The following is a 57671-nucleotide window of genomic DNA, read 5'->3' as shown; positions in this document are numbered from 1 at the left end:
TATAATTTTAATTATTTAAATTCAATATTTTGAGATTATGAGCAAAACAGACAACACACAGCACAAACCTTGCATTGCCATCGTCGGTATGGGATGTATCTTCCCAAAATCCAGGAACTTGAAAGAATATTGGCACCTGCTGTTCAACGGTATTGATGCAATTGAAGATATCCCGGACAAAACCCATTGGAAAATAAAAGACTATTTTGATCCTGACCCATCCACACCAGACCATGTATATTGTAAAAGAGGCGGGTTTCTTCCGGCCGTCTCCTTTGATCCTTTAAGTTACGGTATCCCGCCCAATAATCTTGAAGTAACCGATACCTCCCAGCTTCTGGGTCTTGAGGTGGCAAGAATGGCTCTTGAAGACGCTGGATACCCCTTGAATCATCCTGCTCTTGAACAAAAAAAGGTCAATGTGATTTTAGGCGTTACCGGAACCCAGGAACTGGTTATTCCTTTGGGTGGCAGGCTTGGACATCCGATTTGGAAAAAGGCTCTGAAAGATTCAGGTATCCGTGAAGAGAAAAGAGAAGAAATCCTTCAGCGGATACAAGGCGATTATGTTCAATGGCAGGAAAACTCTTTTCCGGGTTTGCTTGGTAATGTGGTAGCCGGCAGGATCGCAAACCGCCTGAACCTTTCCGGAACAAACACCGTCACCGATGCTGCCTGTGCAAGTTCTTTGTCTGCCATTCATACGGCGGTCATGGAACTTGTTTCCAAAAAATGCGATATGTCCATTACCGGCGGAGTGGATACGTTAAATGATATTTTCATGCACATGTGTTTTGCAAAAACCGGGGTTCTGTCACACACCAGTGATGCAAAACCGTTTTCAAAAGATGCTGACGGCACTGTTCTGGGTGAAGGTATCGGGATGCTGATTTTAAAACGCCTTGAAGATGCTCAAAAGGATAATGACAGAATTTATGCCGTGATTAAAGGTATCGGCACGTCAAGTGACGGCAGGACGTCAGCCGTTTATGCCCCGGATTCAAAAGGACAGTTAAAAGCACTCAAGGAAGCTTACCGGGAAGCTGGTTTCGACCCTTCCACAGTTGGGCTTGTGGAGGCCCATGGAACCGGAACACGGGTTGGGGACAAGGTGGAGTTTGAAGCATTAAAAAAATGTTTTGAACACACCGGCAAAAAGAATCACACAGTCATAGGATCGGTCAAGTCCATGATCGGACATACCAAGGCTGCGGCAGGGGCGGCAGGGGTTATAAAAACCGCTTTATCTCTTTATAACAAAACCTTTCCTCCAACCTTAAAAGCCCTGGAACCTGACCCGGAACTGGACATCAACAATTCCGCTTTTTATTTAAATTCCGAGGCAAAACCCTGGATATCATACCCTGCTGCTTCTCCCAGACGCTCGGGCGTCAGCGCATTTGGTTTTGGAGGCAGTAATTTTCATGTGGTTTTGGAAGAATATGCGCCTAAAAAAAATCATGTCTCATGGGATGGGGCCATTCAAATCATTGCGTTTTCATCTGATACCAAAGAGGGTCTGCTGGATAAAATCAATAGATTTAAAGCAGAGCTGGATGTGACAAAAGATGCTTTGGAAACCCGTCAGACCATTGCCTGGCTGTCCTGTGAATCAAGGCAGAACTTTTTATCTGCTCATGAGTTCAGACTGCTGATGGTTCATAAACAAGAGGATGATATTCAAAAGAATCTGAATCTTGCCATTCAAAGCATTGAGATGGGCAAATCACAACCCAATCTTTATTTTTCATCCGGCAAAAACAAAGGCAAGCTGGGATTTTTATTTCCAGGCCAGGGAAGCCAGTATACGGGTATGGGAAAAGATCTTGTTTCCGTCTTCCCTGAAGCATTAGAAGCAATGGAACAGGCAGCCGATATCTTTTCCAAAGAAAACAGCACCTCAGGCAGCAAGCTGTTACAAGACTATATTTTTCCCCCTCCATCCCATTTGCAGCAAAAAAACAAATCAGCAGAACAGCTTCGTCAAACCGATATTGCCCAGCCTGCCATTGGCGCACTGTCCCTTGCCATGATCAAGGTGTTAAAAAGATTCGGCATAACACCACACATCACCTGTGGTCACAGTTTTGGTGAGCTTTGTGCCCTTTATTCAGCAGGTTGGATGGATGAAAAATCCTTTCTCAAATTGGCTGCAATACGCGGCAAACATATGGCCGCAGCCGGTTCCCTGGATGGGGATTCAGGCAGCATGCTTGCAGTTCAAGCTGCGTTAAAAGATATAGAAACCCTGATAAAACAAAACAAACTTGACCTTATCCTTGCAAATAAAAACAGCAAAACCCAGGGGGTTTTATCCGGTTCAACACAAGAAATTCTTCGTGCAAAAAAAATCTGTGACCAAAGGAAAATGAGGGCTGTCAAACTTGATGTTGCCGCAGCATTCCACAGCAAACTGGTTCAAAATGCCGTAAAGCCCTTTCAAAAAGATCTGGCCTCTACAGCATTTTCTTCAACTGGTATTGACGTCCTGTCAAACACCACGGGAACGTCTTATCTTAAAAAAGAATCTGAAATCAAAAAAATTCTTGGTAACCAGCTGATAAACCCGGTCAATTTTGTGGACAATATTGAAAACATGCTGGGCCAAAACGTCTCTGTTTTTATTGAAGCAGGCCCTAAAGCCGTATTAACCGGTCTCATAAAGCCAATTTTACGAGACAAAAAAATTACTGCAGTCTCTGTTGACCAATCATCAGGAAAAAAATCAGGTATTGAAGATCTTGCCCATGTGTTGTGTATGATCGCATCAAAGGGATTTTTTGTTGATCTGACCCAATGGGAAGATGCAGCAGAAAAACCCAAACTTAAAAAAATGAGCGTACAATTTTCAGGTGCTAATCCTAAGCCGAAAAACCGGTGCAACCTTCCGAAATCAGCACCTGAACCATTACAACAAAAAATTCACCAGGAATCGCTTGAATTTAAAGCGGCAAAAACTGTTGAATTGACAAATAATTCACCGCAAAAAGCAATGCAAAAACCATTTATTGAAAACAGGTCAGCCATAAAAGGATCTGATATGACGACTCAAAATACACAACGGCAGGAGAATTACCATCTGAGTTCACCGGCATCACAAGCCATGACAATGGTTCAAAAAGGGTTTGAAGCCATGCAGCAGCTTCAAACACAGACTGCCCGGACCCATGAAAAATTTCTTGAGACCCAGGCCCAGGCCGGCAAAACCCTGGCAAGCATGCTGGAGCATACCCGCAATCTTGCCTTTAATACCCCCCTTGCGTCATCAGTACCGGCACCGGTATCAGCAGCAGTATCAGAACCGGCACCGGCAATAACAGAATACAGACCTGACCATGAAAATGATCCTATTCCGGTTTCTCAAATTTCTTCCCACACCATAATTGCGCCTGCAGTTGAACCTGAGATTCAAATTGAGACACCCCAACCAGTTAAAACGAATCGGTTCACTGAATCTGAAAATAATACTGCCGATGCTCACAATGAACATATCCTGTTTGAAATTGTAAGCAAGCTGACCGGCTTTCCTGTTGAAATGCTGGAATCCGATATGGACATTGAATCTGATCTTGGCATTGATTCCATTAAAAAAGTGGAAATTATTTCAGAACTTGAAAAACAGATCCCTTCCTGTGAAGGATTGACTACTGACAATATCGGTTCCGTCAGGACCTTAAAAGATATCTGTATTGCCATACAAAATGAAGCAACTCCTGTCATTGAAACTACTGCTGTGACAAATCCAGTCACTGAATCTGAACCCGTTGTTCAAGTAGATATTAAGCATGACACCTATACCTATCAAACAGTTTCAACAGTGCTGGTAAATACCATCAGTGAATTGACGGGATTTCCTGTTGAAATGCTTGAACCATCCATGAATCTTGAATCAGACCTGGGAATTGATTCCATTAAACGTGTGGAGATTCTTTCAAAACTTGAGCAGGAACTGGATCATATTGAAACCATTTCTTCTGATGATATTGCAACCCTGAAAACGATTGAAGAGATCATTCAATTTCTGACAAAAAATGATCCAAAAACACCGCTTGATTCAAAAATACCGGTTGACTCTAAAAAAAAAACTCCAGAGTCCAATTATGAGCCTCAAAAAGGACCGGATAACACCGTATCCGACACAAAACTGACACGGCAGGTTGTTTCTTTACAAGAATATCCGACAAATCAGATCCGATTTTATAACGGCTCAAGAATCGAACTGCCGACTAAAAAAAAAGTTTATATCACACAAGACAGCTCAACAATAGCTGCCCGGTTTAAATCGGAATTTGAAAAATCAGGCATACCTTCCGTCCTGATTGATATCGGTAACGGCAACATACCTGAATTGCCGGATGCGGCAGGTATAGTCTTGGTGCCGGATGCTTTCAAGGAAAAAAACCGGGCCTCTGCCATGGAATTTTTAAAATCAGCATTTGAGCTTGTAAAAAAGAATGCAGCCTATCTCATGGATTCTGCCACTGAAAAAGGGGCATTTTTAACGACGGTCTCGTTTTTAGGCGGACAATTTGGATTTTCAGGCAAAGCATTCAATTGTGACCCGGCTTATGGAGGAGTTGCAGGGCTTGCAAAAACCGCCGATCTTGAGTGGAAAAATGTTTTATGCAGAGCATTGGACATGCCGGACAGCAAAGAAAAATGTCTGGAAAATGCCGAAGCTGCAGTGGCTTTAATGATGACCCACGGTGCCGTTGAAATGGGGCTGGATGGGGACTGCTGTAATATTCCAGTTCTGGTTGATCAGGACCTGACACAACATGGCATTGTCGATCTTTCGCCCGAGGATGTCGTCATCATCACAGGAGGTGCCAAAGGAGTTACTGCAGCCTGTGCCAATGAACTTGCCAAAAAGTATTCACCCACCATTGTCCTTATCGGCAGATCAGCACCTCCTGCTTTGGAACCGGAATGGGCCAATGATCTTTATGACCCTGCCATGCTGAAAAAAGCCATACTCACCCATGAGTTCAAAGGTCAGATCCCCAAACCTGCTGATATAGAAAAAATATATCAAAAAATTGTATCCAACCGGGAAATTCAAAAAAACATAGAATTGATGAAAAAAAACGGATCACAGGTTAGATATTTTTCAGCAGATATCAGGAATCAAAAAGAGATTGATAAGATTTTTAAAACCGTGCGCAAAGAGTTCAAGCAGATTACCGCCATCATCCACGGTGCCGGGGTACTGGAAGACAAACTGATCATTGATAAACAAATCGATCAATTTTGTAATGTACTGGAAACAAAAGTAAAAGGGCTTGACTCGCTTTTGTATGCTTCAAAACACGATAAACTCAAATATCTTATTCTATTTTCTTCTATTGCTGCTCGAACCGGCAACCAGGGCCAATGTGATTATTCAATTGCAAACGAAATCTTAAATAAAACAGCTCAAAAACTGGCAATAAAAAACCCGGAATGTAAATTTTTGTCCATCAACTGGGGACCGTGGGAAGGCGGGATGGTGGATGAGTCTTTGAAAAAAGCATTTTTAAAAAGAGGCATTGATCTTATTCCCTTAAAGGCCGGAGCCATACAATTATTAAGTGAAATGGAACACACACAAAAAATTTGTCCTGAAGTGGTCATTGGTGCGCATCTTTTAGAGCCTGAAAAATCCAGAGAACCCAAACTTTCAAAGGCCATGACGCTGTCTTTGGGTTTAACCTCAACGCCGGTTCTAAATTCTCACAGGATAGCAGGAGAGCCGGTAGTACCATTTGCATTATTAATGGAATGCCATGCTCATGCTGCCCAAAAAAACAATCCAGGCCTTGTGTTCGCAGGGATGGACGGCATGCGCCTTTTAAAGGGCATTAAACCCGGAACTGAGGAATTGAATGTCACGGTCAATCTGGGAAAATGCAAACCAGACGGAAATGAATATAAGACACCCAGCAGCATTACATCAACCAACGACAATGAAAACTTTTTTCAGCATTCAAATTGTACCGTTATTTTAAAAGACAAACTGCCTAAACCGCCTGTTCTTTCCAAAGCGGCTTTCATGGAGTTAAAACCCTATTCTTTAACAATAACGCAGGCATATCGTGAAATCCTTTTCCATGGAAATGCCCTGCAGGGGATAAAATGTATTAATGGGTATTCAAAAAAAGGGATTGAAGTGATTACAGGTTTGGCACCTCATCCGGATCAATGGTTTAAAAAACCATTGCATTCAACATGGAACATTGAGCCCATGATGCTGGATGCCGCTTTTCAGGCTGCCATACTCTGGTCCTATGAAAGAATGGGACAGGTTTGCCTGCCAAGCTTTATCGCTAATCTAAGGCTGTATTCATCCTTTAAAGAATTAAAAGGTGATATTCGAATTTTGTTTACCGTAAATGAAGAAACCAAGAGCAAAATTAAAGGCTATTTTACTTTTTTGAATGAAGAAAATGTTGTTGTTGCCAGTATCACCGGATTTGAAGCGATTACCGATTTATCTTTGAATGACACATTCAAAAACAAACCTCTTTTTTCAAGGGACTCTATTCTTGCATTTGCCCAGGGCAATCCTTCCGAAGCATTTGGAGAAAAATATACCATATTTGATAAAGACCGGCAGATCGCTCGACTGCCCAGACCTCCCTACTTTTTTATGGACAGGGTTCTTGTCGCTGACCATCCGCAATGGGAAATAAAACCGGGCGGATGGATTGAAACTCAATATGATATTCCAAAAGATGCATGGTATTTTAAGGCCAACAGAAGCGATACCATTCCCTTTTGCATCCTTCTTGAAATTGCGCTCCAGCCCTGTGGATGGCTGGCTGCCTATGCCGGTTCCGCCCTTGCAAGTGATGAAAGGCTCCATTTTAGAAATCTGGGGGGAAAGGCCACATTGATTAAGCCTTTATCAAAAGATTGTGGTACTGTCACCATTCGAAGCAGGATGACGGATGTCTCCAAAGCAGGCGGTATGATTATTCAGGATTTTGACATGGAGGTATTAAAGGATGGTAATGCAGTGTATAAAGGATGGACCAATTTTGGTTTTTTTACCACACAAACCCTTTCAAATCAGGTCGGTATAAGGAACAGCCGGTTCAGCGGGTATTTGTTGTCGGAACAAGATTCAAAAGCAATAACGGCCTATGAATTTAAAGATGATGCACCTTTAACACCGGATGATAAAAATATTGATAAAAATACCGGGATGCCGGCAAAAGCACTGAGAATGATCGATAAAATTGAAGTTTTAAGTTTTGATGCAGGGCTCTATGAAAAAGGATATATCAAGGCGATAAAAATTATTGATCCTTTGGAATGGTTTTTTAAAGCCCATTTTTATCAGGACCCGGTCTGTCCAGGTTCACTTGGAATCGAATCTTTTCTTCAGATGATCCGATTTTTCCTTGTTAAAAAATTTGATATTGACCCGGAAGCGTATGACCCTCAAATGACAATTGGTCAATCCCATGAATGGATCTACCGGGGGCAAATAATACCATTAAACAAAAAAATTGAAGTCCATGCCCATATTAAAGATGTTTTAACAGGAAAAGATGAGCTTTCCATTATTGCAGATGGTGCGCTGACTGTTGACGGCATTTGTATTTATGAAATGACTGATTTTATTGTTGGATTTAATAAAATCAAGAGCTTAAAAAAATCATTAAAACAGGACAAGGTTTCTGAATAACTGCCACGGGCAGACCTGGCCATTTTATACTAAAATCTGGTCACCTTGGTTTGCTCACAACAAAGGTTGAAAGTTTCTGTGTGAATTTTTTAAGGCTTTCATATAAAACCATATAGTTATGAGAACGCTTTAATGGCTTTGGGGCAAAGGCCAAACCTTATAAAAAATCCATCGTGATCTTGACACGGCGAATTGAACCTGCTTTATTACTATTATTGACTAATATTCAGAGTCATCCCCAAAAAAACAAACAATGAGTCAATGATAACCAATGGGGTAAGGCTTGTGTTATTTTGCTTTTCAAACGTCTTGATCATAAAGAAGAATTTCAACAGCTTTTTATGGCGATTGCCTTATTATTTGAAATATTCCCTTTGATAGTACAGAACCAAAGGATATTCAATTGGCTTCTTATCGCAGGGACTTCAAAAGCAGGGACTCCAAAAAATGAAGGAAAGACATATGCCAACTACATTTGATGAAAAAGGTAAAATTTTTACCGAAGTAATAAAAAAAAGACCTGTTGATGTTCACATTCAGATGTCTAATCACCTGATTAAAGGGAAGTTTCATGTGCGTCTGCATGAGAGAATAAAGGATGAATTGGATAAGTCCAATACATTTATAGCCTTAACAGATGCCGGAATTTACGATTTGAAAAGTAGGCTTATTTATAATTGCAGTTTTCTAACTGTAAATCGTCAGGACATTGTATGGTTATTCCAGGATGATGATCTAAAAAATGACGGGGAAGACTCATGAATAAATTGGACCAAAAATCACCACAAACAGATGTTAACAGATTCAAGCATCATTTGATTGATACGGTTACTCGCATGATGGAAGCAAATTCTGCACCACTTGATGAAAATCGCCAGGCAATTATAGGTTGCCTGGAACAGATTTATCAGGCAAATGATCCTGGATTTTCTGATTCCGTTAAAACCCGGATTTTCAAAGAGGTATTGGATGAAGTCCTTGGTTTTGGGCCATTGCAACCTCTTCTGGATGATCCCGACATAACCGAAGTGATGGTAAACAGCATTAATAAAACCTATGTCGAACGTAATGGGAAAATAACAAGAGCAGATGTTTCCTTTGCTGATGATGCCCAGATAATAAAGCTCATTGAACGGATAATTTTGCCTCTTGGCCGTACCATTGACGCGAATAACCCAACGGTAGATGCCCGTCTGCCGGATGGTTCGCGTGTGAATGCCGTCATCCCTCCGGTGATGATCGAGGGCCCGTGTATCACCATCAGAAAATTTCAAACCGATAAGATCGGCTTTGAGCAGCTTATCGAAATGGGTTCCATTACTGAAAACATGGTTCAGTTGCTTCGGGCCTGTGTCATAGGCAGGCTCAATATCCTTATCTCCGGGGGAACAGGCTCCGGTAAAACAACCCTGCTTAATATTCTTTCCGGGTTTATTCCTGATGATGAGCGGATTATCACCATTGAAGATGCGGCTGAATTACAATTGCAGCAGGAACATGTCCTGAAGATGGAAACAAAACCACCCAATGTCGAGGGTAAATATGAAAAAACAATAAGAGATCTGGTAATAAATTCTCTGAGAATGAGGCCGGACCGGATTGTGGTTGGCGAGTGCCGAAGTGGTGAAGCTCTGGATATGCTGCAAGCCATGAACACCGGACACGACGGCTCTCTGACAACTGTGCATGCCAATTCTCCCCGGGATGCCGTTGGCCGGTTGGAAACCCTGTGTCTCATGGCTGGTTTGGATCTTCCCATCCGGGTGATCAGTAAACAGATCGCCTCGGCCATTGATGTAATCATCCAGGTATCGCGTTTCAGTGATGGTTCCCGTAAAGTGACGTCCATTACCGAAATATCGGGTATGGAGGGCGACGTGATAACCATGACAGAGATATTCAAATTTGAACAACGCAAAATTGACCATGACGGAACTGTTATCGGTGAGTTAACGGCTACCGGTGTCAGGCCGTTTTTCAGTCAGAAACTTAAGGTTGCAGGATTGGATTTGGGACCTGAATTGTTCAATTTCAAAAAATCCAGTATATGGTAAATGGACAAGACAGTTTTACGTTGGATCATCTTTAATAAGTTTTAATCTGTGGTTCTCTTCTGTGGATTCCGGCAGTAATCGATCTTTTCCCAGAACCAAACCATCTTGCTCAATTTTGTCTACACCTGCTACTGTTATTGCTAACTGGCCGTTTTCGTCACGCCGGATATAACTTTTTTCTTTTAAATACCAGAAATGAAATTCCATTACATTTTCCGGCCAGTCTAACATTTTTTCAAGGTGCCACAAACCGATACCCGGGTCGGATGGATTCTCCCTGCACTTAATATATAATATGGACAGCAGGCATCTTCGATTATACAAATCTTGCTCATATCCGTCATGCGAAGAAATTTGTGAAATAGCTTGCCACTGATGATTCTTTTTTTCTTCATATACAACATCATAGGCAGCTCGTTTTTCCGGATTTGACAGCACTTGATGCGCTTTGTTAATAATATTAAATTTATCAAGACTCCCTGTTTTTTTATTGTCCGGGTGGTAGCGTTTTGCCAGTAATCGATAAATACGCTCAATAGTTTCCAAATCAGCATTGGGACTTATTTGAAGGTCTTCATAATAATCATCAAAGGCGATGCTGTTCATTCCGTTAATCCTTATTTGTGATTTCGTAATAGTTGTTTTAAATCCTTATCATGGCAAAATGTTTGGGAAATCAGATTGCTTTCTTACCTGACAATCAATCTCAAATTAATGCATGTGTCAAGCATAAACAGTCTATACATGAAACAGAAGAGGGGCTATCCATGGATAACAGAAATAATATCACAATTGGAGTCGATTTGGGAGACAAGTTTCAAATAGCTGTAGTTTTTGACGGTGATAGTAATGAATTGAAAATCGCCAAGGTGATTAACACGAAAACCGGTGTTAGTAAATTTTTAAAGTTATGGCTTTATTTTAATCCTAATTTGTTTAAATCAAAGCCAAGTTCTTTTTCATTATAGACTTTGCCTTTCCTCCAATTTCCATTAAATTCAAGTGTTGGTACAACCCAATCATCTCCTCCGTTTATTTCAATGATTTTTTGAATTGTCTCTTCTGATTGCTTTTCTATTTCAAAATATTCAAATTCAATGTTGTTGTTTTTTAAATATTCAATGGTTTTCGTACAATGTGGACACCATTTGGCAGCATATACTTTCAACATAATAACCTCTTTGATAATCAGTTGTATGATGGATAATTTTTTGTTTTAAAATCTTATTATGGCAAAATATTTAGCAAATTAAATTGCTTTATTACCTGACAATCAATCTTAAATTGAGTTGTGTGTCAAGCATAAACATCCCCAGACATAAAAACATTACAATTCACTCAATGGATTATTGATAACTGCTGTGAAATCACCTGAACCCGGTAACTCCGCTGGTGGTAATTTGCCGGGAAATCAGGGGGCCATTGCTTTTTTAATTGTTTTTTAGCAATAGATCATAATCAATGTGATATTGAAAACTTTTCTTGCGTGTCCTGGATGTATCCAAACCATAGGTACAAACACCCGGCTGGATCTGGTGCTGTTGATCCAGGTTGCCGTGAAGCCCCTGCATGCAGGTGATCTGTGCCCCATTGTTCGAACAAGCTGCCACAGCAACGCTGTTAACTACCCTCATTCGGCTTAAAAGCAGATCTTTCGAAGATAGCTTGTCTTCAGACACTACCACCAGGTCACATCCCAATTTGGCGAGAACAACAGCAAGTTCCGGATGCCTGAAAGCCTCCATTGGAACCATGGCGATGGCAGCAGGCCCGTAGTGAATGAGTTTAAAGGGAAATGCCTGAGAAGGGATGATATCCGGTTCAAAAAAGGGCTGAATGCCTTGGGGAGTAATCAGACTCAGCGTCTGAGTTTCACCGGCAACCGACAAGGCAAAGGCCACATTGCGGTTTTTGGAGATCTTTAACAGATCAGCCTCTTTTGCTTGGTTTGCAGAGGATTCAGGCAGTATCCACAGGGCAGGGTGGTCTGTTTGGCGTTTTTCAACAGCGGTTTCCAAGACCTTAAGATCAATCCGGCCCGATGATGGGGGTACAAAACAGTGAACATCAAGCATACCTGTTTTTGGCAACTGATAATACAAGGTTAAATTTTCAACCCAGGGGTCCAGATAGATCTGGCGGTATAGGTCAATATCCCGTAATTTCATCCTTTTAAGTCGATGAATATTGCCAAAACGGCCATTTGCATTCAGGGGGATATCAGCAAAAAAAATCTTGCTGCTTTCCGATGATCCTGAAAATATGGGTGTGCCCGTGGGATCAATGACACCGGAAACCGCCTGTCGGCAGTCCATTACGCGATCTTTTCCGGTTCTGTTGCAGGCGGCCAGATAGATTCCGTTTTCCAGTGCTCTTGCCTGCCAGACCTCCAGGGGACTCAATTGGCCTGTGGGAGGCCAGTTGGCAGGAACCCACAGAAAATCTGCGTCCTTTAAAGCCATGGTCCGTGGGATCAGCCCGAAATAGCTGTCTGCACAGATGGCTACCCCGATTCGACCCCATGGTGTGTCAAATGTCCCTTCTTGATAAGGGCTGCCGGGTCTTGCCCATCGCTTTTCCGCATAAATCTTACGGTATTTGCACACCAATTGCCCCTGGGGATCAATGACAAAGGCGCTGTTATAGTAACTTTGGGTTAAGGGGTCGCGTTCAGGAAAGGTAATTCCGACGTAAATCCCCAGTTCCCTGGACAGCGTTTTTATGGCCTGAATTGTTTTTCCGTTGTCTGTTTCTGTATAGGGGGTAATGTCCTGACGGGATTGGAAAGAATATCCACTGACGGCAAGTTCCGTGTTAAGGATGAGCTGTGCCCCTTCAAGGGCGGCTTTGCGATTCAGCCGCACCAGCTCTTTTAAATTCAGTTTTGGATCTTTATATTTCACGCCGTAATGCACCAGGGCAATTTTCAAAGAGTTTGAGGTATCAGGTCCGGCAGTACAGGTTATTAAGAAGTGTCCCCATAAAAAACATACCATTACCAAACATCGGAACAAAATTTTCATTTTATACCTTCCTCCTGATTGGTGCCGTTGGGAATGTAGATAACACGGCCGTCTTTTAACTGATAGGCAGTACCAAGTTCAAAGCCTTCATCTCCACCCACTTTGCGGTCCGTCACCTTTTTGACTTTGACCTCCTGGCCTTTTTTGGTGATGATGTGCCATTGATCCCGGACTTTTTTCATGATGGTTATATCACTTTCAGGATTAAAAAAATCAAGGACCTGGAAGGTGGACATCAGTGAAAGCAGAAGGGCCACGATAAAAACCAGGGCAACATCAAACAAATTCGCCACCCCGTTCATCGGCTCTTCTTTTCCGGCACGGCCCAATTGTCCCGGTCGGCTGGTGATCAGGTATTTCATAATTTTTCCGCCTTTATATCCTTTTTGACCATTTTTTTGACCATGGCTTCGGTGATCAGGTTGATATGCCGCATATCTTCAATTGTCCATCGTTCTTTGACAACAGAGAAAAAATGGGCGGTAACTCCAAGGGCCAGGCCCACAACCGTTGTGGTAAAGGCCAGGATAAGGCTTGAGGAAAGTTGAGCCATATTGCCCTTGGTCAAATCGGCAAGACCGGTTCCCATGGGTATCAGGGTTCCCATGAGCCCGAGACTCGGGCCGATTCGGACAATGAGACGGATTTTATCCACCTCCCGCAACAAGGCATATTGTTTTTGTTGATTAAGGTCTTCCACTTTTTCTTCTTGAAATACGGAACTTCCGGCTATGATGTTTTTAATCTGCCGGGTGTAGGCTGTGATGTGTGCGGGCAGATTTTCACTTAAAGAAGGGGGAAGCGCAAGCTGTTCTTGAATCATTTCCAGGGAATCCGACAATTGCCCGTTTGTTCGAAATTGAGTCCGCTTTATCCATTCTGCAATAAATCCGCCGGAATAGACCAGCAGCCAGAGACAGAGGATGATTAGCAGCGCCACCACCGGATAAAGCAGGGCAGTGGAAATGGTATAGAGAATGGTTTGGAATGCAGGAAAAAGGTTCAATGAATGTCTCCTTTGTTAAAATAGGTTCGGATAAATCCTGTGCCTGCCAGGGCAAGGGACAGTCCGGATAAAATAAGGGTTGATTTGGGGTCGATTCCACTTACCGGAGTATTGGAAACCGCCATGGCAAAGGCGGCTTTTATTTTTGGGTAGATGGGGGCGATGATAACGGTCATTAGAAAATAAAGGGATATCAAGGTCATTGATGATCCTAAGAAAACATTGCCGGAGCCCATCCGATGGTGATAGGGAAAAAGCAGCCCTAAAGTCACGGCAATGATGCCCGCAAACAGACCGAACAGGACCAGCGTGGTTAAAAACGGGGTCAGGGTTGACAGGGAAAGGGCCAGGGTCAGGTTGAGAAGGATCACTGTGGCGCATACCGGGCAGGGCATAACAAGAAGCAGGCTGGCCCGGAACAGGGAGGAATTGTGTTTTTTCGACTGATTCAACAGCAATTTTGCTCCCCAGACAAACAATCCTGCGGCAACCAGCAGATGTACCAGCATGCCGTATTGGAGCATGTTGGAAAGATGGTCCAGGTAGCTCAACAGATTCAGCCGGCTCACCAGGGCATACATAAGCAAAAACAGGAGAAGATAGGCAAAAAAGCCTGCAGAAAGAAAAAGCGCTTTTTTCTTTGTAGAAACAGTTTTGCTGTAAACCTGTGCGCCAAGCCCCATGCCTGCTTTGATGCCAAAAGCGGAAAAAGCAACCAGTATCCCGCTCATCCATAATTGTTCAAACATTTTTATAACTCCTTGATAACAGGTGGTTTCCTATATCTTTTTTCTTTTCCATCCCAGGGCCACAAGGCCTATGATGCCGATAACAATCACCATGACCATCCAGGATGATCCCGATGATGTAACCTTTGTCTCCTCCATTTTTTCTTCAACCATTTCAAAGCCTTTCATCTGTTTGCCTTGTGTTTTCGCTTTGATTGTCTCTTCCTGCTGATTTTTTTCAATGGGCTCTTTCAATCCTTCCCGGGTCTTGGCATGTTCGGCTTCATGTTCGGCCTGGGTTTTTCCCACGGCTTTGGCAATGACCATTTTGAACTGCTCCAGCTCTTTGGGCGTCAGCAGGCCATGGAGGGAAATGATGTTGGTGACAAATTTTTGAAGCATGGGATTGTTGCAGGTGTGTTCACAACAGGCCACCCCTTTTTCAATGACATTTAATGCATAGGTCCTGGCCAGATCCTTTTTTATCTCTTCCGGCGCTTTCCAGTATTCTTTACGGTCCGCCTCCAGCATCCGTGCCGCCATGGACTGTCGGGCCCAGGGGTTGTGTTTGTTAAAAAAGGATTTCAGCTCCATGCCGTATTTGTCCTGAATATAGACCTCATAGATCTGTTCCCATTTTGCACCGTCAACGGCAAAGGGAGTCGTCACCTGCCAGCCCCAGAGATGTTCCACAAACCGGTTCATCTCCCTTGCACCTGCATAATTTTCCTTTTTCATGCCCTCAATCCATTTGGGATTCAGGTAACGGGAGCGCAGCTCTTTGCCAATGGTTTTTTCTATATCTTCAACATAGGCGGCATCGGGGTTCATCTGGTTGGACAGCACCACATCCGGATATACCCCGCTGACCCGTTTTACGGCCAGGGCAAGGCCGCCCAGCTCTGAGAAAACGCCGTCGGTATCCAGGTTCATGAACAGATTGCTGGACCGGGTGTGCATGGTCATTTTCACATCTTCAAGATTCTTTTTGTAGGCGGACTTCAGGGGTTTGCCCCACACGCCCTTACCATATCCAAAGGAGACAAAGTTGATAAACACATCGGCAATCTCATCATCGCCTTCCCAGAGCCCGCTGTTGGGAATAAGGTCTTCAATGGTATTACCGTAGCTGCCCAATTCATTGGAAAACACCCTCAGCTGTTTTAACTGATCGGCTTCTTTTTCGTCATAGCCTTTTTCCAGAAGGTAAGCCTTGATTTTCTGGTTGTGAACAGCAATGAAATTGTCCACATCCTTTAGTTGGCCGGCCTTGCGCACGGCTTCATCCATCAGCAGAATCAGGGTGGGAAAATTATCCCTGAAAAGGCCTGACACCTGCATATGCACATCAATCCGCGGCCGGCCGAGTACAGTTCCCGGGATGGGTTCAACCCCAATCACCTTGTTGTTCTTGTCCCAGACAGGCTTCATCCCCAGAAGGTGGAGAGCGGTCCCTACCTGGGTTCCTTCATTGCGTTGAAGTTCAATACTCCAGAAAACCAGGCCGATTTTTTCCGGGTAGGTTTTGTTTTCTTTTACATATTTTTCAATCATTTGATCGGCCTGGGTTTTTCCTAAGTTCCAGGCATCCTTTGACGGCACCTTGGCCGGATCAAACCCGTAAAAATTATTCCCCGTGGGGATGGCCTCAGGGTTTCTCAAGGGGTCATTGGCCTCGGCAGAAGGAATGTATCCGCCGTCAAGGCCTTTAATCAGATGATCCATTTCTCTATTGCAAAGGCTTAAATTTTTTTTGATCTCTTGAAAAGCAAATGTGTCGTTGCGTTCATGGATCAGTTGGGAAAATTCTTCTAATGCTTCCCCTGTGGGAGAGGTGCCAAAGGTGTGAAGGCCGTATGGCAGATTGGCTTCCTGCAGTTCAAGCAAATAATGTTCAACAGCTTCAATGGACGCTTCGTCGAATTTTTTTATCATCAGATCCTCAAGCAGTCCCAGTTTGGCTGCCATGGCTTCAATGCGCTTGTATTTTTGGTTTGCCAGCTCAGGACTCCGGCTTAAGGTGTCGTTATACTCGCTGATAAGGCCCCCAAGTTCCCCGTATTCTTCATAGGTTCCGGCTTTTTTCATGGCCGGGATCAGGTAATCGATAATCACGCCCCGGCCCCGGCGTTTGGCCTGGATCCCCTCACCGATATCATCCATGACATAGGGATAAATATTGGGTATGTCCTGGATCAGGACTTCCGGGGAGCAGGATTGGCTTAAGCCCGCTTGCTTGCCGGGAAGCCATTCATGGGATCCGTGGGTCCCAAAAGAGACGATGGCATCGGCCTTGAATTCGTTTTTCAGCCAGAGGTAAAATGCCGTATATTGATGATGGGGCATCAGCTTGGTTGAATGGTATAGCTTTATCGGATCATCATGCCAGCCCCTGGAGGGCTGGGGTATAAGGATGATGTTGCCAAGGGGGATACAGGGAAAAATAATCTCCTGGTTCCGAGTCATGATTTTGGAATCCTCCACTCGGCCCCAGTCTTTTTCTACCTTTTTTTTGTATTCCGGATCAATGGTTTGATACCATTGCTTGTAGCGCTCAAAGGGCAGGCGGATCGCTTGTCCTTTGCTGATAAGCGCATCCAGCTCACCCGAAGCCCAGGAACCAATGTTTCGGCCGGAGGCCAGGATAAGATTTTTTATCTCCTCTTCAGATGGCAGGTTACCCGCTACATGATAGCCTTCTTTGGAAAGCCGCTGTAAAATTTCTTCCAGGCTGCGGAACAAGTTCAGGTAGGTGGCACCGATGTTCTGCTTACCGGGGGTGTGGTTCCAGAACATGATGGCAATTTTCTTGTCCTTATTGGGCGTTGACTGGAGCCTTCGCCAGGCATTGATGCGTTGGATGAAAAAGTCGATATTCTTTTCAATGGGCTGATAGGTGTATACATCTTTTCCGGTTTGTTTGTCCCGGGATGCCACCCTGCCGCCTATGGCGGAAGGTTCGATCAGGCCCAGAACCTCCGGGTTGCTCATGGCATAGGTGACTTCCATGGGTCCAAGCCCCTGGGGATCATTTTCCCACTGGGGAATGGTCAAAAAATGCACTCTGATGGGATTTAAAACCGGAACCCCAAATTTGGCAAAAAGCTTTCGGGTTTTTTCGGCACTGGATGGGGCAAACTTGTAGGACATGGCCGCAATCAGGTTGACCCTGGATTTTCGGCTTTTTTCGTCGTAGAAATATTTTCCCACAGCAGTATCCGGGGGGTAGGAATATACCGGCAGCACATTGATTTGGTTTGCTTCCAGCTTTTCGATGAGCGAACGCACAACATATCCGGTTTCTCCTGGATAAACGTAGGTATTCATTTCAGGAATCCCGACCCAGAAGCCTTTTTCTTTGTACAGTCCTGATGATTTATACCAGGAAAAATAGGCCTCAAAGCTTTCGAAAATGCGATCACTTTGGGGATGGAAAATACCTGTTTTCGGAACGATTTGGGGCGGATCACAGTCCGTAGCCAGGCCGTATTCCCGCTTGAGCAGAAAACAGATGAGGTTTGATATGTTTTTCCGGGTAAGGGGACGGGCATACTGCTTGATCCCGGGATCGGATATGATTTTTTCAGGGTTGTTTGGCACCGTGGAAAGACCGTAAACCTTGGTTGTCTTGAAATTTGCATTTTCAAGAATATACTCGCTTAAGGTGCGATACATGTCATCAAGGATGATGATGCCGGATTCATTGATGACCTCCTGATCGATCTTTCCATCGGCCAGATCTTCCTCTGTATAATAATGGAGGGTCACATGCCCTGATATCCCGGGGTCTTCCAATACCTGGGAAATGGCCCGGGTGACATTATAGGAAGCTGCCGCCCCCATCAGCAGGGTCAGGGTTTGTTTGTCCCTGGTGTCAGCCGGGAAAGCTGTCGAAGCCAGGGACAGGAAGGCAACAATCAATAAAATTATACTTTGGTTTCTATACATAATGCATTCTCCTGAAATGCCGAACTTGTGTCTAATGGTTTCAGTATCTGTCTTGTTGCCAAGTGGTCAACCTGATAGAAGTTATTATTATTTTTTATTATGATCACCCGTTATGCCGGAAATCAACGCACCAAAGGCTTTAGCCATAACAACCGGAAGTGCATTGGACGAATCAATGGTCTCAGGTCTGATATCTTTTTTTCCTGACAGCCTGGCAGTTACTGAACAGCACATGGTATCGAAAAAGCTCAATTCTTTGATAAGCCCTTTTTCATAGTCATCACTGATTGACAGGGAAGACTCAATGAAAGACGCATAATAAGGTGTTGCCAATAGTTTTTCCATTCTGGAAATCAGGAACTGTTTGTCATAATCAAAGGCGCAGTGCTCGACAATATCCTCTATCCTCAGCTTACGGTCAGCTAATCTCTGGAACAGATCCCGGTCTGGTGCAAGACCGTTTTGCTTTAAAATCGCCTGGGTGACACCGGCATGGACCGCTTTGGCAATGAGCTCTCCGATTTTGCTGTGTCCACCGGCAAAGCGCTCAACAGGCCCGTCCCCCTGCACAACCATGATATTGTCAGTGCCCGTGCCGGTGGCACGGTGGGTCAACGGTGTGTAGGAACTGCGGACATCCATATCCAGCAGGGCTGCGGATTTGGCCTCGGTGGCTGTTATAATGCTTCTGGCCCTGGCATTGGGGGGCAGGGTACGATTGGTCATGACAATAATATTGATGGTGCCGTGTGAAAAATATTGGCCGGTATCCTTTGACATGCGCATGGCATTGCCTTTGACACCCGCCGTTACCAGTGCGGTCACTTCCAGGTCTTTAAAGCTCTTTTTTACCACGGCCAGGTTGTCCATGTCAGCACCGGTCATCATGGTGCTAAATTCACCTTTGGCAAACCCCAGATTTTTTTGGATCGCTTCCTGTGCCTGGGTAACGCCATAGGCCATGTGTCCCAGGCTGGCAGGCATGGGCACATAGGTGTTGCCTGCTCCCAGTATCCCGGTCAGGTTTCCTTCAAAGGTTGACAGGATCTCCTGGGGGCCGTTGAAACGAATCACCAGGGACTTGTATTCGGAATCCGCCACCCGGTGCCGCACCACCCGAGCCTGCTTAACATAATCAAGGCCCAGGACCACAGGAGATTCATCCAGAACCGCATTGGTGGTCACGGCCTTTTCAGGGTCTGCAAACAGATCCAGGTAGAGGACGGTTGCCAGCCACTGGACAAAATACCCCACCCGTGTGGAGACCTGGCAGGTCAGATTACAGGGAAACATTCTGATAAATCCATTCTGCACTGCTGCCACATCTTTCCAGCCGTCCTGCTTCAGAAAGGCTTGCACAGCCTTTTCGTTTCTGCTGCATCCGTAGACCATCTGGGGATTGAACTGCTGCCATTGTTCCTGGCTGACCGGCACGGCAAATCCGTTTTTTTCCCATTTGGGAGGGATGCCCCCGGCGGCGGTAATTATTTCATTCTGGAATGAATCGTCACCCGGGCAGGAAAGCGTGGTGCCCGCCATTACACGGACTACTCGTTTTCTTTGTTGGACCGGCAGGTTGCCCAGCCTGGACTTGACCAATGCCAATTGTTCCCGGTTGCGCTGGATGATCTCTGATGCTTTTTTTTCACAATCAAACAATTGCCCGATTATTTCCATCTGAGAAAAGGCATCTGCTATGCTTTTTGTTTCCATCACCATCAGGGGGCAGCAGTCCGGTCCAAAATATTGAATCACTGCTTTATGAAAAGGAGCTGCAATGATCAGATCCGGATGGGTTTTGGCAATTGCATCAATGTCGGGATGAAAATAACCGCCCACATGATTTTTTCGAAAGGAAGGATACAAAACCAGGTCTTGACGGGTCAACCCCACCAGTACCTGTTCCCGGCCGAATGCCCCTATCATTTCTGTGATATAGGGCACCAGGCAGACCACGCGCCGGGGTTTTTTTTGTATAATGAGCTTGTTTTGTGCGGAATCTGTTACAGTTAAGGGAAAAGCCCCTCCCGAACATGGGAGGGGCAGCATCAGGATCAAACCGGTCAGAAAAAAGCACAAGCTTAAACGACGATTATCTGATCTCATTATTTAATAATCCTTTTAAAACAAATATTTCAAACCGGCAAAAAATGTACGACCCGGCATGGGATACCCTTGAACAACCGCATAGTCTTTGTTGAAAAGATTTTGAATTTCAGCCTTAAGAGAAACATCACCATATTTTTTAAAGGACAAAAGTGTTTTGGAAACAGTCAGATCAGCAACAGTATGACTTCCCAGTGCTGTGGCACCGGTTCCTTCATAGTCGGTTATATCCTGCTCACCTATATAGCTGAAATTCAGGCCTGCGGAGAAGCCGATATCGGAATTAGCAACCTTTAAACCATAGGATGCCGTCCAATTGGGGGTATACTGAAGATCTTTCTTGGTAGCGTCATCCGCATATTCGGTAAGATAGGTAAATGAACCGTAGGGCGCCAGTGTATATGACCAGTCAAGCAGGGCTCCGATATCCAATTGCAGACTGCCTTCAATGCCTGAAATGGTGGCACCTTCAACATTTTCATAACGGGTAAGGTCTTCAGCCGGGATATAAGAATAATCAATCTTATTTTTAAAATCCGTGTAGAAATAGGTCATACCACAAGAAAAGGCTGCTCTTGAAAAATCCATGCCTATTTCATATGTTTTGCTTTCCTCCGGTTTAAGATCCGGATTTCCAGACCAGATGCCAAACCCCCAGGCGCTGTAATCATTAAACATGTAAAGCTGGTCTGCGGTTGGCATTCTGAATGCTTCGGCAAAATTGGCCCGTACACTTAACCCTGGTGCCAGTTTGTAGACTGCTCCTAAATTGCTGGACCAGTTGGTTTCATCAGTCTTTTGACCATCATCACTTTCGATTTCATATTTATCATAACGGCCCCCTGCCGATAGAATCAATTTGTTGTCCATCAGTTTGATTTTTGCCATGAGGAATGCCGCCGGGTTGTCATAAGTGTTTTCTTCACCGGCCATGGTATAGGTATTGCTGATGGCATAATTAGTCCAGTCAGCACCGGCTGTGATATGGGCGAAATCCCACTTAGCCGTCAGCTGTGCCTGCGCACCCTGTTGATCTGTATCTCTAAAGTAGGAATTATTGCTGCCATAATTTTCCGGATCAAAGGTTTCGTACTCATCTTTTCCATTAAAATAGCGCAGGTTCCATATCAAAAATCCATCAGCTGTTTGCCCATCATAAACCAAATCAAAGGTTTTGATGGCATGGTCCACATAATTGTCCAAATCATTATTGCTCAGATAGTCAGGATTTCCGATGCCATCACCTTCATACCCGGTATAGCTGAATCCAATTCGGTTTTCAGGCGCAAACGTCCAGCCGGTATTGAAACTAACTCTCTTTTTTGAATCAAATCCCGTGTTGTAATATTTGTCGCCATTGGCAGTGTCGTAATCATCCTGAGATGATTTTGAGGCATCAAATGAAAAGTCAAAAGCCTTGAACTGGCCGGAAGCTCCGGCTGAAGCCTGCTGATAGTCCCAGTTGCCTAAAGTTCCTTCCGCATAGAATGAAGGTTTGCCGGCCCCTTGTTTGGTAATAATATTGACAACCCCGCCCATGGCAGAAGCACCATACTGGACAGACCCCGGTCCACGGATGATTTCAATCCTCTCCACATTACCCAGCATTATTTTTGCCAGATTTCCGGTTCCGGCCCGTCGTCCGTTGATCAGAATAAGAACATGACTGGCCAGATCATTACCATGGGTTTCAGTCCTGAAACCACGGATTTCCACTGAAACAAGTGAATTGGGATATTCCCGGATCATAAACCCTTTTTTGGATAGCAAATCACCCAGATCCTGGGCAAAAGACTGCTGGATCTCTTCTTCTGTCACAATTGTAATATTGGTGGTGACATCCTCTTTTTTTTCTTCCACTCTTCCCGCAGTTACCACCATCGTGTCTAATATCGACGTCTTTTTTTCCGACTGTTCTATTTCTTCACTCCAGGCAGGCAGTGACCACATAAACAATAACACTGCAAACAACTTAACAAATCTATGCTTAAACATGAAAAAACCTCCTATAAACAAGTAAAATTGCCTGTCCGGAAAAACAAAAATCCCCGGACTGAATAATTATTCATTCCAGGGATTTCCCTTTTTTATCCTTAGATATTTGACAAGGGTCACTTCGTCCTCAAAGTTTATACCCTCTATGTTCAGGCAGGTCTTCTGACTAACGGATCAATCTTGCGCCGCACCTTCCCAACCATTTGGTCAGTGGTATACTGCAGCGTTCGTCCCCGATTACAGCGGTGGGCCCGTCCACGATTTCAACGTGGTTCCCTATTGTGCTAAATGCTTTAAGCACCTGAACGGGAAAAAATATTAACTAATAACTTTGAAATGTCAAGTTAAAAACAAATTGTGTTTATTGGCCTCAATTTTTCACGCACGTTTTTAGACTGATATTATTAATTTTCTATCAGAGAGAGCTTAATAAATTTTTAAACCTTGCCTGTCAGTTGCCTGTGTGACGGATTTCTGATACTGAATCAATTTGTTGTTTTCATCAAAAAACATGATCAAAGAGAAACAAGCCCAATATCAGGTAAAAAATAAGAAGGCCTTGTTTAAGTGTATGTTTCATTTTATTCAAATATCGAGTGTTATAGTTCTTTGTTCAGAATTTTTTGGGTAAAACACATTCGGTATTACAATGGTATAACATCCAATGCATCTGATATATGGTCGCAAAATATTTTTGTAATGCCATCAATATAACCGATGCCGTGATCAACCACTGAGACCTGGATGTCGTTTCGTTCAAAGGTTTTCTGCCAGGAGTCTTCTTCGCAGGTAAGATCTTCCTTGAAGTGGACGCCTGCCACCAGCATTAAGGGGATGAGGCAGACTTTTTTATACCCGGCAGATTTTATTCTTTGAAGGGTATCGTCCATATCTGGAAAATATTCCACCACACCTATGAATATACGGTTGCCATAGTGTCGGCGAAGCACGGCTTCCATGGCAGGGTAGGCAGTCCATGCAGGGTGGTCCGTACCGTGGCCCACAAGGATGACGGCCTCATCTTTATCTTTTGGGAACATAGGCTCAAGGGCAAGAGCTGCTTTTTCATAGTCATTGTAAGAGGTCAGCAGGGGCAGGCCAATGGAGGAGCGGATATTTGCATGGCTTCTTTCCGTGACTAAGCGGTCGAATTCATGACCGCAGATCATGTGCAGTGATTGCATGACAACCCATTGGTGGCCCTGCTCGGCAAAAATTTGGGCCATTTCAATGGGATCTTTTAAATCAAGCTGTTTTTTGCGTTTCATGGTGCATTTTACCATTCTCGAGGAATAGGCCCAGTGAATTTTATGTTCCGGAAATTTGGCATTAAACACCTGGCCCATTTTTTCATAGGTTGAAAATGCCCGTTCAGTGGTGCCGAATGCAGTTAAAATAATGGGAACATCTTTATTTGTATTCTTTTTACTGGTCATTGCTGTAATATCCTTTTTTTGTTTTTTGAAACTGCCGCCTGATGAACAAAATTATGATTTCACATTACCTGACAGTTCTTTTTTGTTTGCATTGCCTTGATCAAGGCAATGGCTTTTTGGGCGGACTTTTGCTGTTTTTTATACCTGGATGCCTTTAAAAAAGCCTTCTGCGACCGGGTAAGCTGGTGATCATTCATGGCGCAATACCCAAGCATTAGCCATACCTGGCCCGGGGTATCGTTTTTTGAGGCCGTCTTTTGTTCAAGCATTTTTTTTGCCAGCGTTTCATATGCGTCTGCTGCCTTTGCATATTCTTTTTTGTTATACAGGATTTGGGCTTTTATCCTGAGCAGTTTAATGTCCTGACAAGCGGACAGTCCTTTATCAATCCATTCCAGAGCTTTGTCCTGATCATAGGCCATGGTAAAGGCCCGGCTTATTTTTGCAATATTTTTTTGATCCTGTTTCTCTTTTAATGCAGCCGTGTAAAAAGATGCAGCCTTGGCCGGCACATCCAGGGAAAGATACAGGTCTGCCGCCAGCAAAAGCTCTTTACGGGTCATGGGAGTCAAGTAGCCGTAAATGACCAGGGCGGATAATCCCTGCTTGAACTGGTTGTTTCCCAGATGGATATGGCTCAGCGCCTTCCACCATTTTGGTTCCAGGGTATCCGTCCGGGTCAGAAAATCAGCATATTCCAGGGCCTTTTTGTTCATATTCAATGACATATACTGGTGCAGCAGAATCTCCTGCCATTTTTTTTGTTTTTCTTTTTTTGAGTTTGAAGCCAGTTGTTCAAGCCAGGGCAGGGCATCCCGGTAACGTTCAAGGGCGAAAAGGATATGGACAAGGGTTTCTTTCCAGGCAAGGGTCACTTTGTCAGGGTGAAGTTTTATCAACCGGTTAAATACGGTCAATGCCGTTGCAGGGTCGTTTGCATGAAAATTACAGACTGCAGCATAATACAGGTGAACCGGTTTTTGAGTTTCAGATGTCTGGTATCCTTTTTCAAAAGCTTTGGCTGCCTGGGCAAAAAGGCCGGCTTCATACCTGGTCTTTGCAAGATTCAGCCAGGCTGCACAAAAGGTTGGATTCTGCAGAACCGCCTTCTGAAAGTTTGTCATGGCGTTGCGGGAAAATATTTTGTTTTGTTTTCCTTCAGTTTCTTGTGCCAGTGTCAGGTAATAGTTGCCCAAAAGGAAATAGATATAATAATGGGCATATCCTTTTTTTTGAATTTGTTGTTTATCAAGCCCGGCCTGCTTTGCCGTGAACTTTTCCAGCACGTCAACGGCTTTTGGGATTTCGCCGTTTTGAAAAAGCAGTTGGGCTTTGTTGACACAAATACCTGCTGCCAGGGGAAGGTGTTCTTCTTCTGCCATGGAAAGTGACGGTATCACCAGAAAAACCAGGAGAATTAAAATCTGTTTTAACCTTATATGTTTCAACCTTATCTGTTTCATTATTGCTCCAGTTTGAATCGGATAGTGGTTTGAGCCAGTGTGGCAACAGGAATGCCTTCCACGGTTCCCGGCTTGAATTTCCAATGGGAAACACAGTTTATCACACTTTGGTTAAATATATTTTCAGGCTGGGCATCAATGATGCTGATCTGTTCCACGGTTCCGTTTTTTGTCACAAGAAACTGGACCGTTACAGCTCCTTCAATCCCACGCCGGGTGGCCCTGATCGGATAGATGGGTGGAATTTTTACAAGGGGGGTAATGGGGGAATCCAGTTCACCCATGGTGTAGTGGGTTTTCAGCATCGGGCCATTCATGGAAAAGTGTTCAAGACTTGGCATCACAAGATCCATTGGTGCTGCCGGAAGTTTCGGGTTTAATTCAAAGTCAAGTCGTGGCTTCAGGTTCATGGGCCTTTGTTTGAGGGGTGTGGTATGGGATCGGGCTATTTTTTTCAAGGGATCGGGTTTTTTTATTTTTTCCGGTTCTTTTTTCCGGGGCGGGGTTGTGGGTTTTTTAACCCTGATGACCCTTATCTGCCTGATGTCATCCAGTGCATCCGGCTTGTCGGGAACCATCTGGATCAGGCCGGGCATCAAGCCGAAGAGAGTGATATTGAGAAGGACGGAACCGATCAGGGCCAATGTCCATCCCCAAAAAAATCTAAAAGAGGTTGCAGCCATATTTCTATGCTCCAGGGTCCAGGTTTGCGGCAATGGATATGTTTTGGGCACCGGCCAGCTTGCAGGCATCCATCACATTGATAACAAGGCCTGTCAGACTTTGTTTGTCCGCCACAATAACAACACTGCCTTCCGGGTTTTCTGCCAGGGCCCGTTCCACATTGGCCCGGACCGCACGGATATCCACCTGGCGCCGGTCAATATGGATGGTGTTGTGCTGTGTAACGCCAATTAGGATGGTGGATTTTGCTTTGCTGACCGCTGTGGAGGCTGTGGGCCTTGCTATGTCAACTCCGGTTTCTTTTACAAAGCTTGTGGTTACCAGGAAAAAAATCAATAATATAAAGACCATGTCAATCAGGGGGGCGATATTCAACTCAAGGTTTTTTGAGTTTGCCCGTCTGGCAGCTGAAATGTTGAGCATGGAAAATCTCCTTTTGTTGATAAAAATTTTTTTATAGAAAACGTTTTAAATACATGCCGGTGGCAGCGATTCTGTATTTAAGGTTCTGGGCTCTTTTGGTTAAAAATCCGCCCATGTAAAGACCGGGTATGGATACCATAAGTCCTGTCTGAGTGGTGATCAATGCCACGGAAATACCGCCTGCCATTGCTTTGGCATTGCCTGTGCCGAAAATGGTGATCACATCAAAGGTGTCCATCATTCCGGTTACCGTGCCCAACAGCCCTAAAAGGGGGGCAACCCCTGCCAATACCCTTATGACGGCAAGATGGGTGTCCAAAGATGAGGTCAGCCTCACAACGGTTTCATCAAGGATAAAATCATCCAGTTTTGGGTCGTGGCTTCGGGCCGCAAGAAATTCTCTTACCAGAAGCGAGTTGGCACCCTGGTATTTCTCTTCCGGCATTTGATTGTTTTTTACCAGTTGCCCTGCCGTATCCCGGGTAATGTTTTTGATATAAAGCCTGTGCATAAACATCACCCGGTTGATGATCAAAAGCCACATGAAAAATGAGATGGTCAAAATCGGTATCATTACGGCTCCGCCTGACCGGATATAATTTTCTATGGAAAACAGCAGTTCTGTGATCATGATACTATTGCCTGCTCTCGTTTCTGTTCTTGAACACCAGATTGACAAATGCTACGGATTTTTCTTCCATGCGTGAAATCTGGGTTTCAACCCTGCGGCTTAAAAAGGTGTGGGCCAGCATGATGGGGATGGCCACGGACAGCCCCAGCATGGTTGTCACAAGCGCTTCTGAAATACCGCCTGACATCATCCTGGGATCACCTGTACCATAGTAAGTGATCACATGAAAGGTGTTGATCATGCCTGTGACGGTTCCCAAAAGGCCGAGAAGCGGGGCAATGGCCGCGAGCATTCCCAGGGTGGATAAAAATCGTTCTATTTTTGGGATTTGTCCCAATATGGCTTCCTGAAGTGCATTTTCCATGTCCTGCCGGGTCTGGTCTTTAAATGCCATGGCTGTCAGGAGTACCTGGGGGAGAAGTTTTTTGTTTTTAGATTCCAGAAATTTGCGGCACCCTTTCCAGTCATCTGCCATGATCATTTTTCTGATTGTTTTCATCAGCTGTTCCGGGTGGGTCCGTCTTTGTGTGAAAAAGAAGACTCTTTCAATGAGAATAAGAACGGCTATCACCAGGATAATCAATATGGGCCAGACAATGGCACCGCCTTTGGGAACCTGCTCCATCAGGTTTAGCTGATGGGCCAGCTGCCGGATCGCTCCGCCTTTTGAAACGTCCATGTAAACATTGTCGCTTTTACCCTGCATATAGGCTGTGATATTGTTGGTTATTCGTGAGGAAGGCAGTTTGGAAAGGGCAAAATACCGCTGGCTCTGGTCTGAATACAAAAGAAATCCAGCCTCTTTATCCAGAAGATAAATACCTGTAAAATTTCCCAGGATCAACAGTTTTGCCTCCTGCTCCTTGCCCTGGCGATCAACCATCAAGCCTTTTGTCAGTGTTACCTGGCCTGTGGTATGGATTTCATCAAACAGGTTATGTACCAGTTTTCTGACATCATCCATGGAAGGAAATTTTTCCTGGAGGATGACGGGTTCCAAAAAATTGTGGCGGCCCGGTGTAAGACCGGATTGAAGGCTTTCGAGTAAAAGGGCTTTCAAGTCTTTTGCATTGCTCCTGACAAATCCTGAAAATTCACGGTTCACTCCACTGGTTTTTTCAAGCTCCTGTTTGAGACGGTCTTCCTCAAGTTTTAATTCGGTGATATGGGTTTGAATCTGTTTGTTTTCAGCTTTAAGATTGGTGATATTGGTTTTCAGCTGTGCAATGGCTTTTTTCAGGGCTTGTTTATTGCTTTTAATGTATGTCAACTGGTCTTGTGCCTCTTTTTGTGCCTCTTTTTTTTCATCCAAAGCTTTTTGAATCAATTGCCTGCGCTGCTGCTCAAATGTCTTGTAATCTGATCGCATGTCAGATCGTCTGTCAGATTGCATGTCCGGCTGAACATCCTGGGAAAAGGCGGGAAGCGTTGCCAGGCAGACCATGATAATACAAATAAAAATGGGTTTCTTTATCATTATTCATCTCCTTGTATGGCCAGCTGTCCTAAGGGGAGGGGTAAAAGCTCCACAGTTCTTCTCTTGTTGCCGATTTCAACGGCCGAGCGAATGGCTGGGAGGTGGTCGTCTGCAAGTGGCAGCCATGATTTTTGTGCCACATTAAAATAACCTGAAGACTGCTTATCTAATGATAAAAAGAAAAGAGAAACCCGGCCCAGGCGGAAAATATTGCCCAGAACTTCTTCTGTGCCGATCAGCACTTTATCCTGGTATACTTCAATGGTGGCGCCATACTCTGCTTCAATAAAAAGGGCTTCCATTACCTTCCGGTATTTTTCCGCAATGCAAACCTCGGGATCATGGATCACTTGTTCAAGTGTTTTCAGCCGTACTGCCCTTTCTTCTTTTAAAAAGGGGGGATCATTGGCTACAAGGGTGGAAAGTTGGGCATACAACTCTTTTAAAAAGGGAAACAATTCTTTCTGGATTTTCAAGGATTCTTGTTGTTGTTTTAAAAGGGTCTGGTTCAGTTTTTTTTGACTTTTTTGAGTTGTGATTAAGTCTTTATTTTCCGATACCAGCATTTCATGCTCTTGTTTGAGCTGTTCGTACAATAGAGCCAGTTTTGATTTTTCCTGTTCCCATTGGTCTCTTTGTTTCTGTGTTTCCCGGCGGATCTGCACCGACTGTTCAACCGGCTGCTTCACTTGTTTTACCGTGTCTGTTCTGCACCATCCTGTGGAGGGAAAAACAAAAGCACATCCCCCCAAAAACAGGACAACTGCCTGCACTATTAAATTGTTTGTTTGTTTCTTGAAAAATTTCATTTTTATTCAACCATCTTATATTTTAAAGGGTTAAGTGTTATATGAGTCCCTAACCAAAAAAGACCACAAAGCCGTATTCATTTTCAGGATCATTGACCTTCATGGCCTTTTTTTTAGATCTTGCTAATAAATGACAGCCTGTACTAACCGGCTCTTATTATTTTATTTGGATTTTTGTTTTAATCAAAATTATGATGGACAGCTTCTGCTGTGAGGTTAGTTGGTTGAAAATTATCATAATTGATTGAAAAGTATTATAAAATGCTTTTTAAAAAGTCAAATGTTTTCTCCATCTTATCTTTTTTGCAAACAGCTCCTAAAAGTTTATATTTAAACCTGCCTGTAGCTTTAATCCGTCATCCGGATACCCGTAGTGCGATTCAAAATCAGTATCAAACAAATTGTGAATATGGACAAAGATTTGTGCCTTTTTTTTCAGCACCAGGACTGGATGAATAATTTTGGCATCTGTGGTGATGTAGGTTTTTATTTTTTCAGATTCGGTGTTCAGAGTATCGGTAAACTGATCACTATAGTGCCTTGCCGTAATTTCCAGTTTGGTTCCGGTTTTGAATTTTGTTTTCAGGATCACCTTGAGGGTATGCTCGGGAGCATAACTCAAATTTTTTCCATTGTCCTTGTTTTCAGTTTTCTGCCAGATATGGTTCAGATCCAGGTCTGTTGTGGATGTCAGGTGAAACCTGACACTTGTTTCCAGTCCCTGCTTGTACGCCCGGTTGATATTATCCGGGCGGCTGATCAGATCAATTCCCCGCTGGTATTTGATCAGATCCCGGGTATCTGTCCTGAACAAAGAGAACTCAAGCTCATTTTTGTTTTCAAAGGTATGAGTGATTCCTAAAGAGAGAGAAACGATTTTTTCTTTTTCCAGATCCGGGTTTCCCCTGACCTGATCAATGCATCCGTGACTTGGCTGGTACAACTGGCCAAAAGAGGGAATATTTTCAGAATATCCGGCATTGCCTTTGACAATCGTTTTTTCAGACAGTTCATAGCTCACTCCTGCATTGCCGCCCGGAGAAAAATGAAAATCACTGGTATAATCAGATCTCAGGCCTGTGGTAAGGTTAAAGGGGGCGGATCTCAATGTATAGACCCCATGAAAAGAAGCCATATTTCTTTCGTGTTTTCCGCTCAGCGTATGGTCTACCCGACTGTGTTCTGCCAGTGTACCGAAACGGAATTCGTTTTTTTCTGCGCTGTTGGTTATAAAAAAATTGGTTCCAAAACCTGTGGTGAATGCATCCAGTTTTGCTACATCGCCATTGTTTGCGGTGTCTTCCAGCTTTTTGACATCCAGATAGGCTTTGACATCATAATCCAGTGCCTGCTGAGCCATTCCGTCGAGTTTGACATCCAGGCTTGCTTTTTCATAGCGCTGGTGGGCATTGGGGGTGGGGTTGTAAGTCGGGCCGGACACACCATGATCTGATATAAAGCCTTTGGCGTTCACCTGGTATTTGAACAAATCAACTGCCTTTCCATAGTGAATGCTTAAATTGCCCTGATCTTTTTTGCTGTTGTCCCGCTTTCCGTCGTTATGGCCGACACCGCCTGAAATCATATAATCACTGTCATCGGCATCTGATCTGCATGTGGCACTGACATTGGCCAGGCCATATGATCCGGCCAAGATTCTGACACGGCCGTTTTTTACGCTTTTTTTCTCGGTTTGCCTTGATTCGATTTTTTTGGATTTGATTTGTCCGGATTTGGTTTCAATATAGATGGCACCGGCACTGCTGCCGGGCCCCAGCCAGACAGGGACAGGGGGTTTAAAGACAGTGATTTTTTTTACAATGTCTATGGGAATACTGCCCAGGTCAACCCCGCCATATTGCATGGTACTCACGGGTCTGCCGTCCACAAGTACCAGTACTGATCCTGAACCGCCGCCGCCCCGGATGGAAATCCTTGTTCCCATTCCACTGGTTCCGGGTTTGACATCCACTCCAGCCATGCTGCCAAGGACTTCGTTCACCTGGAGAAAGTTTCTCTGTTCGATTTCCCTGGCATCCATGCTGACAATCTGGGCGGGATTTTTTTTGATATAATCATCAATTTTTTCACCGATCACCACCACCTGTTGAAGCTCCATGGGAGCTGGTTGATGGTCAGATGTCTTTGCCGGGCCGGCATGATCCTGAGCCTTGGCAGCTGATGCAAAGCACAGGCAGAACAGTGCAGTACATAAAAGCATTATGATCACACCATGTCCTTTTATGTGTATTGATTTTTCAGTGTTCATTATTTTTTTAGCCTTTATTTTTAGCTTTTATTGTCTTTTAGTATTAATCTTTTTTCATATCAGGTCTGTTGTCTAAAGCGTGCTGGTTTACTAAAAAAATCCATGGCTTATTTGAAACAGGATTCGGTCTGACCCTGACACTGGTATGGTATACCTCCCGGATGGATGCTTCGGTTAACACCTCTTTTGGGATACCTGCTTTGAAAATACGTCCGTTTTTCTTGTTCAGCAGCACCAGCCGGTCAGAATACTCTGCTGCAAGATTCAGGTCATGGAGTACCATGAGAACTGTCAAAGACAATTCTTTTTTTAACTTGTTGATCAATTCAAGTATCCTGACCTGATGGGTAATATCCAGATGGGAGGTGGGTTCATCCAAGATCAGAAGGGCGGGTTCCTGGGTCAAAGCCCTTGCAATGGATGCCAGCTGCCTTTCCCCGCCGCTGATTTCATTGATCCTGGCATCTGCCAGCCTTGCCACATCTGTCAGTCGCATATATTTTTTTGCAATATCCACATCATTCCGGGTTTCAAAAAACTGGTATTTTTGAAAAAAGGGCAGCCGCCCCAACTGGACATAATCACGCACTGTCATGCTTGCCGGATCAATGGTCTGCATGACCACAGCCACCCTTTTGGCAAGGGCTTTGTTGGAAAGCGTTTGTATGTCTTTGTTTTCTATATGAATCGTGCCGGTTTCCGGGTGGATGGTTTTTAAAATTGTTTTAATCAGGGTTGTTTTGCCGCACCCGTTGGGGCCGATCACAGCCACAAATTCACCTGGATCAACTGAAAATGAGATGTCCTGGAGAATCATTTTTTTTTGGTATCTAAAACTTAAATTTTTGATTTCCAGCAATGGCTTCATAGGCTCACCTGCTTTCTTGAAAGAGCCCAGATAAACATTACTCCGCCTATGATCCCTGTTATGACGCCCACGGGAAGTTCAAGTGGTGCAATAATAATACGGGCAATCACATCGGACAGGGTTAAAAATGCAGCGCCGGCCAGAAAGGATGCGGCCAGAAGAATCCTGTGGTCGGGACCTGTCATCATGCGGACAAAGTGGGGTACAATCAGCCCTACAAACATTATGATACCGGCAACGGCAACACTGAGTCCCGTTAAAAAGGATGCAATGATAAACAGGATTTTTTTTGTCTTTTGAGTGTTGATTCCAAGGGTGGTTGCCTCTTCTTCTCCTAAGAGCAGTGCGTTGAGATCCATACAGAAAAAATAGGACACAAAAAGGCCTGCAATGGAGCCTGCACAGGTGATTGTTATCAGTGTGGTATCGGGTTCATCAAGAGAACCCATGATCCACAGAACAATATTCTGAAGGTCATCGCTTTTTGAAAGGGCCATGAGCAGCATTACAAGAGAGGATGCAACATAGGATATCATCACGCCTGTTAGCAGCATCCTGTTGGATTGGACATCCTGTGTTCTGCTGTTCAGACTGTAGACCAGAAATATCACAATACTTGCTCCCAAAAAACCGGACAATGGATAGGCGATGATACCTACAACAGCATACAGCTTGAACAAAATATTCATGCAGACCCCCAGGGAGGCACCTCCGGAAATACCCAGGGTATAAGGCTCTACCAATGGATTGCGGAACATGCCCTGAAGCAGTGTGCCGGCAAGGCTTAAAGCACCGCCAATGGACATCCCCAGAATGATTCTGGGCAGACGTATGCCGACAAGGATGCTGTAGTCTGCCGTTCCTTTGCCGTGGACAAGAATATTGGGTATCTTGTTTAATTCAATGCCCGCACTTCCGGTGCAAAGCGCCAGGATGCCGGTGACCAGAACAAGCCCTGCAAGGCCTATGAGAATCAGCAGCCATTGTTTGAATCTTTTACGGTTCAACACTCACCTCCTGATGGGCCACCTCTGTATGTACCAATTTGGGACTGTCTGACTTTGGACTGTCCGATTCCGGATGTTCCAATTCCAGACAGGCTATTTCCGGATGGATAAGGGGTACGATTAATCTTAACCCTTTCACAAAGGTTGCCGGTGTGGGACTGCAGATCATTTCCGGGTCCAGAACGTGGAGCCGTTTATTTTTTACTGCATCAATGCCTTGGAACGACATCCATCTTTGCCGTTCAATTAATCCGGCTTTTTTGGATGTCCCCATGGTGGCGATGAGAATGACCTGGGGGTTTTCCTGAATGACTTTTTCCCGGCTGTATATGCCGGAGGATTCATGTTCTGCAATATTGACACCGCCGCCATACCGGATGTATTCATTGATAAACATATCCTTGTTGGCGGAATGCAGGGGTTTTAAACCGATTTGCAGAAATACCCTGGGTTTTTTAAGCCCGCAGGTTTTTTTCATTACATGAGCCACCTCTTTTCTTGCCTTTTCCACGATGACCTTAGCTGTGGATTCTTTTCCAAGTTTTTGTCCGATAGTCAGGGTCATGTCGCACATCTGCTCAAATGTTTTTGGATTTTCGGCCCTTAAAATCGTGATATGCTGTCGTTCTAAAATGATGAGCTGTCTTTCCCTGGTTAGGGCGCTTGCAATCACAAGATCGGGACAAAGACTGATAATTTTTTCAACATTCATATGGGTTACGGACCCGATTTTTTCTTTAAGTCCTGCCTGTTCCGGTATATTGCAATAGGTGGTGTTGGCGATCAGGCTGTCCTGGGCACCCACAAGATAAATTGTTTCCGTTATAATTGGGGATAAAGAGATCACTCTTTTGGGAAAGGCTTGTCCTGCGGCAAATGATTTTTTTGTTCCGCATAAAAACAGGATGACGAAAACAGCCAGAATTATACACAAACCAAAAGATGGTTTAAAATTTTTAATTGTTTTCATGGGTTGATTTGCCCTGATTTGATTTGTCTGGATTTGATCCATCTGTATTTAATTTTGCCAGTGCACCGGTAAAGATAGCGTCAAATGCTGTTTTCAAGGTGACAGGGATATGGTCATCCATGACATGAATTTTTATTTCTTCAATATTTTTTCCTGCAATATCTCCGGCAATGGTCCTGCACCATTTTTGAAAAAAGAACAGATCTTTTACCAGACCTTTTTCATATTCATCGCTTATGGCCATAGCGGATTCTAAAAATGATGCATATTGTGGCTCAAGAAGCAGGTGTTCCACAACTTGTGCAAGTCTGTTTGGGGTTCCTGATGTATTGTTTATGCAGTCGCAGTTTACATTGGATACCAGCTGGAAAATGGAGATCTTTCTTTCCTTGAGCCGCTGAAAAAGATGGCGATCAGCCGTGATTTTATTTTGTTTTAGTATGGCCTCACTGACACCGTCATAAACCGCTTTTGCAATCAGTTCCCCCATCTTTGAGTGGCCTCCGGCATTTTCCACCAATTGCCCTTCGCCTTGAACCACCATAATATTATCGGTTCCCGTACCGGTTGCCGCATTAATTAAAGGCGTATAGCTGCTTCGGATATCCATGTCTTCAAGAGCTGCGGTTTTGGCCTCAGTGCCTGCAATGATGGCCCGGGTCATGGCTCTTGTTGAAAGACGCATATTTGTCATTATAATAACGTTAATTGTGCCGGGTTCATAAAAGTCGCCTGTATCCTTTGACATGCGAACCGCATTGGACATGACACCGGCAGTAACCAGGGCTACAACTTTCATCTCTTTGAAGACTTTTGTTTTCACGCTCAGGTTATCCATGTCTGCCCCGGTCATTAAAAAACTGGCTGTTTGTTGGTTTTTCCCCATGGCTTTTAATATGGATGACCGGATATGCTCTATGCCCAGGTGATGTCCCGGCGCCCAGGTTGGCGGGGGAGAATAATGATTTCCCACCGTCAGGATATGATCTCGTTGACCTTCAAGAGTGGAAATAATGGTTTGATCCTTTTGAAAATCCACCACCAGGGTTTTGTTTTCAAAATCATAAATATGACTATAATTGATTGAAGCTGACTTTATATAGTCAAGATCAATTTCAAACGGTTTGGACCGGGTTATGGTTATGGGTAAAATCGTGTTTTTTGCTTTGGCAAACTCATCAGTATAAATCATTGAAGAAAGCCATGATACAAAATAACCTGTATGTGTGGAGGCCCTGCAGGTCAGGTCACAGGGAAAATAATAGATCTGTCCTTTTTTTACAGCATCCACATCTTTCCAGCCGGGTTTTGAGAAAAATTTTTTGGCAGCCTCTTTGTCAGGCCCGCAGCCATAAATCACCTGTGGGTTAAATTTTATCCATTCTTGTTTTGTAACGGAAACAATACTTCCTTTTTTGCCAAAATCAGGGGCAATTCCCCCGGCTGCACGGATAATCCGGGTTTGAAAGGAATCTGTGCCAGGAGTCATGATCGTATTTTTGCCCATGAGCCGTATGACGCGTTTGTGTTTTAAATGATTAATTTTAGCTAATTTTTGTTTTATATGATTCAGTTCTGCCTTGTTTTTTTTAATGATCTTTTGAGCTGCTTGTTCGCGGTTAAATATTTTTCCTAAAACCTCTATATTTTTATAAGCACTTTCAATGGTTGTTGTATCAAAAATAAATATTTTGCATTCAGTGTTTTGAAATTTTTCAATGATATCTTGGTGGAGGGTGGAAAGGATTATCATATCCGGTTTTGCAGTTTTAATTTTATCAATGGACGGCAGAAAAAAACCGCCTATTATTTGTTTGTCAAAAGCTCCGGCAAGTGTGATATCGTGGTAGGTGATGGCGTGGATATGCTCTTTTGCCCCTATCTCAAAAATAATTTGGGTGGCTGAGGGCACAAGGCTGATAACCTTATGCGGAGTTTTAAAAATTTTTAAATGATTTCCTTTAGAATCTGTGACACTTACAGGATATGCAGCAACTGATGTTGTACAGATTATGAAAAGCAAGGCGGATATTAAAAGAAAAGGGTTGAACTTTAATCTTTTTTTGTTTTGTATGAGCATAACTTCCTTGGGATCGCGAATTGAATTGATGGAACCTGTGGGGGGACCAGAACCAATGAGGGGCAGGCTTGTGCTATTGTTTGTCTGCCAACATTTTGATCATAAAGAAGAATTTGAACAAAATGCCAATCATGCAAGCCTGACCCATCTCAATGGTCTGTGTTTTGATCAAACTCTAAAAATGTGCCATTACATCTTTTAAGTGCCCGACCCAGATATCAATCATATTGTCGTATTCAGCTGTTCCTTTAAGGACAACTTCACAGTTGATGCCTTGTTTTTCAAGAATTGATTTCCATGAATCATCTTCCTCTCCTGCCATATCATTTCTGGCATGGTCTCCGGCAACCGACATAAAAGGTATGAGATGAACTTTTTTTATCTTTTTTTCCTTTAACATGGTTGCTATGTCATCTATGGTTGGAGAACCTTCAACAGTGCCAACAAATATGTTGGCATCTTTTCTCTGAAGATGAAACATCAGGGCCGCATAAAAAGCATTTGAAGGGTGAGGCGTTCCATGACCCATCAGAACAACCGCTTCATTTTTCTTTCTTTTAGCAGGTATGTTTTCAATAATGGCATCTGTTACAGCTTCCATATCCTGATGACTGGAAAGAAGCGGAGATCCAATCATTATTTTTTCAATACCGCCCGCCATATTGTTGAACGCATATGCCGTATGCAAAAGGTCATTAAACTCTTCTCCCCGGATGGTGTGAAGAGATTGAACCGCCACATGGGTAAATCCCTGATCCATCATTTTTGCAAGCGCTACTGCGACAGAGTCAAGTGTTTTCCCCTGTTTTGCCAGCTTGTTTCTGATGATGGAAGAGGTGAATGCCCATTGAACAGGAATATTTGCAAATTCTTTTTTTACTCTTTTATCAATGTTCTCAAATGAAACCTGGGCTTCAGGAATACTGGAACCAAATGCAACCAGCAGAATACCTTTTTTCACAGCTTTGTGATGACCATGACCTGATGCCACAGCAATTGAAGGAAATAGCAGAAAAATTAGAAATAAGGTTAAAATTTGTTTTTTCATGTTTGCCTCTTAAAATTAAATAATTAAATTCAATGGTCCAAGGCAATAAAAAACCCCTGGACCGTTTATCTCAATTGATCCGGGGTATCCCTTTTTTTTCCTCAAGATCTTATTGTAATTCTCTTTTCCACGGAGAATACATACAATGTATCAGGCAGGTCTTCTGACTTTTGGATCATCCTGATCACTTTGCCTTCCCATCTGTTTTGCAACTGACAGTGGCTTAAGTAAAGCGTTAGTCCCCAATTACAGCGGCGGGCCCGTCCCTGATTTCCACAGGCGTTCCCTTTTAAGCAGTTAAAGCACCTGAAACATAGTCTTAATATTTAGAACTGTTCTAAAAGTCAACTCTAAACTTGAATTTTAAAAAGAATCTCAATTGGAGAATGAACGAAGAACAAATATATCAGCCTCAGGGTCATAGGCTGCAGGATAAGTTTGAATGAATTCAAGGATGGCACGATCATCAGATTTGGTCAGCAGACAAAAAACGTAAAATCTAAAGGCATAAAACACATCAACATCAGGATCGGTTAACACCTTCTCCAAAGATTGATCAGCAATCAGGGTGTCAGTAAGATTAAAAATATGTTGTATCTCATCTTTCAAAAGAAACCGCATTATTTTGACGTTAATGAAATGGGTGGGTATATATTGACGAATAGATTCCAGGAAAAAGGAGACAGCATATAGTCTTGCTGAAACACAGTGCTTTTGTTTGCATAACTTCAAATGGCCGGCTATTTTTTTTAAAAACAAATTTTTATTTTTTTTAGATAATTTTTTAAAACAGGTGGTTGCCAGAAACCGTTGTTTTAATTTTTTCATTATAGAAGGTGTCATTTTTTTTCTTTGACATCTTGCCTTTTCTTCAAATATGGACAGAAATTCTTTCAGGCTTCTCATGCCTGGCGGTGTCAACTGCTCAGTTCCGTTGTCAAGAATGACAGACTCTATCTGTACGTCCAGCAAAGCGGACAGGTGGCATAGACTTTTGTTTAGGTCATAGCCTTCCAGGGGTTTGAAATAGTCCACAAGCAGGGCTTGGCGGCCGGTTTTTTTTACGGGGAAAAAGCGTGTATTTGATGTAACAGGAATTTTTTTGTGGCCAAACGGGTACAATGCGCTGGTAAAGCAGGGAATAATGATAAAAGCACCGTCCGGAGTGATTTCCGTGCCGTATCCGTCAGTGATTGAGGGTTTTATGCTGACAAAATCTTCGTCCAGTCCTGCGGGGATTAGCAGCTCTTCAAGATCGTGCTGTTTGCTTATGGGTGTGTCGATTTCTTGTTCTATTTGTTTGATGCGCTTTTTGTTTTTTGAGGTGATGCTGACCGAAAGGTTTGAATGGTTTTTTAACAGCAGTTTTAATAAGTGCCGCTTCCCTTTTGGAACTTTTGTTAATAGACTGTATTCAAGCGGTAATTTTTTCAAGTACTCAATGATATCAGGCAAGGCTTTATCACCCGCTGTCCAGTCAAGAGGGTCAGATGCGCCGTAAAGGGAAATTTCATCATTTTTCTGGTCTGCCATATGGTTGAGAATTGTCAGTATGGCATTAAAGGAGAAGTGACGCCTGACCTTGGGCAAGGCCCATTCATTGCAACGCCTGCAAAAATTGCTGCATCCCGATGTCAATTGAAAAGTCATGGCTGTTTGAAACAAGAGATTTTTTTGGCAAGGTTTTAAATCAAGTTTTGTTTCCCATGTTTGAAAATTCACATGACCGATAGAGTCGGAAGAGTGCTTGATCGAAGCCAGAATCATTTTTTTAAGGCATGCATGATTTTTTTTGATTTCTGAAGAGCAATGCTTGAACAGAGCATGTTTGAATTTTTTGAAAATAGTTTGTATCTGGTTCAGGCGTTTTTCAAAATTTTCACTGAATTCTGACTGGTTTTGTGCAAGTTTGAGAATATCCATGAAGATAAGTTCGGCAGCTTGAAAATTTTTTTCATACAAGGACGCCAGAAATTCATTTTTTTTTTGTTCCAGCAAGCAATCTTTGGTTGTGAAAGCCTGGATTTTAATGTCGTTGTTTAGTAAAATCATGTCATTTGTTTTGAGTCCGTGTGACGGCACTCTAAAGCACCCTGTTTCATAAAGCACCATGAATAAAACAGGGGAGTTTTATTGAAAAAACTCCCCTGTTTTGAGATCAATATCGGTTATGATATCTTAAGATTATTATGTTTTAAGACTATCCGTGAACTTCTTCTTTAACTTGAGTTGCCAGTTTGTAAAGAATCGTTATAACCAGAAAGCCTGTGGCATATATCCCAAGGGTAATCATGATTTCAGGTCCTGTGGGACCATACTCTGTTACATGGTGCAAAGGAGATGGTACAAACCCGCCTGAGATCATTCCCAATCCCTTATCAATCCACGCACCGAAAAAGATCATGGCGCAGGAGACAGGTAACAGGGTTTTGTTGGTTCTTAATTTTGGAAGCAAAAGGAAAATTGCTCCTGTTCCCATGAGGATCAGGCTGGTCCACATCCATGGTACAAGTGCCGTATATCCGTGATATCCAAAGAGCAGATACTGGATATGGACTTTATGTCCCGGAATCTTGGAATAGTAAACAACAAAGACTTCACACAAAAAGAAGAACAGATTGGCAATAATTGCCCAGCAGACAATTTTTGATAAAGTCTGCATTGCATCCCAGCCCGGATCAAACTTGGTGTATTTTCTGATAATATAACAAAGAATGATCAAAAAAGCCGGCCCTGCAGCAAACGCCGATGCAAGAAACCTGGGTGCTAAAATGGCTGTCAGCCAGAATCCACGACCAGGAAGACCACAATACAGGTATGCTGTTACCGTATGAATACCAATGGCAAAGGGAATGGAAAGATAAATCAAGGGTTTTGTCCAGAACGGCGGTTCCACCTGATTTCTTTCCGCTTCAAGCACTTTCCAGCCAATGACAATGTTTAAAAACAGATACCCGTTCAGAACAAGCATATCATAGAACAGCATTGATTTGGGTGAAGGGTATAATAATACGTTCAGCATACGGGTGGGCTGGCCTAAATCCACAACAATGAAAAGAAGGCACATGATCAGAGCCCCAACAGCCAGAAATTCTCCTAAAATGGTAATTCTGTGAAATTTTTCATAATTATGAAGATAATAGGGGATAACAACCATAACACCTCCTGCGGCAACACCCACAAGAAATGTAAAGTTGGCAATATAAAATCCCCATGATACATCCCGGCTCATGCCGGTGATCATAAGTCCGTTTATGAACTGGTCAATATAAACAATCGTGCCTGCTCCTATTACTATGAGCAGTAAGACTATCCATAACCAGTAATTTTTACTTCCTTTGATAGCTATTTCAAGCATACTCGCTCCTTTTACATGACATAGTAAACAGAGGGTTCCGTACCCAGGGACTGTTTACGTCTGATTGTATAATGTTCATTCAAAAGTGCGCGAACTTCAGATTCCGGATCTTCAAGGTCTCCAACCACAATTGCACCTTTAGAGGCTTCCACGCAATGCGGTTGTTCCCCTTTTGCCAGCCGTTCAGCGCAGAAATTACATTTTTCCACAACACCTTTTGTCCGGGTGGGGAAATCAAGATCAGTCTCTTCAATAAACGGTCTTGGGTCTCTGAAATTAAAGCTTCTGGCTCCAAACGGGCAGGCAGCCATGCAAAAACGGCATCCGATGCAGCGGTGGTAGTCCATCAGAACAATCCCGTCTTCTCTTTTGAAAGTCGCCTGTGTCGGGCATGCTTGAACACAAGGTGCATTTTTGCAATGGTTACAGGTCACAAGAAAAGGAAGGTGATGGAATTTCTCAGCAAGAAATTCATCTTCTTTGTCTGGAAAAGCGTTGTGGAATTCTTCTTCCCATATCCATTTGATTTCCTGCTTGTGATTGACCGGCCGTGTTTTTGGAAATTTTTCCTCATTCACTTCATGGTTTAAATTTGGAACATTATGGGATTTGTGACATGCCTCAACAATACTTTCAGCGACCTCATCCGTAATCTTGTTGGTATCAATAACCATGCCCCAGCGATGGGCTTGCAGCGCTTCTGAGTTTTTCACCGCATGGGCTGTACCTTGAGAATCAGATGAAGCAAAGTTAATTGCCGGAGAAGCACCTAATCCAATGGCAGCAATACCTGCTACTTTAAGAAAGCTTCTTCTGCTTTTTTTCATCATTCAATCTCCTTGGGGTTTGTGTGACAATCCCAGCAATAGGGATCAACTGAAGCATAAGTATGACAGGAGTCACAAAATTTTGCTTTATCTTCATGACAGCCAAGACATGAATTTTCACCAGTGGACAGACTCATATTAAATGAATTGCCGTTGACGGCATTGTATTGTCTGTCTGCATCCCTAACCACCGAATCTCTCCATTCGTCCAGAAGGGACATGTGATTGGCTCTCATGTCATATTTGTCCAGCACGCATTTTTTTTCTGTTTTGGCTTTTCCCACCAGTTCAGGCTCAGGTGCTGCCTGGGTTTCTGTAATGATATTAAACCAGAACGGTGAGAGTACGGCCAGGACAAATATAACAAGCCCTGTGATGATCAAATTTTTATTCATCGTCTTCCTCCTCCTCAAAGCCTGGCAATGGTTCAAATCTCAGGTCTTCTGTTCTCTTCTTTTCACCCGGCAGGATCAAGGCATTTCCTACAAGCTCATGGATGCCAACAACATCCACGCCCGGCACCCAGTAGTCCATCAGGGTTGGGAGTGCTGCTCTGTCAATAGCGCATATGGTTCCCAGGCTGTTAACACCGAATTTTTCATGAACATATTTAACAGCATTGGCCCTTGGCAGTCCGCCGGCCATTCTCAGTTCAATATTTTCACCGGCATTCAGACCAGCGCCTGAACCGCAGCAGAAGGTCAGCTCACGAATCGTGTTTGGCGGCATTTCATAAAACTGGTCACAACAGTTCTCGATAATATATCGGGGTTCATCCAGAAGGCCCATGCCCCTGGCAGGGTTGCATGAATCATGAAAGGTCATGACACGATTTGAATTTCTGCTCTTATCAAGTTCAAGTTTTCCGTGTTTGATAAGATCTGCCGTGAACTCTGTGATATGAACCATTTTTGTGGATTTTGCATTTTCAAATTTGGTGCCTGTAATAGGATTAACCGGCTCTTCAAGGAAGTCGGCAGGGCCATTCATGGTGTCCATATATTGATTGATGACACGCCACATATGACCGCATTCACCGCCCAGAATCCATTTGACACCCAAACGTTTGGCTTCTGCAAACATCTTGGCGTTCAAGCGTTTCATGGTTTCATGGGAGGTAAAGAAACCAAAATTGCCGCCTTCTGATGCATATGTACTCCAGGTTACATCCAGGCCGTATTTATCTTTGAGATATTTGAACAGAATCATGTATCCCTGACATGTATATGTGCCAGGATCAGCAAAGACATCTCCGGAAGGAGTTATGAAAAGAATATCCGCCCCTTTTTTATTCATTTGGGGTTCAACATTAACACCTGTAACATCTTCAATATCTTCAACAAAGAAATCAATCATGTCTTTAAAAGCATGGGGCTGGATGCCCAGATGATTACCCGTTTGGTAGCAATTTGAAACAGGTGTTGCAATCCAGTCTATGTTCAGACCGATAAGGTTTAACAACTCCCGGCCCATGATGGTGATTTCAGCCGTGTCAATTCCATAAGGGCAGAAAACAGAGCAGCGTCTGCATTCCGTACATTGAAAAAAATAGTACCACCATTCCTTGAGTACATCAATGGTCAGGGGTCTGGCTCCGGCCAGTGCGCTTCCGCCTGGAACTTTTTTTAAAATTTTTCCTGCAGTTGTAAAATCATTTCTGTATACAGACCTTAAAAGCTCGGCTCTCAAGACAGGCATATTTTTTGGGTCACCGGTTCCAAGAAAAAAGTGACATTTATCAGCACATGCGCCGCAGCGTACACAGATATCCATGAATACCTTGAATGTACGAAATCTTTCCAGGCGTTCCTTTATTCCCTGGTGAAGAATCTCCTGCCAGTTTTCCGGCAGTTTCCAGTCGTCTTCCAGGGGATTCCACGGCCTTGCATTGGGCAGGCCCAAGGTTTCTACACTTTTGTAGTTTGACGCATAGCAATACATTCCCGGTCTGATCTGGACCGAAGTATCCATCCAATTGCCCGGACCTTTATCTGATCTCGGGCTGAAGTCTATTTTATCTAATAATTCATCCGATTTGATTTCGTCAGACATTTATTACTCCTTCTTGTCCACTGGCAGGCCAGCTTCAATCATTTTTTCTCTGAAGTGATCTTCATACTGTGCATAGGTATGAATATCAACATCATAGTTCCAGGGGTTAATATGTCTTTTTGCACGCGTATTGCTTGCCATATTTCTTGTAGGGCTTAAGAAAACTCCGCCCAAATGCATCAGTTTGCTGGCTGGGAAATATGCAAAAAGGATGCTTACCAGAAAAATATGGGCATAAAAAAGACCGCTAACTCCTTCAGGAATTGTGGGACTGAAAGTCGCAAGGCCCATGGTAAGCGTTTTAATACCGATAATATCAACTTTTGTGAAATATCTCATGGACAAACCGGTCACTGCAATTCCGATGATAAGGAATAATGGGAAGTAGTCAGCCGCCTGGGATATATAGGTGACCTTGGCATCAAAGATTCTTCGCGCAAGCAGGTATAATGTTGCCGCTAACAATACTACACCGGATAAAAACAGACCGGGAAGTCCCAATTGTACAATACCGTCAAAGTACTCCAGAAATTTGATGCACGACGGTACTGGGGAAGTAAAAAATCTGAAATGCCTTAACAATACTACTAAAAAGGAATAATGAAAGGCAAGGGCACCTACCCAAAGGAAAATTTCCCAGGAATAGGAAAGCCTGTTTGAAGCATTTCTGCTGAATGCTGCTTTTGTGTTTCTGAACAGAGACCTGAAAAGAAAAATTTCAAGAATCATACGCACAAACACACCTGTTGAAGTATCAGGATTGTCAATGGCGTTATGTTTTATCCATGGTAGAGATTTCTGTTGCCCGCAGGTTGTCGGAATCCTGAACGGTACAGCAGAAGATGCCCATCCCATAACCTTGTATACAAACCCGGCAAGGAAGGCAATCATCGCTACATAGGGGAAAACAATTCCGAAGAACCACTGAAGCCCTGCTCCCTCAACCCCTGTATAGGCTACTAAAAAAAGCAGGAAAACAGCTGTCAGGGGGATCAAGTACTTTTGATTCATATTATAACCACCTCATTATTTTATGTATGACAAGTTTTAAAATTTTTGTCATACAGGTTAAGATTTTTTTGAGCCAAGAAGGTCCTCCTCCGTTAGCTCAGCTACTAAACCCGCCCTTTCAAAAGCCCTGTGGATACGTCTTTTGCTCTCAGTGGCTTTTAAAAGGAAAACTTCTTCTTTACATTTCATAAGCTTGTTAAATGAAGCTAAAGCAATCTGGTCAACAAGCTTATCAAATTCTCTGATCAGGCTGTTGTCAAGTATGGTTTCGCCAATTTGCTTTAGTGCAAAAACAAAACTGACCGCTTCCGAAGCGGAAAAAGACTGTACCGCCCTGATGCGGATGATCGGATCAAGGGCTTTTTCAAGTGTTTCCTGATTGAAATCACCTATAATAAGATTGATAACGTCTTCAATGGTTTCATGGGTAACAGCTCCAACAGGGTTGTCAAATCGGTTGGAATCTTTTCCTAGAAACTTTGCACTTTGTGCAGGGTATGTATCAATAGTTGCCTGGAACCATTTTTCTGTAAATGATTTTTTGTTCTTTTCAAGTATCTGTTTTAAATGCATGTTTTTTTAATTATTTTATATAAAAATAAAATATCTCCTTGGTATAATTGTTAGAAGGATATAAACTCCCTTCAATTTTATGTCAAGGGTTAATGCACGCAAGGCTGCAATCCATGCATGCCCTTGAAATTTGTGATGATATGGCTTCGGGCAAAGATCAATCTTTATTTATTGAATAAATGACGGTTTTCATTTAAAAAAAGGAATAATCAGAAAATTTCACCTCTTTGGTTTTGGATAAAAAAGAACTGTTATGAAAAATTGCGTGTTTTTTTATTGTATTTGCTAATGCCATAATGGCTGATTCTTCAGAATATGGTATTTCTTTTGGTTATGGTGAAGCTAATTCAAGTATTGAAACTTATCTGGGATTGAAAAAAGATTTTTTTCAAATGGTTTGAGTTGTTCTATAATACGGTTAACAATAATGACATAAACGGAGTTTTGAAAAATTATTGTGGGTTCCATCTTCGGGCCTGAACAGCTGATTTTGGTTTTTGGGGTGTTGATGGAGAATGGCTGCCAAAATAAACAAAAAAAAAGGGGATTGAAAGCGGTTGCTTTTAACCCCCAAGATTGTTGTTAATGGCGGAGAAACAGAGATTCGAACTCTGGATGGATAACAACACCCATACTCGCTTAGCAGGCGAAAGAACGGTTTTTCTAAAGTCTTGTTAATAGCGCATAACCCCTTTATTGTTAGGCTTTTTGAAATTTTGATCATTCTTAAAATAGCCTGAAATATTCGATTCTAAAAAAAAGTGACCCCATTTTTGACCCCACTAATTATATCTTCAAAACGGTTTTTCCGATTGGGCTATGTCTAAATCAATTGCCAAGTTCCATGTACGATGCAACGCTCTTTTAAAATGCTAACGATTGTTATTTTTGCATCCGATCGATCTAATCTGAGTTTAAGGTTTGGAGGGTTCTCTCCAACGGGAATGTTTATAGTCGGGCCATCAGAATTGAAATATGATCGTGGTACATCCAAAATTGGTTTAAACAATTCCATTGGTATCTCCACTAATTCGTACATTTGTTTTTTTTTGAAATACCTTAGTTGAATAATTGATCCGACAATATCCATATACTCTATAAACAAATTTTTTGTTCGCTCTTCCCTTATGGCAGCTGATCTACAGTCTTGTATCCAAGCCGCTTCGGTCAGTTTGCTTATTTTTAGTGTTTTGGAACTAAGATTTTTTTCACGGGTTGATTTTAAACTAATTCGAAGGCCATCAACTTCTACATCCCAAAAGCGTTCTCCAATCGGAGCTTCTTTGCAATCTTTACCGCTTGCTTTTGATGCAGCCATAAAAGCGGAATCAAAGGAATCTTGAAATAATGGAGAGTTTTGAAAGGCGTGTTGAGTTAAGATTCTGGATCTAAACTCTTCGGAAAAAGCAGAATTAACATATTCAGAGTCTTTATTAGTAGACTCTTTGAGGGGTTTGTTTAAAGCTTTTATAAAATCAAATACTCTTTGTTGCTTGAATTTATTCAATTTTTCTATTTGAATAAATATTTCATCCAGTGGTTTTCCTATCGAACTTATGAATTCAGAAACTCTTTTTTGTTGATGTCCATTTAGTTCTTTGATTTGCTTAAACAGCTTGTCCATAATTTTTTTCTACGCTTTCAATATCAGATGATTTTAAGCTGGTATTTTTTAGAATTATATCATCAATTGCCGGTTTTTTTGTTGATAAAATCCAATCTACAAGATGTGCCAATTGATATGAAATAAGAGGTGGAACTGCATCTCCAATATGCCTGTACTTATTAGATAAAGAGTTTCCAGAAAATTTGTAAGAAATTGGAAAACCTTGCAAAATAGCCATTTCTCGTACTGTGCATAATCTGTTTTTTTCGGGATGTGCATAACGGCCATTTCCAACATGACTGCATTCTCTTTTAATTGTTGGAGCCGGTTTGTTCCATGCCATTCTCCCGTATGTGTCGGGAAATGAGCCTATTTTACCTTTATCAAACAGTTTTTTCATACCTTCAGTTAATAAGTATTTTTTGTTCGGTTGTCTTGCCAAATCAATCCAAGAACCACCATCCTTGGGAATAGAACTGATTCTATCTTTAACTATTTTGCTACTGAACTTGGGGGCTATATTACAAGAGAAGCTCTTACTTTTTTCAAGTACAGAGAATGCATTGCTAACGCTTGTGGAAAAGGGGTTGACGGTGTATCCATCCCACAGGTCTTCAATCGTTTTTAACTTTAAATTCTTTTTTCCCGCTATAATTAGTGCTCGTTCCCTTATTTGGGGTAGACCAAATTTATTAAGGAAATGAACCGAGCAAGTTACATTATAGCCATTATCCGTTAAGAGTTTGGCAAATTGTTTATAATGATGTTTAAAGTTACCTTGAAGTAGCTCCCTTGCATTTTCCATTAATATCACAGAAGGTTTGAGAGAAAGAGCTAATAAAGCTGATTTTGTTACCAAAGAATTTCGTGGGTCATCGACTAAATGATTCGTCGGATTTGCCCTACTAAATCCAGTGCAAGGAGGGCAGGCGATAAAAACATCAATATTTTTTGTTATCTTCTTTTTAAAATTTTCAATACTGATGGAATTAAGATCCGTATCGTACGGTTTTATACCAATATTGTCATAATATGTGGTATTACACTCAAGTTTGCCGAAACCAGAACTCGGTTTCCCCTTCTGAGCATCAAAAGCCGCTGTCAATTGAAAATTTTTATGAGCATGGAATCCAAAACTCATGCCTCCGGCACCTGAAAACAAATCAATCACTTTCCATGGCCGCCTAATCATGTTTTTCTCCATTGAGTTTAATAGTTATCATTCTTTTTATTCGTTTTATGATATTTTTTTCATTTTTCTTTCTAAGTTCAAAATCCCAAATTCTTATAACCGACCAGCCCTGTTTTCGCAAACTATTAGTCACTTTCAGATCTCTTTTTTTATTTGAATTAATTTTCTTTTCCCAAAAAATTCTGTTTTTTTCCGGGAGCTTTGAACTTTTATAGCCGTGCCAAAACGCCCCATCTATAAAAATGGCAATCTTTAAAGATGGAAAAACAAAATCAGGCTTTCCGATTATAGCAAGATGCTTCTCCCATCCTGTTATATTGAACTTATTTAAAAGTGTTTCGAATTTTATTTCAGTGGATGCGTTTCCCTTACTTTTTATTCGGGACATTATTTCAGATCTTTTTTGAGGGGAAAATAAATCCATAATTATTTATATCTCCATTTTTTTTTATATATCAATGATTATTATTGGTTTTTTTAAAATTATGAGGCTATCTCAATTCAGATCTTAAGGCTTTCATTTCCAACTCGATATCATCTATAATTGAAGCTCCAGAGCTTTTTATGTTGATCAAAGATCTGAGATAAATATCAGTCGTTGTCGCTCTTTTATGCCTGAGAAATTTTTGAATTTTAATTAAAGGCCAATTCTTATGAGCAAGTTGTACCGCTATATGGTGGCGTATGGCATGGAACCCAAATGGCTTTACGTTAGCTTTTTTACAAAGCCTTGGCATAATATTATCAAAGGTGTATTTGGAAAGCTGCTTGCATTTTGGGCTTGGAAATAGCCAGGGACAATCTTTTGTGCAGACTATTAACCGGTTTTGTAAAATTTTTCTTAAAGATTGGCTCATGTCAATGGTATCTGCTTCGGAATTTCCGTTTTTACGTTTTCGGGTCCAAAGTGTTAAAGCATTGTTTTTCAAGTCAATATCTTCACAAGTGATTTGTCTTATTTCTCCTGACCTTGCAGCCGTATGATATGCAGTCCGAATAATATCGGACTCAAATTCATTGGCAACATTAAGAACGGCATGGATATCTTCAGGTGGGGGAACATATTTTTTAAAAACTTCTTCTTCATAATCATCTATGGGGGAGGTTGGATCATTATCAATTAAATGCCTTTTCCGCAGATAATTAAAAAGAGATTTAATTTCACGTTTGTAACGGTTTACGGTTTTTCCGCCGGATGAATCAAAAACGTGGTCAAAGAATTCTTCTATCATTATTGAATCAACAGCTTTTATATCCGGGTCGTTTTCCCAGAAATAAATCATAGCCTTGTAAATATTGGCTTTATAGCGATATGTATTGAGCTTGAAGCCCCGTCTTTTGCAATGTTCAAGATACCGCAAACATGCTTCTGAAGTTGTCAATTGGATCTGTTCGGCTTTCGGGTTCAGCATCTCTTCCCGCCTGGCATTTTCCCATTGCTTTGCCTCTCTCTTGGTTCTGAATCCTCTTTTCTTTTTTCTTGGACATCCTGTGATTCTTGAATCCCTTACCCATTTTTTTGTTTTTGGATCTTGATATGCCATTTTTGTAATCCCTTTCAATTAAATACGATACAACATCATCAACAATAAACCTGGCTGATTTGGCTGTTCGGCCAAGACCAATAAAAATATGAGGATATTCTCTCCAGGTTTTTTTTATGGTTGCCGTGGAACAAGAAAGAACTTTTGATAAACCTTCAACGTCAACTATATCACTTGGTGAAATCATAAAAATCACTCCTAAGCTGCATTGTTTGGTGAGAAACCAAGCTGTTCTCTCAGGTTAAGGGATTCGAGGTGTTTGTCGTTTAGCCGTTGAAATTTAGCTTTTTTATTTTCAACACGTTTTGAAAATTCAATTTTATTTAAATTGTTTTGGATAAGGTGTTTCTGGAATACTTTGAATGTGTTAATTAAATTGATATTTTTAGGCTTGATATCCCATCCGGTTTCAAGTTCCAATGCAGCAAATGAAGACATTAAGCCCATAATTTGTTGAGAAAGTCTGTCTTTGTCTGCTTTTAATGCTTTACTGCGTATTAATGGATTACCGGGAGACATGTTGTTAAATCCATTTTGTATGCTTTCCCACCATTTTAAGGTTTTTCGCTGGTGGGATTGCTTGCCGGGGTTGTCTTGGAATTTCAACCAGTGTTTTGTGCAATACGACCAAATATTTTGTATAAGCTTAAACAGATCATTAATGGAAATGATTCCAAGTTCCTTAATGGCCTCTCTTCTTAATTGAAATTCAACCCTGATAATTTTATAATCTGCGGGTACGCTTTTCAATCCCCATATATTGAAAAACCAGATTTTATTTGATTGCTGTTGTATTTCCAACGGCTTGTCATATAATCTGGCTGAAAATTTATTCTTGCCAATTGCTATGCCGGATAAATTTTTATTGCTATGAAATATTTTTGTATCAGATGCCCTGGTGACTCTGTGGTCAAGAATATTTGCAGACCATAATTTTTCAGGGAATAATGTATCTACACACAAATCAAGACGGCTTATTTTTATTTGAGTTAATTTACCACCAACTTTTTTTAAAAATTTTATGATGAAAAAAATTGCCTCAAAGGGTCCTTTTCGCCAGAGGGTTTCAGAACGTATGGTCAATAAGACACTTGGTCTTGATTGTGGTTGTCGCCAGTTGCCTATTAACAAAGAATATTCTGAATTATTGAGAATCCATTCATATCCTTGTGATCCATGCTCTTTGATGCTGAAAAAATATTCATCATCTGCATCATTAATTATAAATGGGACAGGTAAATCTATTTTATCAAGTCGAGCCATTTTTTTTGCTTCAGAGAGAACGGCAAAGAAATATGAATTTTCCCAGACAATATCGATTGAAAGCCTTAAGGTATCAATATTTGAGGCTAAGATTCTTACTTCTTGCTGACAGTCTCGGCTTATTTTTGCGGGGGGGGGCTGATAGTAGTCCGCCCCCCAATAGAAGTATCTTGTGATTTTGCAGTTTTAGGATGATTTTTTTGATTTGAACTTGTCATTTGAACACCTCCGAATTTTGGAGAGTTCATTGACACCAGAACGGTGTATTGATACACTTAGTTGCTGAGTGTTCTTTGAACTCTCACGATTAATGGGTCAAGCACCTTGGCTTTGGCGAGACGCGGTGCTTGGCCTTTTTAATTATTGTTTTCTTCTAAATTTTCATCTATTTTGGTGACGACCTCTTTCTCCTTTAGGGCTTTTTTGGATTTTTTAAATAATTTTTTCCAAGTTTCTCTAATTTTATCGTCTAAATCTCTAATCAATAGAGCACTGTCAATAATTCCTGGAAAATTAATGTATTTAAGCTCTTTTATGGATATTTCCAAAAGGTACTCAATAAATATGCTTCTTGACATGCTTAATTTATTTGCCAAGGCATCAATTTTTTTCATTAACTCTGGATCAATTCGTATAGAAAGATTGGTTCCCTTTTTGTCTGGATCGACAATGACAATTTTTTTCTTAGCACCAGAAAGAAGCTTAGCGATTTTTGCCTGTAGCCTTTCTAAGGATAAAGTGAGTTTGATAATTCCAAGGTTCTTTTGTAATTTGATTTCATCATAACCAATTGATAATAAATTATGGATTAACTGGCTTCTTGAAATATCTGCTCGTTTGGCAAATTTATCTAACTTGTCTAAAATTTCTGGATTTATCCAAATGGTGACTATCGTTTTTCTGGTTTTCTTCATGTTTATTCCATAAAAAGTAATGGTAATGCGTTACACTTACACTATCAAAATAAAAAGTCAACATAATTTTATAAAAAATAGTTGTTCTTTTTTTCTTTTTCTAAATTTAAAGATAGATTTTAAAACTTCTTATACAGATCTCCCGTTATCGGGGAGAATGGTGGTAGCGACAGAAAGTTATACACATTGGATAACCAGAATGATGGATAATGCATTGAAGTGTATTATATGGGTTCAAATTCCACATTAACTTTATAGCCCAGCGCACCTGCATATTTTGAAATGGTTGCCAATGTAGGATATGAAACGTTTTCTCCACATTCTAATCTTGAAATATTGCTTTTTTTTGTTCCCATCCTTTTTGCAACTTCAGCTTGTGTTAACCCCTTGTTTATTCTCATCTGGATCAGTTTTTTTCTAAGCTCATAAATAGGGATTAAGGCTTCATATTCTTTTTTAACTTCAGGATTTTTAAGCGCTTTTTTTTTGAAATTTTTAAAAGTTGGTCTGGTCATTTCTTGTTACCTCCTTTAATCTCCTTCATTCTTTTTATTGCAAGAGCTAAATCTTTTTTAGGCGTTTTTTGTGTCTTTTTAATAATCGAATGAAGAATGACAATTTCATTGTTTTCAATAGAGCAAAAAAAAGATCTTCCGATTCCCTCTTTACCTTTTGCTCTTATTTCAAACAAACCCTTTCCCATAGCTGCAGTATGGGGTTTTCCCAAATTCGGTCCAAATTCTTCTATCAGTTCTAATATGTGTATTAAATTTGCCAATATTCCAGCAGGGAAAGATAAGGTTTGTTCTTCAATTTTTTTATTATAGAATGTGATTTCCCAAGTCATATCAGCAAAGAACCGAGTTTTGTTTTATTAATTAGCCCGTCAATTACAATCAATATGTTATCATTTTTGATAACCCTGTCAAGGCTTTTGGAAAAATGAAAAGCAGTCTGTTCCTGATTTTTCTCCTTCACACCCGCTTAAGATAAAATGAAGGGGGCCAGGTTTTGAAAACCTGGACAAACAGGTAAGGAGTTTCCATGAAAGCGATCAGTATCCAACAGCCGTGGGCATCCCTCATCGTTGAGGGCATCAAGGACGTTGAAAACCGTAATTGGTTCACCTATTACCGGGGCCGCATTTATATTCACACCGGTAAAAGGTTTGATATCCAGGGTGCAGACCTTGTATCACGATTGCATCCAGAATATGAAAGCCTCATTGAAGAATCAAAAAAAGTCAGAGGGGGTATAATCGGCCATGTCAATTTAATAAATTGCGTTTCAAGCCATGATTCATCCTGGTTTCATGGCAAGTATGGTTTTGTTCTGGCTTCACCACAAAAGATTCCATTCTATCCATTGAAAGGGCGGTTAAGTGTCTTTGATTTTGAATTTAATGTGAACAAGAAGAATCAAAGAAGAGAAAGACAGCTTTCTTTGTTCTGATCCGCTAAACTATTATCCCCGTTCTCAGGTGGTGCCGGGCAATGCTCCGTGCCCACCTTGCGATCAGTGACAATAGTTTAGCGGGATCAAAAAGTGAAAGACTGTTTTCTTATTTGATGAATTTGTCCAAATCCCCTTCAGGAGGGAAAATAAAGGAATTTCGGGAGACAGAATATTTCGCCCCTTCTTTTTGCATGTAAATCAATTCTTCCCTGTTCATTCCTTTTTCTTTAACCAGATGCTCAATTAATTCATCTGTTAACGGAACTTGATTCTTTCCAAGAAAGATGTCGGAAAATTCATCAGGCATTTGGTTATTATCATCTTTTGCCTGAAGAACAGATTTTGATATTTCACCAAAGAGATAATCATTGAATCCCAATGGTATTATATGGGTTTTCTCGCATTGGTCACAATCAAAATGGTAAGAGTGACAATCAGAACAATGGTAAAGTTGGGCGTCCTTGATTTGCAAGGTGTGACCACAGTCACAGGTAATGGTGTCATTTTTACAGTCAATGTTCATAGTAGTTCCTTTTAAGATTTTTGGTTTGGTAGAATATAAAAAAGAACAAAAATATGGATATAATTTTTGTCTTTTTTATCGATGAATTTAGGGGAAGTTGAGAGTAGGGAAGGGGTCTTGATGTAAGGGTGTTGAAATCTGAAATAATCCAAGGTTGAATTGTTGTAAAAGAAGGTGTTTTGAGAAGGTCGAAATGATTTTGACACCATTTTTGACCCCACAGAAACAAAAAAAGGAATTGAAAGCCAAGGCTTAAAATTCCTAAAATTGTATATTGTGGCGGAGAAACAGAGATTCGAACTCTGGATGGATAACAACACCCATACTCGCTTAGCAGGCGAGCGCCTTCAGCCACTCGGCCATTTCTCCGTATTTTATAAATGGCGGAGGAGGTAGGATTCGAACCCACGAAGCTTTGACACTTAACGGTTTTCAAGACCGCCGCCTTCAGCCGCTCGGCCACTCCTCCAGAATTTATCCAGATATGTATAGCACCTTGTTTGAAGCAGGTCAAGAATAAAATTGTCTGGTTCCAGGAAATTTTAATTAAATTGGGTGAACTGATTGATTATGGCTTCAGCAAGATCAGCCTGTACAAAATGTATTTCATTTTTGATCAGCTTCTTAAAAATAGGGTAATGAAAATCGCTTCGGAAGTAAATAAATCCGTCAATTTTTCAAAGTCTTTAAAGGTAGGACCCATAGTCATTATTGTGCTGGTAAGGCATTTTCCAATAACCTGTTTATGGCGTCCACATAATCTTTGTTCTGGCAAGGTTTGGAAAGATGATCAATGTTCGCATCTTTTTGTTTTATTTCCTTGATGGATTCTAAAAAATCTATGTTTCCGGAGATAAATAATATTGGAACGGCTTTATCAGTTTCCCTGATATGATTATATATATGAATTCCATTCATGTTTCCCGGAAGAATATAATCCAAACTTATCAGATCATACTTGTTGTTTTTTAATAAATCTATTGCGGTCCGTCCATTGGAAGCAATATCAGCAGTGTGATGACATGGGGCTTGTGTCAATATCCTGTGTTGTACTTCAGATATTGCCGCTTCATCCTCCACAATAAGAATGTTTTTTCCAAACTGTAGTTTTGTTTTCTGAAGTTCTGTTTTTTCTTCTTTTGTTAAGAATTTTTTAATCACAGGCAGGCTTATGATAACTTTTGTACCTGTACCTGTACCTGTACCTGATTGTGATTTAATTGAAATATTGCCCTTGTGCTGTTCAATATATTTTTTTACATTGGCCATGCCATAGCCGGTTCCTTTGATATTTTTTTTGTATGAACCTGTTAGATCACAGCTTCCCTTTAGTGTGAAAGCCGGCTCATAAATTTTTTCAAGATGTTCTTCAGGAATTCCGCATCCGTTATCCTCAATTTCAACAATGATATTATTATCAGAACAATAGGTTCTGATAATAATTTTTGGATTTTCAGTCATGCTTAATGCATGAATTGAGTTTTGTATAATATTGACAAGGGCATGTTCGATCATTCCAGGGTCTGCGAGCAGTTCCGGCACTTCAGGCTTATATTCTTTTATCAGTTCAAGTTCTTCCAGATCTTTGTTTAATAAATTGAGTACCAGATCAAGTTTTGCATTGAGTTTGAAAAATTTTTGTTTGGGATCCTGATCCTTGGCAAAGGCAACCAGGTTTTTTGTTAAATTTCTTCCTTTCAGTGTCTGTTGAAGGATTAATTCAAGAGTTTTTCTTGTTTTTAAATCTTTGCATTCCATTAGAGAAAGGTCAGTGTGACCCATGATAATACTGAGAATATTATTAAAATCATGGGCCATTTTTCCTGCAATCTGTCCAACCAATGCCAGCTTTTTGTGTTCTGCTGCAATTTTTTGCGCAATTATCTTTTCTTGCTCTGCCTGTTTACGCCTGGTAAAGTCCCGGCCAATGCCCAGCACACCGATAAGCTTATCATCTGAATCATACATCGGTGTTTTAACGGTTTCCAGCAGCTCTTTGTGGCCGTCATCATTAAAAATAATTTCTTCTTCGTTCATGGTCGGCATGCCTGCGGCCATTGCCATACGGTCGTTTTCCCGGAAAAAATCCGCCATTTTCTTGTCTACAAAATCATAGTCGGTTTTTCCCACAATATCCGTTTCTTTTGCGCCAAAGAAGCGTTCGAATTTCGGATTACAGGCAAGATAAACTCCATCAGGATCTTTTAACCATATAAGATCCGGTATTGTCTCAATCAAAGTGCGCAAATGTGCTTCACTTTTTTGCAGGGCTTTATTTTTGATTTTAATTTCAGCGGTTTGTTTTTTTGACTGTACTCTTGATATAAAGATGACAAGAACTAAAAAAGCAAGTATTCCCCCGATGCTTTTTAATACAATTTTAATCCACACGGGGAATACTTCAATGGTTTTTTGCGCTATTTTTGTCTCAAAATATTTTTCCAGCAATTGGTAATAAAATGAAGTGTTGTCTTTAAGAAGCTGCTCCATGTGATGATCTATCCTTTCGGAAAAATTATGCGGTAATGAAGCATTTTTAGTGAAAGCAAAATTGATATTGATGGGCTGGAAAATTATTGCTGTTTTTTTTAGGTTAAATCTTTTTTCATTTTTATTCCCAAAGTTTCTGTTTGTTACGCAGGCATCGGCCAAATTGTTTTTAACAGCCTCAAATGCATTGTTATAGTCTTCAAATTCCAGAAAAGTACAATTTATATTGAATTTTTGAAGGAGTTCTTTTATTCCGCCGGTACATTCAAAATTAACACTTCCCTTCAGGACTGCTATTGTTTTATTTTCCAGATCCCTAATTGATTTGATGTCGGTTACGTTTTTTTTGATATAAAGCCTTGACCAGCTTATAAGAACAGGGCTTTTAGAAAAAGCATATAGATTGGCTCTTTCTTCCGTAAAAGCAACATCAGGCATGATATCTATATTATTAGCCAGTAATCTTTCAAGACCCTCATTCCAGGTTCCATGGATATAGGTTATATCCCAGTTTTCTTTGTTTGCAATATAAGCTAAAAGGTCAGGCCAGAATCCGGCAACCCTGCCATTTGAATCTGTAAAGATTTTCGGTTTATTTTCATATACCCCAACCTTTACAGACAAGTTTTCTTGACCATTGCCAGCCGTTATAAAAGAGATATTTATTAAAATGAATATTAAAAAAGGTATCACGGGCAGAGAAAAAAAACGCCAAGGATTGAATGTCGTTACCAATGATATAAATTTGTACTTATGCGGGTAGTTTTTTGTTTTTGAAGGGCTAAGATAGATTGTGCCTGGGTTTTTTGAATCCAAAATTTTTCCTGTTTTTTTACAACATCACACATTAGTGCGTGATGTTTCGGTCTATCTGTAATATCACCATATTTTTTGGATACCCTGAACTACTAAAAAAACAAGGATATTTTTTAAATAGTCAATTTTTTTACCAATAGTCAGGTCTTTTTGCAAGAAATGAATATACAACATTCTGTGATTCAAAACAAATTTATTTTTGGAAGCCTGTTTTTTCAGCCGGACTGGTACTGAATTGTACGATCCTTATATAAACAGGCTTTTTTGGCTTTCAGGCTGCCTGATATTGGGCATTGTTTTTTTCTTGTTTTTCAGATGAATGATGTCTGTCCCTCATGAGACGGGGTACA

At 41.8% G+C, this 57671-nt stretch carries 44 protein-coding genes, 2 tRNA genes, 1 pseudogene and 2 riboswitches (1 of these 49 running past the window's edge); of the genes and pseudogenes, 4 read left to right on the top strand and 43 right to left on the bottom strand.

The window, feature by feature from the left end; translation table 11 throughout:
* Positions 1-37 precede the first annotated feature (37 nt).
* The 3 genes from BLT94_RS12440 (at position 38) to BLT94_RS12425 (ending at position 9726) form a co-directional block, all read left to right on the top strand.
* On the top strand, positions 38-7672 hold the full coding sequence (locus BLT94_RS12440; RefSeq protein ID WP_092234582.1) for a type I polyketide synthase: 7635 nt from the start codon (positions 38-40) through the stop codon (positions 7670-7672).
* A gap of 462 nt (positions 7673-8134) precedes the next feature.
* A complete protein-coding gene (locus BLT94_RS12430) occupies positions 8135-8434 on the top strand; it encodes a DUF6812 domain-containing protein (RefSeq protein WP_014958788.1) in 300 nt (99 codons plus the stop codon).
* A complete protein-coding gene (locus BLT94_RS12425; RefSeq protein WP_092234576.1) occupies positions 8431-9726 on the top strand; it encodes a CpaF family protein in 1296 nt (431 codons plus the stop codon). The genes BLT94_RS12430 and BLT94_RS12425 overlap by 4 nt, the downstream gene beginning before the upstream one ends.
* A 15-nt stretch (positions 9727-9741) precedes the next feature.
* On the opposite strand, the gene BLT94_RS12420 is transcribed toward BLT94_RS12425, so the two are convergent.
* The 38 genes and pseudogenes from BLT94_RS12420 to BLT94_RS12235 form a co-directional block, all read right to left on the bottom strand.
* Complete coding sequence (locus BLT94_RS12420) at positions 9742-10332, bottom strand: DnaJ domain-containing protein (protein WP_092234573.1); 591 nt, start codon at positions 10330-10332, stop codon at positions 9742-9744.
* 310 nt (positions 10333-10642) lie between these two features.
* Positions 10643-10897: a glutaredoxin family protein gene (locus tag BLT94_RS12410; protein ID WP_092234567.1), complete on the bottom strand. Its 255-nt coding sequence runs from the start codon at positions 10895-10897 to the stop codon at positions 10643-10645.
* 259 nt (positions 10898-11156) lie between these two features.
* Positions 11157-12749, bottom strand: coding sequence for a carbon-nitrogen hydrolase family protein (locus BLT94_RS12405; protein WP_092234564.1), 1593 nt, complete (start codon positions 12747-12749; stop codon positions 11157-11159).
* Positions 12746-13111 (bottom strand): DUF2149 domain-containing protein, encoded by a 366-nt coding sequence (locus BLT94_RS12400; RefSeq protein WP_014958783.1) that lies wholly within the window; start codon positions 13109-13111, stop codon positions 12746-12748. The genes BLT94_RS12405 and BLT94_RS12400 overlap by 4 nt, the downstream gene beginning before the upstream one ends.
* Entirely contained in the window at positions 13108-13755 is a 648-nt protein-coding gene (locus tag BLT94_RS12395; RefSeq protein ID WP_014958782.1) for a MotA/TolQ/ExbB proton channel family protein, read from the bottom strand. Before BLT94_RS12395 ends, BLT94_RS12400 begins: the two co-directional genes overlap by 4 nt.
* Entirely contained in the window at positions 13752-14504 is a 753-nt protein-coding gene (locus tag BLT94_RS12390) for a DUF2162 domain-containing protein (RefSeq protein WP_092234561.1), read from the bottom strand. The genes BLT94_RS12395 and BLT94_RS12390 overlap by 4 nt, the downstream gene beginning before the upstream one ends.
* Positions 14505-14534: 30 nt before the next feature.
* On the bottom strand, positions 14535-18431 hold the full coding sequence (locus BLT94_RS12385; RefSeq protein WP_092234558.1) for a cobaltochelatase subunit CobN: 3897 nt from the start codon (positions 18429-18431) through the stop codon (positions 14535-14537).
* 87 nt (positions 18432-18518) lie between these two features.
* Positions 18519-20537, bottom strand: a complete 2019-nt coding sequence (locus tag BLT94_RS12380; protein WP_092234556.1) for an adenosylcobinamide amidohydrolase — start codon at positions 20535-20537, stop codon at positions 18519-18521.
* 15 nt (positions 20538-20552) lie between these two features.
* Positions 20553-22532 (bottom strand): TonB-dependent receptor plug domain-containing protein, encoded by a 1980-nt coding sequence (locus tag BLT94_RS12375; RefSeq protein WP_092234553.1) that lies wholly within the window; start codon positions 22530-22532, stop codon positions 20553-20555.
* Positions 22533-22667: 135 nt separating this feature from the next.
* A riboswitch (cobalamin riboswitch) is annotated at positions 22668-22852 on the bottom strand.
* 324 nt (positions 22853-23176) lie between these two features.
* Positions 23177-23968, bottom strand: coding sequence for a sirohydrochlorin cobaltochelatase (locus BLT94_RS12370; protein WP_092234550.1), 792 nt, complete (start codon positions 23966-23968; stop codon positions 23177-23179).
* Positions 23969-24027: 59 nt separating this feature from the next.
* Positions 24028-25431 carry a tetratricopeptide repeat protein gene (locus BLT94_RS12365; protein WP_092234547.1) on the bottom strand — a complete coding sequence of 468 codons (1404 nt, stop codon included), beginning with the start codon at positions 25429-25431 and terminating at the stop codon, positions 24028-24030.
* Positions 25431-26114: an energy transducer TonB gene (locus BLT94_RS12360; RefSeq protein WP_175530345.1), complete on the bottom strand. Its 684-nt coding sequence runs from the start codon at positions 26112-26114 to the stop codon at positions 25431-25433. Before BLT94_RS12360 ends, BLT94_RS12365 begins: the two co-directional genes overlap by 1 nt.
* Before the next feature lie 4 nt (positions 26115-26118).
* Positions 26119-26538, bottom strand: coding sequence for an ExbD/TolR family protein (locus BLT94_RS12355; protein ID WP_092234542.1), 420 nt, complete (start codon positions 26536-26538; stop codon positions 26119-26121).
* A 31-nt stretch (positions 26539-26569) separates the two neighbouring features.
* Positions 26570-27169 (bottom strand): MotA/TolQ/ExbB proton channel family protein, encoded by a 600-nt coding sequence (locus tag BLT94_RS12350; protein WP_092234539.1) that lies wholly within the window; start codon positions 27167-27169, stop codon positions 26570-26572.
* Between the two features lie 4 nt (positions 27170-27173).
* Positions 27174-28646: a MotA/TolQ/ExbB proton channel family protein gene (locus BLT94_RS12345; RefSeq protein WP_092234536.1), complete on the bottom strand. Its 1473-nt coding sequence runs from the start codon at positions 28644-28646 to the stop codon at positions 27174-27176.
* Positions 28646-29455 (bottom strand): DUF3450 domain-containing protein, encoded by an 810-nt coding sequence (locus BLT94_RS12340; protein WP_092234533.1) that lies wholly within the window; start codon positions 29453-29455, stop codon positions 28646-28648. The genes BLT94_RS12345 and BLT94_RS12340 overlap by 1 nt, the downstream gene beginning before the upstream one ends.
* A gap of 316 nt (positions 29456-29771) precedes the next feature.
* On the bottom strand, positions 29772-31724 hold the full coding sequence (locus BLT94_RS12335) for a TonB-dependent receptor plug domain-containing protein (protein WP_092234530.1): 1953 nt from the start codon (positions 31722-31724) through the stop codon (positions 29772-29774).
* Between the two features lie 43 nt (positions 31725-31767).
* On the bottom strand, positions 31768-32592 hold the full coding sequence (locus BLT94_RS12330) for an ABC transporter ATP-binding protein (RefSeq protein WP_092234527.1): 825 nt from the start codon (positions 32590-32592) through the stop codon (positions 31768-31770).
* Positions 32589-33602, bottom strand: coding sequence for a FecCD family ABC transporter permease (locus BLT94_RS12325; protein WP_245743100.1), 1014 nt, complete (start codon positions 33600-33602; stop codon positions 32589-32591). The genes BLT94_RS12330 and BLT94_RS12325 overlap by 4 nt, the downstream gene beginning before the upstream one ends.
* Positions 33589-34569 carry an ABC transporter substrate-binding protein gene (locus BLT94_RS12320; protein WP_092234521.1) on the bottom strand — a complete coding sequence of 327 codons (981 nt, stop codon included), beginning with the start codon at positions 34567-34569 and terminating at the stop codon, positions 33589-33591. The genes BLT94_RS12325 and BLT94_RS12320 overlap by 14 nt, the downstream gene beginning before the upstream one ends.
* Positions 34556-36649: an adenosylcobinamide amidohydrolase gene (locus BLT94_RS12315; RefSeq protein WP_092234518.1), complete on the bottom strand. Its 2094-nt coding sequence runs from the start codon at positions 36647-36649 to the stop codon at positions 34556-34558. The genes BLT94_RS12320 and BLT94_RS12315 overlap by 14 nt, the downstream gene beginning before the upstream one ends.
* Positions 36650-36824: 175 nt before the next feature.
* Positions 36825-37697 (bottom strand): sirohydrochlorin cobaltochelatase, encoded by an 873-nt coding sequence (locus tag BLT94_RS12310; protein ID WP_092234515.1) that lies wholly within the window; start codon positions 37695-37697, stop codon positions 36825-36827.
* Between the two features lie 136 nt (positions 37698-37833).
* Positions 37834-38022, bottom strand: a riboswitch (cobalamin riboswitch).
* A gap of 50 nt (positions 38023-38072) precedes the next feature.
* Positions 38073-39779: a hypothetical protein gene (locus BLT94_RS12305; protein WP_139169023.1), complete on the bottom strand. Its 1707-nt coding sequence runs from the start codon at positions 39777-39779 to the stop codon at positions 38073-38075.
* 118 nt (positions 39780-39897) lie between these two features.
* Complete coding sequence (dsrP, locus tag BLT94_RS12300) at positions 39898-41055, bottom strand: sulfate reduction electron transfer complex DsrMKJOP subunit DsrP (RefSeq protein ID WP_014958762.1); 1158 nt, start codon at positions 41053-41055, stop codon at positions 39898-39900.
* 11 nt (positions 41056-41066) lie between these two features.
* Positions 41067-41885 (bottom strand): sulfate reduction electron transfer complex DsrMKJOP subunit DsrO, encoded by an 819-nt coding sequence (gene dsrO / locus BLT94_RS12295; protein ID WP_014958761.1) that lies wholly within the window; start codon positions 41883-41885, stop codon positions 41067-41069.
* On the bottom strand, positions 41882-42277 hold the full coding sequence (gene dsrJ / locus BLT94_RS12290; RefSeq protein ID WP_014958760.1) for a sulfate reduction electron transfer complex DsrMKJOP subunit DsrJ: 396 nt from the start codon (positions 42275-42277) through the stop codon (positions 41882-41884). Before dsrJ ends, dsrO begins: the two co-directional genes overlap by 4 nt.
* Complete coding sequence (gene dsrK, locus BLT94_RS12285; protein WP_092234509.1) at positions 42270-43934, bottom strand: sulfate reduction electron transfer complex DsrMKJOP subunit DsrK; 1665 nt, start codon at positions 43932-43934, stop codon at positions 42270-42272. The genes dsrJ and dsrK overlap by 8 nt, the downstream gene beginning before the upstream one ends.
* Before the next feature lie 3 nt (positions 43935-43937).
* Entirely contained in the window at positions 43938-44945 is a 1008-nt protein-coding gene (gene dsrM, locus BLT94_RS12280; RefSeq protein ID WP_014958758.1) for a sulfate reduction electron transfer complex DsrMKJOP subunit DsrM, read from the bottom strand.
* A gap of 57 nt (positions 44946-45002) precedes the next feature.
* A complete protein-coding gene (locus BLT94_RS12275; RefSeq protein ID WP_092234505.1) occupies positions 45003-45518 on the bottom strand; it encodes an RsbRD N-terminal domain-containing protein in 516 nt (171 codons plus the stop codon).
* An 823-nt stretch (positions 45519-46341) separates the two neighbouring features.
* On the bottom strand, positions 46342-47142 hold the full coding sequence (locus tag BLT94_RS12270; RefSeq protein ID WP_092234502.1) for a hypothetical protein: 801 nt from the start codon (positions 47140-47142) through the stop codon (positions 46342-46344).
* The gene (locus BLT94_RS12265; RefSeq protein ID WP_092234498.1) at positions 47126-48316 is read right to left on the bottom strand and encodes a DNA cytosine methyltransferase; all 1191 of its coding nucleotides are present in this window, start codon (positions 48314-48316) and stop codon (positions 47126-47128) included. Before BLT94_RS12265 ends, BLT94_RS12270 begins: the two co-directional genes overlap by 17 nt.
* Positions 48309-48740 (bottom strand): very short patch repair endonuclease, encoded by a 432-nt coding sequence (locus BLT94_RS12260; protein WP_092234495.1) that lies wholly within the window; start codon positions 48738-48740, stop codon positions 48309-48311. The genes BLT94_RS12265 and BLT94_RS12260 overlap by 8 nt, the downstream gene beginning before the upstream one ends.
* 67 nt (positions 48741-48807) lie before the next feature.
* Positions 48808-49728: a tyrosine-type recombinase/integrase gene (locus BLT94_RS12255; RefSeq protein WP_245743098.1), complete on the bottom strand. Its 921-nt coding sequence runs from the start codon at positions 49726-49728 to the stop codon at positions 48808-48810.
* Positions 49729-49764: 36 nt separating this feature from the next.
* Positions 49765-49860 (bottom strand): annotated as a pseudogene (locus BLT94_RS22660) (hypothetical protein); the annotation flags it as partial.
* Positions 49861-50058: 198 nt separating this feature from the next.
* Positions 50059-51123 (bottom strand): hypothetical protein, encoded by a 1065-nt coding sequence (locus tag BLT94_RS12250; RefSeq protein ID WP_092234490.1) that lies wholly within the window; start codon positions 51121-51123, stop codon positions 50059-50061.
* A 356-nt stretch (positions 51124-51479) separates the two neighbouring features.
* Entirely contained in the window at positions 51480-52037 is a 558-nt protein-coding gene (locus tag BLT94_RS12245) for a ribbon-helix-helix protein, CopG family (RefSeq protein WP_092234486.1), read from the bottom strand.
* Between the two features lie 224 nt (positions 52038-52261).
* The gene (locus BLT94_RS12240) at positions 52262-52552 is read right to left on the bottom strand and encodes a helix-turn-helix domain-containing protein (RefSeq protein ID WP_092234483.1); all 291 of its coding nucleotides are present in this window, start codon (positions 52550-52552) and stop codon (positions 52262-52264) included.
* Complete coding sequence (locus BLT94_RS12235; protein ID WP_014958749.1) at positions 52549-52884, bottom strand: type II toxin-antitoxin system RelE/ParE family toxin; 336 nt, start codon at positions 52882-52884, stop codon at positions 52549-52551. Before BLT94_RS12235 ends, BLT94_RS12240 begins: the two co-directional genes overlap by 4 nt.
* A gap of 197 nt (positions 52885-53081) precedes the next feature.
* On the opposite strand from BLT94_RS12235, the gene BLT94_RS12230 reads away from it, so the two are divergent.
* Positions 53082-53489: an ASCH domain-containing protein gene (locus tag BLT94_RS12230; RefSeq protein ID WP_092234480.1), complete on the top strand. Its 408-nt coding sequence runs from the start codon at positions 53082-53084 to the stop codon at positions 53487-53489.
* Between the two features lie 109 nt (positions 53490-53598).
* Here BLT94_RS12230 and BLT94_RS12225 read toward each other — a convergent pair whose 3' ends face one another.
* From BLT94_RS12225 to BLT94_RS12205, 5 genes are all read right to left on the bottom strand, one after another.
* Positions 53599-54015 (bottom strand): hypothetical protein, encoded by a 417-nt coding sequence (locus BLT94_RS12225; RefSeq protein ID WP_092234477.1) that lies wholly within the window; start codon positions 54013-54015, stop codon positions 53599-53601.
* A gap of 277 nt (positions 54016-54292) precedes the next feature.
* Positions 54293-54384: transfer RNA gene (locus BLT94_RS12220), tRNA-Ser, on the bottom strand.
* A gap of 12 nt (positions 54385-54396) precedes the next feature.
* A tRNA-Ser gene (locus BLT94_RS12215) sits at positions 54397-54484 on the bottom strand.
* A 239-nt stretch (positions 54485-54723) separates the two neighbouring features.
* Positions 54724-57129 (bottom strand): ATP-binding protein, encoded by a 2406-nt coding sequence (locus tag BLT94_RS12210; protein ID WP_139169022.1) that lies wholly within the window; start codon positions 57127-57129, stop codon positions 54724-54726.
* Between the two features lie 463 nt (positions 57130-57592).
* Positions 57593-57671: the final stretch of an ABC transporter ATP-binding protein gene (locus tag BLT94_RS12205; protein WP_092234471.1), read on the bottom strand. 755 nt of this gene lie beyond the right edge of the window; the window shows 79 of its 834 coding nt (coding positions 756-834); the start codon falls outside the window, past its right edge; its stop codon occupies positions 57593-57595.

This window comes from Desulfobacula phenolica (assembly GCF_900105645.1).
Lineage (GTDB): Bacteria > Desulfobacterota > Desulfobacteria > Desulfobacterales > Desulfobacteraceae > Desulfobacula > Desulfobacula toluolica.
The sequence above is the reverse complement of the archived record's forward strand: the minus strand, read 5'-3'. Positions and strand labels throughout refer to the sequence as shown.

Bases quoted from the DNA above. Each gene is read 5' to 3' on its own strand.
- BLT94_RS12320 (WP_092234521.1), bottom strand. From the start codon at position 34,569: ATGAAAACAATTAAAAATTTTAAACCATCTTTTGGTTTGTGTATAATT.
- BLT94_RS12230 (WP_092234480.1), top strand. From the start codon at position 53,082: ATGAAAGCGATCAGTATCCAACAGCCGTGGGCATCCCTCATCGTTGAG.
- BLT94_RS12345 (WP_092234536.1), bottom strand. From the start codon at position 28,646: ATGATAAAGAAACCCATTTTTATTTGTATTATCATGGTCTGCCTGGCA.
- BLT94_RS12360 (WP_175530345.1), bottom strand. From the start codon at position 26,114: ATGGCTGCAACCTCTTTTAGATTTTTTTGGGGATGGACATTGGCCCTG.
- dsrK (WP_092234509.1), bottom strand. From the start codon at position 43,934: ATGTCTGACGAAATCAAATCGGATGAATTATTAGATAAAATAGACTTC.
- BLT94_RS12420 (WP_092234573.1), bottom strand. From the start codon at position 10,332: ATGAACAGCATCGCCTTTGATGATTATTATGAAGACCTTCAAATAAGT.
- BLT94_RS12335 (WP_092234530.1), bottom strand. From the start codon at position 31,724: ATGAACACTGAAAAATCAATACACATAAAAGGACATGGTGTGATCATA.
- BLT94_RS12355 (WP_092234542.1), bottom strand. From the start codon at position 26,538: ATGCTCAACATTTCAGCTGCCAGACGGGCAAACTCAAAAAACCTTGAG.
- BLT94_RS12270 (WP_092234502.1), bottom strand. From the start codon at position 47,142: ATGGACAAGCTGTTTAAGCAAATCAAAGAACTAAATGGACATCAACAA.
- BLT94_RS12430 (WP_014958788.1), top strand. From the start codon at position 8,135: ATGCCAACTACATTTGATGAAAAAGGTAAAATTTTTACCGAAGTAATA.
- BLT94_RS12410 (WP_092234567.1), bottom strand. From the start codon at position 10,897: ATGTTGAAAGTATATGCTGCCAAATGGTGTCCACATTGTACGAAAACC.
- BLT94_RS12375 (WP_092234553.1), bottom strand. From the start codon at position 22,532: ATGTTTAAGCATAGATTTGTTAAGTTGTTTGCAGTGTTATTGTTTATG.
- BLT94_RS12380 (WP_092234556.1), bottom strand. From the start codon at position 20,537: ATGAGATCAGATAATCGTCGTTTAAGCTTGTGCTTTTTTCTGACCGGT.
- BLT94_RS12370 (WP_092234550.1), bottom strand. From the start codon at position 23,968: ATGACCAGTAAAAAGAATACAAATAAAGATGTTCCCATTATTTTAACT.
- BLT94_RS12260 (WP_092234495.1), bottom strand. From the start codon at position 48,740: ATGGATTTATTTTCCCCTCAAAAAAGATCTGAAATAATGTCCCGAATA.
- BLT94_RS12405 (WP_092234564.1), bottom strand. From the start codon at position 12,749: ATGAAAATTTTGTTCCGATGTTTGGTAATGGTATGTTTTTTATGGGGA.
- BLT94_RS12310 (WP_092234515.1), bottom strand. From the start codon at position 37,697: ATGAAAAAACAAATTTTAACCTTATTTCTAATTTTTCTGCTATTTCCT.
- BLT94_RS12315 (WP_092234518.1), bottom strand. From the start codon at position 36,649: ATGCTCATACAAAACAAAAAAAGATTAAAGTTCAACCCTTTTCTTTTA.
- BLT94_RS12225 (WP_092234477.1), bottom strand. From the start codon at position 54,015: ATGAACATTGACTGTAAAAATGACACCATTACCTGTGACTGTGGTCAC.
- BLT94_RS12390 (WP_092234561.1), bottom strand. From the start codon at position 14,504: ATGTTTGAACAATTATGGATGAGCGGGATACTGGTTGCTTTTTCCGCT.
- BLT94_RS12235 (WP_014958749.1), bottom strand. From the start codon at position 52,884: ATGACTTGGGAAATCACATTCTATAATAAAAAAATTGAAGAACAAACC.
- BLT94_RS12340 (WP_092234533.1), bottom strand. From the start codon at position 29,455: ATGAAATTTTTCAAGAAACAAACAAACAATTTAATAGTGCAGGCAGTT.
- BLT94_RS12425 (WP_092234576.1), top strand. From the start codon at position 8,431: ATGAATAAATTGGACCAAAAATCACCACAAACAGATGTTAACAGATTC.
- BLT94_RS12330 (WP_092234527.1), bottom strand. From the start codon at position 32,592: ATGAAGCCATTGCTGGAAATCAAAAATTTAAGTTTTAGATACCAAAAA.
- BLT94_RS12385 (WP_092234558.1), bottom strand. From the start codon at position 18,431: ATGTATAGAAACCAAAGTATAATTTTATTGATTGTTGCCTTCCTGTCC.
- BLT94_RS12350 (WP_092234539.1), bottom strand. From the start codon at position 27,169: ATGATCACAGAACTGCTGTTTTCCATAGAAAATTATATCCGGTCAGGC.
- dsrP (WP_014958762.1), bottom strand. From the start codon at position 41,055: ATGCTTGAAATAGCTATCAAAGGAAGTAAAAATTACTGGTTATGGATA.
- BLT94_RS12240 (WP_092234483.1), bottom strand. From the start codon at position 52,552: ATGACCAGACCAACTTTTAAAAATTTCAAAAAAAAAGCGCTTAAAAAT.
- BLT94_RS12365 (WP_092234547.1), bottom strand. From the start codon at position 25,431: ATGAAACAGATAAGGTTGAAACATATAAGGTTAAAACAGATTTTAATT.
- dsrJ (WP_014958760.1), bottom strand. From the start codon at position 42,277: ATGAATAAAAATTTGATCATCACAGGGCTTGTTATATTTGTCCTGGCC.
- dsrO (WP_014958761.1), bottom strand. From the start codon at position 41,885: ATGATGAAAAAAAGCAGAAGAAGCTTTCTTAAAGTAGCAGGTATTGCT.
- BLT94_RS12440 (WP_092234582.1), top strand. From the start codon at position 38: ATGAGCAAAACAGACAACACACAGCACAAACCTTGCATTGCCATCGTC.
- BLT94_RS12275 (WP_092234505.1), bottom strand. From the start codon at position 45,518: ATGCATTTAAAACAGATACTTGAAAAGAACAAAAAATCATTTACAGAA.
- BLT94_RS12265 (WP_092234498.1), bottom strand. From the start codon at position 48,316: ATGATTAGGCGGCCATGGAAAGTGATTGATTTGTTTTCAGGTGCCGGA.
- BLT94_RS12400 (WP_014958783.1), bottom strand. From the start codon at position 13,111: ATGAAATACCTGATCACCAGCCGACCGGGACAATTGGGCCGTGCCGGA.
- BLT94_RS12245 (WP_092234486.1), bottom strand. From the start codon at position 52,037: ATGAAGAAAACCAGAAAAACGATAGTCACCATTTGGATAAATCCAGAA.
- BLT94_RS12255 (WP_245743098.1), bottom strand. From the start codon at position 49,728: ATGCTGAACCCGAAAGCCGAACAGATCCAATTGACAACTTCAGAAGCA.
- dsrM (WP_014958758.1), bottom strand. From the start codon at position 44,945: ATGAATCAAAAGTACTTGATCCCCCTGACAGCTGTTTTCCTGCTTTTT.
- BLT94_RS12250 (WP_092234490.1), bottom strand. From the start codon at position 51,123: ATGGCTCGACTTGATAAAATAGATTTACCTGTCCCATTTATAATTAAT.